This window comes from Neorhizobium sp. P1_A6 (assembly GCF_056406795.1).
The window spans coordinates 57,672-114,459 of record NZ_JBFTZM010000013.1; the positions used below are offsets into that span (position 1 = coordinate 57,672).

At 58.9% G+C, this 56,788-nt stretch carries 50 protein-coding genes, 3 tRNA genes and 2 pseudogenes (2 of these 55 only partly in view); 27 read left to right on the plus strand and 28 right to left on the minus strand.

The annotated features are described in order from the left end of the window. Together AC1D3C_RS23225 and AC1D3C_RS23230 are read left to right on the plus strand one after the other, a co-directional pair. Positions 1-490, plus strand: the 3' portion of a protein-coding gene (locus tag AC1D3C_RS23225) for an HpcH/HpaI aldolase/citrate lyase family protein (RefSeq protein ID WP_477484514.1). It extends 413 nt beyond the left edge of the window; only the last 490 of its 903 coding nucleotides appear in the window; its start codon lies beyond the left edge, outside the window; its stop codon occupies positions 488-490. Then, a complete protein-coding gene (locus AC1D3C_RS23230) occupies positions 487-693 on the plus strand; it encodes a DUF1737 domain-containing protein (protein ID WP_007764402.1) in 207 nt (68 codons plus the stop codon). The genes AC1D3C_RS23225 and AC1D3C_RS23230 overlap by 4 nt, the downstream gene beginning before the upstream one ends. 17 nt (positions 694-710) lie before the next feature. Here the strand turns inward: AC1D3C_RS23230 and AC1D3C_RS23235 are convergent, their stop codons facing one another. Then, entirely contained in the window at positions 711-1,148 is a 438-nt protein-coding gene (locus AC1D3C_RS23235; RefSeq protein WP_038547261.1) for a metallopeptidase family protein, read from the minus strand. Between the two features lie 172 nt (positions 1,149-1,320). Between AC1D3C_RS23235 and AC1D3C_RS23240 the strand changes: the two genes are divergently transcribed. The 5 genes and pseudogenes from AC1D3C_RS23240 to bfr all read left to right on the plus strand — a co-directional run bounded on the left by AC1D3C_RS23240 (position 1,321) and on the right by bfr (position 8,073). Continuing rightward, positions 1,321-2,259, plus strand: coding sequence for an ImuA family protein (locus tag AC1D3C_RS23240; protein WP_477484515.1), 939 nt, complete (start codon positions 1,321-1,323; stop codon positions 2,257-2,259). A gap of 43 nt (positions 2,260-2,302) precedes the next feature. Beyond that, positions 2,303-3,724, plus strand: coding sequence for a Y-family DNA polymerase (locus AC1D3C_RS23245; protein ID WP_477484585.1), 1,422 nt, complete (start codon positions 2,303-2,305; stop codon positions 3,722-3,724). Beyond that, positions 3,721-7,161, plus strand: a complete 3,441-nt coding sequence (locus tag AC1D3C_RS23250) for an error-prone DNA polymerase (RefSeq protein WP_477484516.1) — start codon at positions 3,721-3,723, stop codon at positions 7,159-7,161. The genes AC1D3C_RS23245 and AC1D3C_RS23250 overlap by 4 nt, the downstream gene beginning before the upstream one ends. Before the next feature lie 57 nt (positions 7,162-7,218). Beyond that, positions 7,219-7,622 (plus strand): annotated as a pseudogene (locus tag AC1D3C_RS23255) ((2Fe-2S)-binding protein). Beyond that, complete coding sequence (bfr, locus tag AC1D3C_RS23260; protein ID WP_038547247.1) at positions 7,588-8,073, plus strand: bacterioferritin; 486 nt, start codon at positions 7,588-7,590, stop codon at positions 8,071-8,073. The pseudogene AC1D3C_RS23255 and the gene bfr overlap by 35 nt, the downstream one beginning before the upstream one ends. 117 nt (positions 8,074-8,190) lie before the next feature. On the opposite strand, the gene AC1D3C_RS23265 is transcribed toward bfr, so the two are convergent. From AC1D3C_RS23265 to obgE, 10 genes are all read right to left on the minus strand, one after another. Continuing rightward, complete coding sequence (locus tag AC1D3C_RS23265) at positions 8,191-8,736, minus strand: RNA pyrophosphohydrolase (protein ID WP_477484517.1); 546 nt, start codon at positions 8,734-8,736, stop codon at positions 8,191-8,193. A gap of 16 nt (positions 8,737-8,752) precedes the next feature. Then, complete coding sequence (locus AC1D3C_RS23270) at positions 8,753-9,949, minus strand: divergent polysaccharide deacetylase family protein (RefSeq protein WP_477484518.1); 1,197 nt, start codon at positions 9,947-9,949, stop codon at positions 8,753-8,755. An 89-nt stretch (positions 9,950-10,038) separates the two neighbouring features. Next, complete coding sequence (locus tag AC1D3C_RS23275) at positions 10,039-11,373, minus strand: S41 family peptidase (RefSeq protein WP_038547237.1); 1,335 nt, start codon at positions 11,371-11,373, stop codon at positions 10,039-10,041. Next, positions 11,363-12,778, minus strand: coding sequence for a murein hydrolase activator EnvC family protein (locus AC1D3C_RS23280; RefSeq protein ID WP_477484519.1), 1,416 nt, complete (start codon positions 12,776-12,778; stop codon positions 11,363-11,365). Before AC1D3C_RS23280 ends, AC1D3C_RS23275 begins: the two co-directional genes overlap by 11 nt. A 91-nt stretch (positions 12,779-12,869) precedes the next feature. Beyond that, positions 12,870-13,352, minus strand: a complete 483-nt coding sequence (gene rlmH, locus AC1D3C_RS23285; RefSeq protein ID WP_038591469.1) for a 23S rRNA (pseudouridine(1915)-N(3))-methyltransferase RlmH — start codon at positions 13,350-13,352, stop codon at positions 12,870-12,872. Between the two features lie 108 nt (positions 13,353-13,460). Further along, positions 13,461-13,892, minus strand: a complete 432-nt coding sequence (gene rsfS / locus AC1D3C_RS23290) for a ribosome silencing factor (protein ID WP_037086221.1) — start codon at positions 13,890-13,892, stop codon at positions 13,461-13,463. Positions 13,893-14,042: 150 nt separating this feature from the next. After that, on the minus strand, positions 14,043-14,639 hold the full coding sequence (locus tag AC1D3C_RS23295; protein ID WP_247033273.1) for a nicotinate-nucleotide adenylyltransferase: 597 nt from the start codon (positions 14,637-14,639) through the stop codon (positions 14,043-14,045). Between the two features lie 42 nt (positions 14,640-14,681). Continuing rightward, the gene (locus AC1D3C_RS23300; protein ID WP_477484520.1) at positions 14,682-15,965 is read right to left on the minus strand and encodes a glutamate-5-semialdehyde dehydrogenase; all 1,284 of its coding nucleotides are present in this window, start codon (positions 15,963-15,965) and stop codon (positions 14,682-14,684) included. Continuing rightward, a complete protein-coding gene (proB, locus tag AC1D3C_RS23305) occupies positions 15,958-17,136 on the minus strand; it encodes a glutamate 5-kinase (protein ID WP_477484521.1) in 1,179 nt (392 codons plus the stop codon). Before proB ends, AC1D3C_RS23300 begins: the two co-directional genes overlap by 8 nt. Beyond that, positions 17,133-18,194 (minus strand): GTPase ObgE, encoded by a 1,062-nt coding sequence (obgE, locus tag AC1D3C_RS23310; protein ID WP_477484522.1) that lies wholly within the window; start codon positions 18,192-18,194, stop codon positions 17,133-17,135. Before obgE ends, proB begins: the two co-directional genes overlap by 4 nt. A 114-nt stretch (positions 18,195-18,308) precedes the next feature. On the opposite strand from obgE, the gene AC1D3C_RS23315 reads away from it, so the two are divergent. After that, positions 18,309-19,172 carry an endonuclease/exonuclease/phosphatase family protein gene (locus AC1D3C_RS23315; protein WP_477484523.1) on the plus strand — a complete coding sequence of 288 codons (864 nt, stop codon included), beginning with the start codon at positions 18,309-18,311 and terminating at the stop codon, positions 19,170-19,172. Between the two features lie 45 nt (positions 19,173-19,217). Here AC1D3C_RS23315 and AC1D3C_RS23320 read toward each other — a convergent pair whose 3' ends face one another. The 4 genes from AC1D3C_RS23320 to rplU form a co-directional block, all read right to left on the minus strand. Then, on the minus strand, positions 19,218-19,805 hold the full coding sequence (locus tag AC1D3C_RS23320; protein ID WP_477484524.1) for a GNAT family N-acetyltransferase: 588 nt from the start codon (positions 19,803-19,805) through the stop codon (positions 19,218-19,220). Then, positions 19,802-20,437 carry a GNAT family N-acetyltransferase gene (locus AC1D3C_RS23325; protein WP_038547209.1) on the minus strand — a complete coding sequence of 212 codons (636 nt, stop codon included), beginning with the start codon at positions 20,435-20,437 and terminating at the stop codon, positions 19,802-19,804. Before AC1D3C_RS23325 ends, AC1D3C_RS23320 begins: the two co-directional genes overlap by 4 nt. A gap of 128 nt (positions 20,438-20,565) precedes the next feature. Next, positions 20,566-20,835 carry a 50S ribosomal protein L27 gene (gene rpmA / locus AC1D3C_RS23330; protein ID WP_007757411.1) on the minus strand — a complete coding sequence of 90 codons (270 nt, stop codon included), beginning with the start codon at positions 20,833-20,835 and terminating at the stop codon, positions 20,566-20,568. A gap of 32 nt (positions 20,836-20,867) precedes the next feature. Continuing rightward, positions 20,868-21,179 (minus strand): 50S ribosomal protein L21, encoded by a 312-nt coding sequence (gene rplU / locus AC1D3C_RS23335; RefSeq protein WP_007757413.1) that lies wholly within the window; start codon positions 21,177-21,179, stop codon positions 20,868-20,870. A 320-nt stretch (positions 21,180-21,499) separates the two neighbouring features. Between rplU and AC1D3C_RS23340 the strand changes: the two genes are divergently transcribed. Then, positions 21,500-21,589: transfer RNA gene (locus AC1D3C_RS23340), tRNA-Ser, on the plus strand. A gap of 119 nt (positions 21,590-21,708) precedes the next feature. On the opposite strand, the gene rtcR is transcribed toward AC1D3C_RS23340, so the two are convergent. Continuing rightward, the gene (rtcR, locus tag AC1D3C_RS23345; protein WP_477484525.1) at positions 21,709-23,316 is read right to left on the minus strand and encodes an RNA repair transcriptional activator RtcR; all 1,608 of its coding nucleotides are present in this window, start codon (positions 23,314-23,316) and stop codon (positions 21,709-21,711) included. Positions 23,317-23,524: 208 nt separating this feature from the next. Between rtcR and AC1D3C_RS23350 the strand changes: the two genes are divergently transcribed. Then, positions 23,525-25,081 (plus strand): RNA-binding protein, encoded by a 1,557-nt coding sequence (locus AC1D3C_RS23350; protein WP_477484586.1) that lies wholly within the window; start codon positions 23,525-23,527, stop codon positions 25,079-25,081. Positions 25,082-25,878: 797 nt separating this feature from the next. Next, positions 25,879-27,297, plus strand: a complete 1,419-nt coding sequence (locus tag AC1D3C_RS23355; protein WP_477484526.1) for an RtcB family protein — start codon at positions 25,879-25,881, stop codon at positions 27,295-27,297. Between the two features lie 52 nt (positions 27,298-27,349). Here AC1D3C_RS23355 and AC1D3C_RS23360 read toward each other — a convergent pair whose 3' ends face one another. Beyond that, a complete protein-coding gene (locus AC1D3C_RS23360) occupies positions 27,350-28,273 on the minus strand; it encodes a cobaltochelatase CobT-related protein (RefSeq protein WP_477484527.1) in 924 nt (307 codons plus the stop codon). 100 nt (positions 28,274-28,373) lie between these two features. On the opposite strand from AC1D3C_RS23360, the gene AC1D3C_RS23365 reads away from it, so the two are divergent. The 3 genes and pseudogenes from AC1D3C_RS23365 to AC1D3C_RS23375 all read left to right on the plus strand — a co-directional run. Next, a tRNA-OTHER gene (locus AC1D3C_RS23365) sits at positions 28,374-28,490 on the plus strand. Between the two features lie 320 nt (positions 28,491-28,810). After that, positions 28,811-29,371, plus strand: coding sequence for a hypothetical protein (locus AC1D3C_RS23370; protein ID WP_477484528.1), 561 nt, complete (start codon positions 28,811-28,813; stop codon positions 29,369-29,371). A 61-nt stretch (positions 29,372-29,432) separates the two neighbouring features. Continuing rightward, positions 29,433-29,559, plus strand: a pseudogene (locus tag AC1D3C_RS23375) (site-specific integrase); the annotation flags it as partial. A 29-nt stretch (positions 29,560-29,588) separates the two neighbouring features. Here the strand turns inward: AC1D3C_RS23375 and AC1D3C_RS23380 are convergent. Next, positions 29,589-30,410, minus strand: a complete 822-nt coding sequence (locus AC1D3C_RS23380; protein WP_477484529.1) for an SHOCT domain-containing protein — start codon at positions 30,408-30,410, stop codon at positions 29,589-29,591. Between the two features lie 275 nt (positions 30,411-30,685). Here AC1D3C_RS23380 and AC1D3C_RS23385 point away from each other — a divergent pair, with 275 nt between their 5' ends. Both AC1D3C_RS23385 and AC1D3C_RS23390 read left to right on the plus strand, forming a co-directional pair. Further along, positions 30,686-31,540: an FRG domain-containing protein gene (locus tag AC1D3C_RS23385; RefSeq protein WP_477484530.1), complete on the plus strand. Its 855-nt coding sequence runs from the start codon at positions 30,686-30,688 to the stop codon at positions 31,538-31,540. A gap of 90 nt (positions 31,541-31,630) precedes the next feature. Beyond that, positions 31,631-32,425: a DUF3800 domain-containing protein gene (locus AC1D3C_RS23390; RefSeq protein ID WP_477484531.1), complete on the plus strand. Its 795-nt coding sequence runs from the start codon at positions 31,631-31,633 to the stop codon at positions 32,423-32,425. Positions 32,426-33,026: 601 nt separating this feature from the next. Here the strand turns inward: AC1D3C_RS23390 and AC1D3C_RS23395 are convergent. Continuing rightward, complete coding sequence (locus tag AC1D3C_RS23395; RefSeq protein WP_477484532.1) at positions 33,027-34,283, minus strand: PAN domain-containing protein; 1,257 nt, start codon at positions 34,281-34,283, stop codon at positions 33,027-33,029. A gap of 180 nt (positions 34,284-34,463) precedes the next feature. On the opposite strand from AC1D3C_RS23395, the gene AC1D3C_RS23400 reads away from it, so the two are divergent. From AC1D3C_RS23400 to AC1D3C_RS23410, 3 genes are all read left to right on the plus strand, one after another. Beyond that, positions 34,464-35,456, plus strand: a complete 993-nt coding sequence (locus AC1D3C_RS23400) for a tyrosine-type recombinase/integrase (RefSeq protein ID WP_477484533.1) — start codon at positions 34,464-34,466, stop codon at positions 35,454-35,456. A gap of 1,300 nt (positions 35,457-36,756) precedes the next feature. Next, positions 36,757-37,290 carry a hypothetical protein gene (locus AC1D3C_RS23405; RefSeq protein ID WP_477484534.1) on the plus strand — a complete coding sequence of 178 codons (534 nt, stop codon included), beginning with the start codon at positions 36,757-36,759 and terminating at the stop codon, positions 37,288-37,290. A gap of 75 nt (positions 37,291-37,365) precedes the next feature. After that, positions 37,366-37,770, plus strand: coding sequence for a hypothetical protein (locus AC1D3C_RS23410; protein ID WP_477484535.1), 405 nt, complete (start codon positions 37,366-37,368; stop codon positions 37,768-37,770). On the opposite strand, the gene AC1D3C_RS23415 is transcribed toward AC1D3C_RS23410, so the two are convergent. Continuing rightward, positions 37,756-38,361, minus strand: a complete 606-nt coding sequence (locus tag AC1D3C_RS23415; protein WP_477484536.1) for a recombinase family protein — start codon at positions 38,359-38,361, stop codon at positions 37,756-37,758. The two genes, AC1D3C_RS23410 and AC1D3C_RS23415, sit on opposite strands and share 15 nt — an antisense overlap. Before the next feature lie 205 nt (positions 38,362-38,566). Here AC1D3C_RS23415 and AC1D3C_RS23420 point away from each other — a divergent pair, with 205 nt between their 5' ends. Further along, entirely contained in the window at positions 38,567-38,941 is a 375-nt protein-coding gene (locus AC1D3C_RS23420) for a hypothetical protein (RefSeq protein ID WP_477484537.1), read from the plus strand. Between the two features lie 180 nt (positions 38,942-39,121). Continuing rightward, entirely contained in the window at positions 39,122-40,375 is a 1,254-nt protein-coding gene (locus AC1D3C_RS23425) for a DUF4268 domain-containing protein (RefSeq protein ID WP_477484538.1), read from the plus strand. Between the two features lie 113 nt (positions 40,376-40,488). Here the strand turns inward: AC1D3C_RS23425 and AC1D3C_RS23430 are convergent, their stop codons facing one another. Genes AC1D3C_RS23430 through AC1D3C_RS23445 form a run of 4 tightly spaced genes read right to left on the minus strand, consistent with a single transcriptional unit; the run spans position 40,489 to position 47,428 of the window. After that, entirely contained in the window at positions 40,489-41,268 is a 780-nt protein-coding gene (locus AC1D3C_RS23430; RefSeq protein WP_477484539.1) for a DUF429 domain-containing protein, read from the minus strand. After that, the gene (locus AC1D3C_RS23435) at positions 41,265-44,708 is read right to left on the minus strand and encodes a DEAD/DEAH box helicase family protein (RefSeq protein WP_477484540.1); all 3,444 of its coding nucleotides are present in this window, start codon (positions 44,706-44,708) and stop codon (positions 41,265-41,267) included. The genes AC1D3C_RS23430 and AC1D3C_RS23435 overlap by 4 nt, the downstream gene beginning before the upstream one ends. A gap of 6 nt (positions 44,709-44,714) precedes the next feature. Then, positions 44,715-45,896, minus strand: coding sequence for a restriction endonuclease subunit S (locus AC1D3C_RS23440; RefSeq protein ID WP_477484541.1), 1,182 nt, complete (start codon positions 45,894-45,896; stop codon positions 44,715-44,717). Continuing rightward, positions 45,893-47,428, minus strand: coding sequence for a type I restriction-modification system subunit M (locus tag AC1D3C_RS23445; protein ID WP_477484542.1), 1,536 nt, complete (start codon positions 47,426-47,428; stop codon positions 45,893-45,895). Before AC1D3C_RS23445 ends, AC1D3C_RS23440 begins: the two co-directional genes overlap by 4 nt. Before the next feature lie 344 nt (positions 47,429-47,772). Between AC1D3C_RS23445 and AC1D3C_RS23450 the strand changes: the two genes are divergently transcribed. The 4 genes from AC1D3C_RS23450 (at position 47,773) to AC1D3C_RS23465 (ending at position 52,562) form a co-directional block, all read left to right on the plus strand. Further along, the gene (locus AC1D3C_RS23450) at positions 47,773-48,909 is read left to right on the plus strand and encodes a Fic family protein (protein WP_477484543.1); all 1,137 of its coding nucleotides are present in this window, start codon (positions 47,773-47,775) and stop codon (positions 48,907-48,909) included. Between the two features lie 123 nt (positions 48,910-49,032). After that, positions 49,033-49,122 (plus strand) — tRNA-Ser (locus tag AC1D3C_RS23455). Positions 49,123-49,507: 385 nt separating this feature from the next. Then, positions 49,508-51,361: a methyl-accepting chemotaxis protein gene (locus AC1D3C_RS23460; protein ID WP_477484544.1), complete on the plus strand. Its 1,854-nt coding sequence runs from the start codon at positions 49,508-49,510 to the stop codon at positions 51,359-51,361. A 373-nt stretch (positions 51,362-51,734) separates the two neighbouring features. Continuing rightward, the gene (locus AC1D3C_RS23465) at positions 51,735-52,562 is read left to right on the plus strand and encodes a RibD family protein (protein WP_477484545.1); all 828 of its coding nucleotides are present in this window, start codon (positions 51,735-51,737) and stop codon (positions 52,560-52,562) included. Here the strand turns inward: AC1D3C_RS23465 and AC1D3C_RS23470 are convergent. From AC1D3C_RS23470 to AC1D3C_RS23485, 4 genes are read right to left on the minus strand one after another with little or no spacing between them, the layout of a single operon-like run. Further along, on the minus strand, positions 52,521-53,306 hold the full coding sequence (locus tag AC1D3C_RS23470) for a class I SAM-dependent methyltransferase (RefSeq protein WP_477484546.1): 786 nt from the start codon (positions 53,304-53,306) through the stop codon (positions 52,521-52,523). The two genes, AC1D3C_RS23465 and AC1D3C_RS23470, sit on opposite strands and share 42 nt — an antisense overlap. Continuing rightward, entirely contained in the window at positions 53,303-54,346 is a 1,044-nt protein-coding gene (locus AC1D3C_RS23475) for a glycosyltransferase family 4 protein (RefSeq protein WP_477484547.1), read from the minus strand. The genes AC1D3C_RS23470 and AC1D3C_RS23475 overlap by 4 nt, the downstream gene beginning before the upstream one ends. After that, a complete protein-coding gene (locus AC1D3C_RS23480; RefSeq protein ID WP_038547193.1) occupies positions 54,343-54,741 on the minus strand; it encodes a 6-pyruvoyl trahydropterin synthase family protein in 399 nt (132 codons plus the stop codon). The genes AC1D3C_RS23475 and AC1D3C_RS23480 overlap by 4 nt, the downstream gene beginning before the upstream one ends. A 12-nt stretch (positions 54,742-54,753) precedes the next feature. Then, a complete protein-coding gene (locus AC1D3C_RS23485) occupies positions 54,754-55,755 on the minus strand; it encodes a zinc-dependent alcohol dehydrogenase (protein WP_477484548.1) in 1,002 nt (333 codons plus the stop codon). Between the two features lie 219 nt (positions 55,756-55,974). On the opposite strand from AC1D3C_RS23485, the gene AC1D3C_RS23490 reads away from it, so the two are divergent. Further along, the gene (locus AC1D3C_RS23490; RefSeq protein WP_477484549.1) at positions 55,975-56,769 is read left to right on the plus strand and encodes a CDP-alcohol phosphatidyltransferase family protein; all 795 of its coding nucleotides are present in this window, start codon (positions 55,975-55,977) and stop codon (positions 56,767-56,769) included. Beyond that, positions 56,756-56,788, plus strand: partial view of an FkbM family methyltransferase gene (locus AC1D3C_RS23495; protein WP_477484550.1) — the start only. It continues 717 nt past the right edge of the window; 33 of the gene's 750 nt are visible here — the first part of the coding sequence; the start codon lies at positions 56,756-56,758; the stop codon falls past the right edge of the window. Before AC1D3C_RS23490 ends, AC1D3C_RS23495 begins: the two co-directional genes overlap by 14 nt.

Sequence of the window (56,788 nt, forward strand, 5' to 3'; positions counted from 1 at the left end):
GGGCGTCCTGAATGCGCCGGCAATTGCCCCTGTCGACGAGCGGCTCCAGTGTTTCGTGGTCGGCCTCAACGACCTGCGCAAGGAGACGGGCGTGCTGCCGCAGCCCGGTCGGGCCTATCTGGTGCCCTGGCTGATGCAGATCGTGCTTGCCGGCCGCGCCCATGGGATCGATGTGATCGACAGCGTCTTCAACGAGTTCAAGGATGCAGAAGCCTTTGAGGCGGAATGCGCCCAGGGACGCGCCATGGGCTTTTCCGGCAAGATGCTGATCCATCCGGCCCAGATCGAACCTGCCAACCGGCATTTCGGGCCGGATCTTCAGGCCGTGAAAGAGGCGGAAGCGGTGATTGCCGCCTTTGCGGAACCGGACGCGCAACATCTCAACGTCATCAACCTCAACGGCAAGATGGTCGAGCGGCTGCACCTGGTGGAGGCTGAAAAGCTTGCCGCCAAGGCACGCATCATCGCCGAACGAAAGAAAACGCCATGAAACTTTATCGCTTCCTCAGTGGTCCCGACGATTCTTCCTTCTGCCACAAGGTGACGGCGGCGCTGAACAAGGGCTGGGAACTTTCCGGTTCGCCGACCTATGCCTTCAACGCCACGACCGGCGAGATGCAGTGCGGCCAGGCGGTGACCAAAACCGTTCATGGCAAGGAATACGATCCCGAGATGAAGCTCGGAGAGCAATAAGCTCCAGTCAGAGGGGATCAGCGCTGAGCAGCTTCGTCGGCGCTGGCCTCGATACGCTCCATGTCGTCGTCGCTGAGGCCGAAATGGTGGCCGATCTCGTGGATCAGCACATGGGTGATGATATCGCCCAGGGTTTCCTCGTTTTCCGCCCAGTAATCCAGGATCGGCCGGCGATAAAGCCGGATGCGGTTCGGCAATTCACCGGTTTCCATGTTGAACCGCTCGGAAATGCCGCGGCCTTCGAAAAGGCCGAGCAGGTCGAAAGGCGTCTCGAGTGCCATATCCTCGAAAACGTCGTCGTCCGGAAAATCCTCGATCTCGATCGTCAGGTTGACGGTGAGAGCCCGGAATTCCTCCGGTAAATGACCATAGGCCTCGATTGCCAGCGACTCGAACGTGCTGATCGTCGGTGCGTGGCGATCCTGCCAATCGTCGGTCTGGTCGATGCGGGCCATAGGCTCTCCTTCTGATCAGGCCCATATAGTACCTCCCGCGATATTTTTCGAGTGAAGAATCATTGGCCTAGGATCCGAGGAAAAGATTCCCAGGATTTGGCTGTTGACTCTTTCGGCCAGCTCTGGAATCCATAAGAACATAAAGAGAACATGTACAGATGGAGCTGACGCCATGGCCGAGCACGCCACGGCGCAGGAGACGCTTTTTGCCCTGCGCGAACAGATCGCCAGATTGGAAGGGAAATCTCTCCCGGCACTTGCCGCGGCGGAACAGGCGGACTCGGCCGCCGATCCGGAAGGCCGGAAAGCCAAGGATAATCAACCGCGTCTGCCATTCGGCATCCCGCCGATGGATACGGCGTTGGAAGGTGGCCTGCCGCTCGACGGCATCACGGAAATCCGCTCGCTGCTGATGGGAGATGCCGGAGCAGCAAGCGGCTTTGCTCTCTCGCTGGCCTCTCACCTGAAAGCGAGACAACCAGGCGACGCGCCGGTTCTGTGGATCGGCGATGTCGTGTCCACGCAGGAGGCCGGAATTCCCTATTCCGTCGGCCTCAAACAGTTCGGATTGAGCCTGCGGGATGTTCTTTACGCCTCGCCGCGCAAGCTGGACGATGCCCTGTGGCTTGCGGAGACTGCGGTGGCCAGCGGGGCTGTTGTCGCCATCATTCTCGAAATCCGGGGCAACCCCAGGCATTTCGGTCTCACCGAAAGCCGCAGATTGGGTCTGAGGGCAAAGGCGGCGGGACGGCCGCTCTTTCTGTTGCGGCATGCGGGAGAGGAGGAGGCAAGCAGCGCCTCGTTCCGCTTCCTTGTCGAACCGGCGCCGGCGGCTCGCCGGCATCTTCCGGAGGGATCCGAGCTTGGCGGCAGCATCGGTCATCCCGTTTTCAGGCTGACCCTGGAGAAGAGCCGTATCCCGGCTCCGCTATCCCTACTTCTGGAGTGGAATCCCCATGACCGTCAATTTTCCCTCGGCCGAGAGGCAGGAGAGGCTTTCTCTTTCCGCAACCCGCCAGCGCATCCTGGCGCTCGTCTTCCCGCATCTGCCGACCGACAGGATCGCGCGCCGGCTCTGGGGGCTGTCGTGGCGTTCGAAAGGGCGTCCTGAACATCATCCGCCGATTCTCTGTGCCGGCCGGCGCGAAAACGCCATGCGGCTCACAGCGCTCGACGAGGTTTCCGAACGTCTCGGGCTGAAGCGTGGGCAGGGGTTGGCGGAAGCGCGCGCCATGTTCCCGAAGATCGACGTGGTGGACGAGGATGGCGCGGCGGACCAGGGCCTTCTTGAGGCGATCGCCGATTGGTGCGATCGTTACACCCCGCTGGTGGCGCTGGACGGCCGCGAAGGTCTGTTTCTCGACATAACCGGCTGCACCCACCTCTTCGGTGGCGAGGAGGCTCTGCTCAAGGACATCCTTGGCCGACTTTTGCAGATGGGATTCGATGTCAAAGGGGCGATCTCCTCGTCGCCAGGCCTGTCCTGGGCCGCCTGTCGCTTCGGCCGCGGCGGCGTGATTGCCGACCAGGTGACGGAGGCGGTACTGGCGCCGCTGCCGGTCAACGCTTTGCGTATCGATGAGGCCACCATCGCAGCGCTCTACAAGCTCGGACTGAAAAGGATCGGCGACCTTCTGCCGATGCCGCGTGCGCCGTTGGCTCGCCGTTTTGGCATTCATCTATTGCTTCGGCTGGATCAGGCGCTCGGGCACAATGAGGAAGCCATCTCGCCTCGCCGTCCCGTGGCTGCCCTTTCCGCCGAGCGACGGCTCGCCGAACCGATCCAGGCGGAAGAACATATTCTGCAGCTGGCCGGCCAGATTGCCATTTCGTTGAAATCGGAACTGGAAGCCCGTGGTGTCGGGGGGCGTGTTTTCGAACTGGTGCTTTTCCGGGTCGATGGCCGGGTGTTTCGCATCGCCGCCGGTGCCTCGCAGCCGTTGCAGGATCCGAAACGGATCTCTTCGCTGTTTTCCGAGCGCCTGAACGCCGTGCACGATGACCTCGATGCAGGCTTCGGTTTCGAGCTCCTGCGCCTCAACGTGTTGCAATACGATGTCTTCAGGATTTCCCAGGGTGATTTCACCGGCAATGGCGATAGCGAAATCTCGCTTGCCGATTTTGTCGATCGGGTTTCGGCCCGGCTCGGGGCCGACTGTCTGCAGATCGCCGAACCGAAGCAGAGCCACGTGCCGGAGCGCGCGGAAGTGTTCGTGYCGGCGATTGCCTCGCGGATCGTCCGGGAAAAGACCGAGGAGATTTTTACCTTCGCGCCGAAAAGCGACCGCCCCTTGCGGCTCTTCCGTCATCCGGAACTGATGGAGGCTTTTGCGGCAACGGTGCCGGATGGCCCTCCGCAGCGTTTCCGCTGGCGCCGCATCGTCCATGAAGTCATCCGTGCGGAGGGGCCGGAGCGGATTTCGCCCGAATGGTGGAATGACGAGGAGGATGTCGAGGAGCGCGACTATTTCAGGCTTGAAAGTGAAGCTGGCCGCCGCTTATGGATTTTCCGCGCCGGTCATTACGTTGCCGGCAAAACTGCGCCGACCTGGCGCGTGCATGGGATTTTCGCATGACGGACGCTCCCGTTTTTTTCGAGATCGGTGCAAAGACCAATTTCTCTTTCCTGGAAGGGGCTGCCAAACCGGAGGAGATGATCTTGGCGGCAAGCGTGCTCGGCCTATCCGGCCTTGGTATAGCCGACAGGAATTCCGTTGCCGGCGTGGTGAGAGCGCATAGCCAAGTCAGAAACATGAAGGAAACCTACGAGCTTCAGCAGAAGCAGGGCAGAAAGAAAGACGAGGAAGCAGCCATCCTCCCTTGTGCGTTTTATCCGGGAGCGAGGCTCGTCTTTTCCGACAACACGCCGGATATTCTCGCCTATCCACAGAACCGGAAGGGCTGGGCCAATCTCTGCCGTCTGCTGAGCCGTGGAAATCTCAGGACCAACAAAGGGTCCTGCATTCTGGAAGAATGGGATCTTCTGGAATGGTGCGACGAGATGATGCTGGCGGTCGTGCCGGATTTTTCCCGCGTGGAAGAGATGGCCTATCAATATCACCTGGGAGCCTGTCTCGGTAAATACAGAGAGCGGTTCAAAAAGAACATCTATCTGGTTCTGTCGCCGACCTATGATGGACGAGATGTCTTTGTTTTCAACTTGCTTGCCCGGATTGCCGCGCGCAACCGGGTGCCCTTGGTCGCGACCAACCTGCCTCTTTTCCATCTCCCTTATCGGCGATCCCTGTCGGATGTGGTCACGGCAATCCGCGAACATGTGACGATCCAGGAAGCCGGATTCCGGCTCGCGCCGAATGGAGAAAGGCATATCAAGCAACCTGCCGAAATGGCGCGGCTCTTCCGCGCCTATCCCGACGCGATCAACAATACGGGAAAGTTCTTCAGCCGGCTGAAGTTTTCGCTCGATGAACTTAGCCATAATTATCCGGATGAGAGCGTTCCGGGTGAAACCGTATCGGAAACCTTGGAGCGTCTTACCTGGGAGGGCGCCAGGTGGCGTTATCCGGATAAGATCCCTGAGAAGGTTTCCAAGCAGATCAGGTATGAGCTCAATCTCATCAAGGAGATGCAATACGAGCCTTATTTCCTGACGGTTCGCCACATCGTCTGGCATGCCCGCTATGAGTTGAAGATCCTCTGCCAGGGGCGTGGCTCAGCGGCCAATTCCAGCGTCTGTTATTGTCTCGGTATTACCGAAGTCGATCCGACATCCACGACACTGCTCTTTGAACGCTTCATTTCGACCGAACGAAACGAACCGCCGGATATCGATGTCGATTTTGAACATGCGCGGCGCGAGGAGGTGATCCAGTACATTTATCAGCATTATGGCTTTCGCCATGCCGGCCTGACGGCGGCGGTTACGAGTTATCGGACCCGAATGGCCGGCCGTGAGGTTGCCAAGGCTTTTGGGCTCTCCGAGGATGTACAGGCGGCACTTTCGAGCACGGTGTGGGGTTGGTCGGATGAAGGCACGTCGGAAAGAGACGCAAAAGCCGCGGGTCTCGACACTGCCGACTTTGTGACAAAACAGGTTCTTTCGCATGCGCAGGAACTTATGGGTTTCCCGCGCCATCTCACCCAGCATGTTGGCGGTTTCCTGATCACGCGCGACCGGCTTGACGAAATCGTGCCGATCATGAAAACGGCCATGCCGGGCCGTTACATGATCGAATGGGACAAGGATGATCTCGACACCCTGAAGCTCCTGAAGATAGACGTGCTGGCGCTCGGCATGCTGACCTGCCTCAAAAAAGCGTTCGATCTGATGCAGCAGCATTATCAGGTCAATGAGACATTGGCCGGATTGCAGCAGCGGCCCGAGAAGGCTGTTTACGACATGATCTGCCGTGCGGACACGATCGGGGTTTTCCAGATCGAGAGCCGGGCGCAGATGAGCATGTTGCCGAGGCTGAGACCCGAAAAGTTTTATGACCTTGTTGTCGAAGTGGCGATTGTCAGACCCGGTCCCATCCAAGGAAACATGGTCCATCCGTATCTAAAACGGCGCGAAGCCCAACGGAACAAACAGCCGATCGAATATCCCAGTCCTGAATTGGAAAAGGTTCTTGAACGCACGCTAGGCGTACCTCTCTTTCAAGAGCAGGCAATGCAGATTGCAATAACTGCAGCCGGTTTTTCTCCTGAAAAAGCGGACAAGCTACGTCGATCGATGGCAACGTTCAAGCGATCGGGAAGAGTGGAGGAATTTAAGAACGATTTTGTTGCAGGTATGCTAAAAAACGAGCGTTATTCCAAGGAGTTTGCAGAAAGCTGCTTCAGCCAGATACAGGGCTTTGCCGAATACGGCTTTCCAGAAAGTCATGCGGCGTCATTCGCTTTGCTTGTCTACGTATCCTCCTGGATCAAGGCCTATTATCCGGATGTCTTCTGCACGGCGATGCTGAATTCGCAGCCGATGGGGTTTTATGCGCCGGCGCAGCTCATTCGCGATGTGCGGGAGCATGGCGTTAAGATCCTTCCGGTCGATATCAACAAATCGGAATGGGACTGTACCTTGGAAAAAACCGCCTTCGACAAAACCGCGATCGATAAGCGTCACGAATCCATGCGGGATGTCATCAGGACGAGATATGCTGTGCGACTGGGTTTCCGCCAGGTCAAAGGTTTGGCAGAAGAGGACATGATCAAGAAATTGATCGCCAATCGCGGGCAGGGATATGAGTCCGTCCACGATCTAAGGATCCGGTCTGGTCTCGACAAATCGGCTATCGAGCGGCTGGCTGATGCTGATGCCTTTGGAGATATTGCGTTATCGCGCCGACAAGCACTTTGGGCAGTTCGTGGTCTCGATGCAAAAAAGACGACCGAGAGCCGATCTCTATTTGACGTTGGGGACAATGCGGATCTTCGGCCCGAGGCGAAAGCGACGCTGCCGGAAATGCTGCCCGGCGAACAGGTGATCGAGGATTACCGCTATCTCTCGCTTTCGCTGAAGGCGCATCCGGTCTCGTTTCTGCGCGAGGAATTCAAGGCGATGGGGATTACCTGCAGCGTCGATCTTTTGACGGTGCCGAACGGGCAGAGGGTGACGATCGGCGGGATCGTTCTCGTCCGGCAGCGGCCGGGCTCGGCCAAGGGCGTTATCTTCATGACGCTGGAAGACGAGACCGGTGTTGCCAATGCGATTGTCTGGTCGAAGATTTTCGAACGTTATCGGCCGGTCGTGATGGGCGCGCGGCTGGTCAAGATCCGGGGGAGACTGCAAAGCCAGAGCGGCGTCATCCATACCGTGGTCGAACATATCGAGGACATTACCCCGATGCTGGGTCTGCTGCAGAAAGAGGCGAGGCGGTTCGGCGTGTCGGCCCGCTCGGACGAGGCGCTGCAATCGAGCGGAGACCACCGGCAGAAGAGGCGTTCGAATGGTATGGAGGAGGCACACAGGGGAAGTGCAAAAGAGGCGGTGCCTGGCGGTTCCTACGAAGCCGGACCAGGGAGCGTCATGCCGAAGGGCCGCAATTTCCACTAATTACCGATGCCATGATACAAAGGAAGAAGTCGTGGGTATGGCAGCCTCCCTTAAGAAGTGACTCATATATGTCGATTCTTTCTTGACATCGCCTGTCCGCTTTCGCAAAAAGAAGATGTTACAGGTCATGTTTGGCAGGTCGACCGAGAATGCTGGTTTGCAGTTGCAATTACATCACCGACAGGGAAATCAAGGACGTCATCACGCAACTCCTTGATGAGGACTGTTGGCAGCTCATCGTACCGTCAAAGGTCTATCATGCCATGGCGAAACGCGGCCGCTGCTGCGGCTGCTTCCCAAGCGTTGTCGACCTGATCATCCGCACGACCGAAGAATATCACGCCCACCACCACTCGACGGAAGACGAAGTGGTCGTATATATGTCCCGCCTGAGACAGTTCCATGAAGAAAACAGGAGAGCGGACATTGAAAGGCGACTCAAAGGTCATCGAGCGGCTTAACGAGGCATTGTTTCTCGAGCTAGGCGCCGTCAACCAGTACTGGCTGCATTATCGCCTGCTGGAGGATTGGGGATTCAAGAAGCTCGCGAAAAAAGAGCGAGCGGAATCGATCGAGGAAATGCACCATGCCGATCGTCTCATCGATCGCATCATCTTTCTCGAAGGCCACCCCAACCTTCAGACGCTTGCCCCGCTGCGCATCGGCCAGAACGTCAAGGAAGTCCTTGAGGCCGATCTTGCCGGTGAATATGATGCCCGCACAGCCTACAAAGCCTCTCGCGATATCTGTCACGCGGCCGGCGATTACGTGTCGATGAAGCTCTTCGAGGAGCTTCTGATGGATGAGGAGGGCCATATCGACTTCCTCGAAACCCAACTCGACCTGCTGGCGAAGATCGGCGAGGAACGCTACGGCCTCCTTAATGCTGAATCCGCCGATTCAGCCGAATAATTGCCAGTATCCGAACGCAGAAGACCCGGCGAAGCATCCGCTTCGCCGGGTCTTTTCATTTCGGTCGATGGGAACGTTGGCTATGGCAGCCATGAAAGGAGCGCCGGCCCTGGCCGGTCAGAGCCGTTCGGCTGCCGCTTCGGCCAGATGGGTAAACTCCGCGACGACCTGGTCGTAGACCGCGCGCTTGAAGGGCACGATCAGGCTGGGCAGGTCCGCCATCGGCTTCCATTCCCAGGCATCGAATTCCGGCGCGTGTCCGCCCGGCGGCGGGTTGATGGCGATCTCGCTCTCGTCGCCATCGAAGCGGAAGGCAAACCAGCGCTGGGTCTGGCCGCGGTATTTTCCCTTCAGCCCGATGCCGATCAGATGCGCAGGCAGATCGTAATTGATCCAATCCTGCGCCTCGGCAAGCAAGGTGACGGAGCGCATCCCCGTTTCTTCGTAAAGCTCGCGATAGGCGGCGGGAAGCGGGTCCTCGCCCTTGTCTATGCCGCCCTGCGGCATCTGCCAGAGCTGCGGGGAGCCATCATACTCGCTATTGCCTTCGCTGATGCGCCGGCCGGCCCAGACAAGGCCGGCGCGGTTCAGAACCATGATGCCGACGCAGGGGCGATAGGGAAGTTCCTCGGCGACGACCGAGCGTTTGTCTTTCTTGCTCATGGATAACTCCGATCGATCACGGTTCGACGCTTTCGCTTGCAAGTGACGAGACGCCGACAATCTCGATCCCACGCTGCGAGACTTCCTCGCTCCATTGCCTTATCGCATCGATGCTTTCGTCGAAAGCCGAGGCGATGCCGATTGCCGTTCCCTTGCGGCCGGCTATGCGCTCCAGTTCATCGAGTTTCTTGAGGATCGCATCCTTCTGCAATTGTCCATCAAGGGTCAGATCGCCGAAGGCATGGGGCAGTTCGATCGCCTTGGCAACGACCGCAGTCTTCGACTGCGCCGATGTCCCGTCGTCGAGGAAAAGCAGCCCGCGTTTTGAAATATCGCGCAGCACCGGTTCCAGCGCGCCGGCATCCGAGAGATAGCGGCCGCCGAGATAGTTCATGACGCCGGTATAGTTGGTGATCTCACCCATGGCCTGATGGAGGCGGCCGAGATTATCCTTGGGGGACATCTTGGTCAGCAAAGTGCCGGGGCCTGGATCGTTTGTCGGATAATCGAACGGTTCAAACGGCACCTGGATCAGGATTTCGTGACCGGCACGGCGGGCATCCTGCATCCAGCGCTGCAGGCTGTTGCCGCTGACGGCAAAGGCGAGCGTCACCGTGGGCGGCAGGTCGCGGATCGCCCGCTGGGTGCCTGTCTGGCTAAGGCCAAGACCGCCGACGACGATTGCGATGCGGGTGCCGCGCGCGCCGGACCAGGGGCGCGCGTACTGGTCCATCGGACGCTGCCCGCCGGGACCGACAATCGGCAGCCGGCCATGGGGAGAATTCTCCAGAAGCGCATCATTGGGTTGGGCAGCCATGCGGGGATCCTGGCCGATCCGCTGGGTGCCGATCATCACCGGCCCGCTGCCATCGCGTGAGCGGGGCGTATATTTGGTCACGACCGACCCATCATCGGTGAGCGTCCGCTCGATATTAGCGCCGGAATTGGGATCCGATCGAGGCATGCCGGCAGATTGCTGCGCCGCGTTCTGGTCGGGTTTCGAAGGAGGCTGGGTCTGTTCGGGCTTGGAGGCGGGTGGAACGTTGGAAGCAACCTGCTTCAGGGCATCATCGCCGCGCATGGCGTAGAGCGAAAGTCCCAGGATGCCGGCAACCGCGAAAGCGGCAAAAACGATTGCGAAGGAAAACTTTCGGCTCCGTCGTCGAGCGGCCGGCCGGTTCTGTCCGAGCGGTGCATGGAGATCGGTGCCCAAGGTCTAGTCCGCGCTTTTCCTGCAGATACGAAGAACCGGCCAGCGCGGCGTCTTTTCGACGCGTCACGCTGGCCGGCCCGATGATGTCTTTACTTCTTGATCGTGGCGGCGGCGGCCTTATCCGGGCTCGGCGGGAAGGACGGATCCTTCTTCACGCCGCGGAAGAGGTCGAGCGCATAGTTGAGCTGGATATCGTCCTTGGCTTCCGGCGGCACATAGGCTGCGGAACCGGAACCTTCGTCGGTCTCGGCAGAACCCTGGATGTGGCCGCGTAGGCTGGATTCGCCTTCAGCCCTGATTTTACCCTGCAGTTCCGGTGGCAGCGGCTGATCGACCTTGATATCCGGCTGGATGCCGGTGCCCTGGATCGACTTGCCCGACGGCGTGTAATAGAGCGCGGTCGTCAGACGCAGCGCGCCGGCATCGCCGAGCGGGATGATTGTCTGAACCGAACCCTTGCCGAAGGATCGCGTGCCGAGAACCGTCGCACGACGCAGATCCTGGAGCGCGCCGGCGACGATCTCCGAAGCGGAAGCCGAACCGCCGTTGACGAGCACGATGACCGGCTTGCCATCGGTCAGGTCGCCCGGGCCGGCATTGAAGCGGCGGGTTTCTTCGGCATTGCGGCCGCGGGTGGAAACCACTTCGCCCCGTTCCAGGAAGGCGTCCGAAACATTGATCGCCTGATCGAGCAGACCGCCCGGGTTGAGGCGCAGGTCGAGCACGTAACCCTTCAGCTTGTCGGCCGGGACATCCGCCTTGATCTTCTTGATCGCCTTTTCGAGGTCGTCATAGGTCTTCTCGGTGAAGGAGATGACGCGGACATAACCGACATCGCCGCCTTCGACACGGGACTTCACGGCGCGGACCGCGATGATGTCGCGTACCACGGTGATGTCGAGCGGCTTATCGGCGCCTTGGCGGATGATCGTCAGCTTGATGGGGGTGTTGATGCCGCCGCGCATCTTTTCGACGGCGTCTTCGAGCTTCAGACCGCGCACCGGTGCGCCGTCGATCTCGGAGATGAGGTCGCCTGCCAGAATGCCGGCCTTGGAGGCGGGCGTGTCGTCGATCGGCGCGATGACCTTGACGAGCTCGTTTTCCATCGTGACTTCGATGCCGAGGCCGCCGAACTCGCCACGCGTCTGCGTGCGCATGTCTTCGGCATCCTTGGCATTCATGAAGCTTGAATGGGGATCGAGCGAGGTCAGCATGCCGTTGATGGCGTTCTCGACCAGCTTTTCTTCATCCGGYGGCGTCACGTACTGGGCGCGGACCCGCTCGAAGACGTCGCCGAAGATCGACAATTCCCTGTAGGTCGAAGGGCCGGCGGCCTGCGCCGGCACACCGGCCGAATAAATCACGCTCATCGCGGTCGCACCCAAGAGTGCACCGACGATGACAAGAGAAGCCCTACGAATCATTTCGTGCCCTTCCAGTTTCTTTCGAGGTCCACCACGGTTTGGAATCGACCGGTGTGCCATCTTTTCGGAATTCAATGTAAAGCGTTGGACGATCTGTTTCCAGCGCCAATGCAGTTGCGCTTGCCACTCTTTTCTCACCCATCACGGCGATGGGTTCGCCTGCGAAAACGAACTTGCCCTGCCGCGCATTCACTACATCCATGCCGGTCAGAACCAGATGGTATCCGTCTCCGGCATTGAGGATGATCATTTGGCCGTAACTCCGGAAGGCTCCGGCGAAGACCACCAGGCCGTCAGCCGGCGCCGTCACCACTGCCCCCGCATTCGAAGCGACAGTTATGCCTCTTGCCGTGTGCCCCGTCCCATCGGCGTCGCCGAACCACCGCAATACATCTCCGGCAACCGGAAGCTCCAGCTTCTGCTTGAGGCTTGAAAACGCGTATGCGGGCGCAATGCGGTTTTTGTCGGGCACGCCGCTTTGGGCCAGCTGCTTTGCCTTTTCGCGCTCGGCGTCAGACATCATGCGCTGGCGCTCTTCCTCGGCGCGCGTCCGGTCGATTGCCTCGCGCACCGAGGCGATGTCGCCTTCGAACGTCTGAATGAGGTTTTCAAGCGTGGTAGCGCGGCCGGCAAGCTCCTCGGAGCGGCGGCGCTCGGCGTCGAGATCGGCCGCGTTGCGCTTGTTCAACTTTTCGTTTTCGGCAAGCAGAAGATCCATGCGCCGGTCCTCTTCGAGGCTCGCGGCGATGGTGCTGGAAACGGTCGTCTTCTCGGTCATAGCCGAAGCCTGTAGGGAGGCCAGCGACTGAAGGTCGGCAACGAGCTTGTCCGCCTCGTGGCGCATGCCGGGAACGACGGCGCCGAGCAGGATCGCGCTTCGAACCGAGGCGAGTGCATCGTCGGGCGTCACCAGAAGTGCCGGAGGAGGGTTGCGGCCCATGCGTTGCAGGGCTGCGAGCACCTCGGCCAGCACCGCGCGGCGACCACGCAGGGAGGTGCGGATACCGTCCTCCTTGAGCTTCAGTTCGGTGATCTTCTTTTCGCTGCCGAGGATCTTGGTTTCCAGACCTCTGCGGCGTGCCGCCGAATCGATCAGCGCCTGGCGGACATCGGCGGTGTTCTTCCTGATATCGGCGATGTTTTTTTCAATGGCGGCAGCCCGGTCGCCCGAAATCTTCATGCTCTTGGTCAGAACTTCAAGCTCGCCGCGGGTTTCGTTGCGTCGGCGCTGCAAATCGGCCGTCGGATCGACTGCTGCCGGAGGGCCGCCCTGGGGCGCCATTGGCGATGTTGCGCTCTGGGCGCGAGCGGTATTGGAGATCTGGAAGGGCGGGACCGGCGCGAAACCGAGGGCCGCCGCCAGAAGCAGCGCGCGCCGGTACGATGTGATCCTGATTGTCCGCATTCCCGCTCCGCTCATCGTCGGATCGAGAAAGCCTAAGCTGATTTGCCCGACGAGGCCACAAACAACATCGTGTTTGAAGGTAAACGATCGCTTAAGCTCTGTGATAGGGATGGCCCGAAAGAATAGTGACCGCGCGGTAAAGCTGTTCGGCAATCAGAATGCGCACCAGCTGATGCGGCCAAGTCATCGAGCCGAGGTTGAGCACCATGTCGGCCCGGTCGCGGAGTTGCGGATCCAGCCCGTCGGCCCCGCCGATCGCCAGCATCAGGTCGCGTTTGCCGCCGTCGCGATATCGGCCGATCACACCGGCGAAAGCCTCACTGTCGAGCGCCTTGCCTCGTTCATCGAGAAGAATGAGAACCGCGCCTTCGGGAAGCGCCTTTTCGAGCGCACCGGCTTCCTCGCGCTTGCGGGTATCGGCATTCGCCGCCCGGCTTTCCTGGATCTCGATCAGTTTCGACAATTCAAGACCCACCGCCGGGCCAGTCTTGGCGAAGCGGTCGAGATATCGGGACGCAAGCTCCTTCTCCGGTCCGGTCTTCAGCCGTCCCACGGCGAAAAGGCTTATTCGCATGTCCTGATCCGTTGATTTTGCGACCGAAAATTTCACCCTGCGGCGAGTTGGCACCCAGCCGCGTGATTTCGACCTCAGTCCGACCGGTTCAGAACATGCCCGAACCCGTCAGTGCAGCAGCGTGCCTTCCTCGATATCCGGCGTCGCCCACATCTTTTCGATGTTGTAGAACGCGCGGATTTCAGGCCGGAACACGTGGACGATGATGTCACCGGTGTCAATGAGCACCCAGTCGCCGGTCTCCTGCCCTTCGACGCGGGCGTTGCCAAGCCCCTCGTCCTTCAGGTCGGAAATCAGGTGATCGCTGATGGCCATGACATGCCGGTTCGATCGTCCGGAGACAACGACCATGTAGTCCCCGAGCGCTGATTTTCCAGCAATGTTGATGGTGACGATGTCTTCAGCTTTGGAGTCCTCGAGACTTGCGAGGACCAGTTCGAGAGCACGGGCGGCGGCATCGGCGCCACGTTCCAGGCTCTGCGGGAGAACGGAGGCCGTTCTGCCCTTGGCGTGTACTGTTGTCAGGGTTTGTCCTTTCATCCGGGTAACAGCAACAGGCACTTGAAGCGAATCCGATTCACGCTCGGCCGCTGTGTTTAAGGTGGCATCGAATTCTTAATCTTTCAAGAGAGCGCCCGAAAAGGTGATAGAAAGATATAGACCCCTTTGGTCGCAACGGCTTGGCCGATGTCAGTCCGATTTCCGATCGTTTGCGGCGCGGATCGCCGTGGAGCTCAGTGCCGAACGCGGGCCGTGGATGAAGGTCCAGGCCGGTGCGCGCCTCTTCCAGAGCGTACCCGCGTCATCCTCGTCCACCCGGGCATAATCGAAGGTGCGGGCCATTTTCGATGACAGGAACGACAATGTCGCCCCGGGACGGTCGATGACGGCAATCGGGAAGGTCGAGGCGATCGACTGCCACTTCTGCCACAAGTGAAAGGTCTTCAGGCTGTCGGCGCCCATCACCCAGACGAAGTGCACGAGCGGGTTCTTGGCCTTCACGAAGGAAAGCGTATCGGCGGTATAGGAGCCGCCGAGCGTCTTTTCGAAGGCTGTGATCTTGATGCGGGGGTCGTCGATCAGCTTTTCGCTCATCGCCAGCCGGTCGTCGAGCGAAGCAAGTTCGGAGCGGCTTTTCAGCGGGTTGCCGGGGGTCACCATCCACCAGAGCTGGTCGAGGCCGAGCCGGCGAAGCGCGATCTCGGCGACCAGGAGGTGGCCCTCATGCGGCGGATTGAACGAACCGCCGAACAGGCCGACGGCCATGCCCCGTTCGGCATGCGGCATGACCAGATATCGGCGATCGATCGTCTCTTCCGTCACGCGCGGTCAGGGCCGGATCTGGCCGGTGCCGTGCACCCGGTATTTGAACGAGGTCAGCTGCTCGACGCCGACGGGGCCGCGCGCATGCATCTTGCCGGTCGAAATACCGATCTCGCCGCCCATGCCGAATTCTCCGCCATCGGCGAACTGGGTGGAGGCATTGTGCAGCAGGATCGCTGAGTCGAGTTCGTTGAAGAAACGGGAGACGACCCCAGGATCCTCGGCGATCACCGCCTCCGTATGGTTCGAGGAATAAGTGTTGATGTGGCGGATGGCGCCGGAAATGCCGTCGACGATCGCAACCGAGATGACCGCGTCGAGATATTCGGTGCGCCAGTCCTTTTCCGTCGCAGGCTTGAAGCCCGGAAAGACCTTGAGAACGGTGGCCGAGCCGCGGATTTCGCAGCCGGCTTCCGTCAGCGCTTCGAGGATCGGCATCAGATGCGTGCCGATCCCGGCACTGTCGATCAGCAGCGTCTCGGCCGCGCCGCAGACGCCGGTGCGTCGCATCTTGGCGTTGACGACGATCTTTTTCGCCATCTCCAAGTCCGCGGAGGCATCCACATAGATATGGCAGAGGCCTTCGAGATGGGCGAAGACCGGCACACGCGCCTCGTTCTGCACACGTGCGACAAGGCTCTTGCCGCCGCGCGGCACGATCACGTCGATCGCGCCGTTCAGCCCCGACAGCATGGCGCCGACGGCGGCTCGGTCGGTAGTCGGCACGATCTGGATCGCGTGTTCCGGAAGGCCGGCTGCCTCCAACCCGGCGACGAGACAATCGTGGATCGCCTCCGACGACTGGGCCGAATCGGATCCGCCCCGCAGGATCACGGCATTGCCGGCCTTGAGGCAGAGCGCGCCGGCATCGGCGGTGACGTTCGGGCGGCTTTCATAGATCACGCCGATGACGCCGAGCGGCGTGCGGACACGCTCGATATGGAGGCCGTTCGGGCGGTCCCAGGCAGCGATGACTTCGCCAACCGGATCTTTGAACTCGGCGATCTCGCGCAGCGCCTGCGCCATGCCGGCAATCGATTTTTCGGTGAGCGTCAGCCGGTCGATGAAGGACGGCAGCAGGTCTTTGCCCTCGACGCCTTTCAGGTCGGCGGCATTGGCGGCAAGGATCCTGTCCTTGGCGGCAAGGATCGCGTCCGCCATGGCGTGGAGCGCCTTGTTCTTCGCGTCGGTCGAAGCCGTTGCAAGCTGGCGTGCCGCAGCCCTTGCATTGCGACCGATCTGGTCCATCACAACGGCGATGTCGCCGGTCTTCGCAACCATATCAAGCATGGGCGGCATCCTCCTTGCGATCTTCTTTTTTGTCTTTACGTTTCGCCGGCCCGGTCATCACCAGGTCGTCGCGATGGACCATGGCGGCGCGGCCGGCATAACCGAGGATCGCCTCGATCTCGCCGGACTTGCGGCCGGTGATCTGGCGGGCCTCTTCTGCGTCATAGCTCACAAGGCCTCGGGCGATCTCCCGACCGTCGACGCCAATGATCGCGACTGTATCGCCGCGATGGAACTGGCCGTCGATGCGGCGCACGCCGGCCGGCAGAAGGCTCTTGCCGGTGCCGAGCGCGGTTTCGGCGCCCTCGTCGACGAAGAGTTCGCCGGCCGGCTGAAGCTGGCCCGCGATCCAGGTTTTTCGCGCCGTGACCGGCGTGCCGGAGGGCGCGAACCAGGAGGAGCGGGCACCCTGTTCAATGGCGCGCAGCGGATGCTCCGTCTTGCCGGATGCGATGATCATGGCGCAGCCGGCGCCGGTGGCGATCTTGCCGGCGTCGATCTTGGTGCGCATGCCGCCGCGCGACAGTTCGGACGCAGCGCCGCCGGCCATGGCTTCGATCTCCGGCGTGATTGCGGGCACGAATTCCAGGAATTTCGCGTCGGGATCGAGATGCGGCGGAGCAGTGTAAAGGCCGTCGATATCGGACAGCAGCACCAGTAGGTCGGCGCTGGTCATGGTAGCGACGCGGGCGGCGAGGCGATCGTTGTCGCCATAGCGGATTTCGGTCGTGGCGACCGTATCATTCTCATTGATGATCGGCACGGCGCCGATCTTCAGAAGCTGATTGATTGTGGCACGGGCGTTGAGGTAACGGCGGCGCTCTTCCGTGTCACCCAACGTCAGCAGGATCTGGCCTGCCACGATGCCATCGCGCGACAGGCTTTCCGACCAGGCGCGGGCAAGCGCGATCTGACCGACCGCTGCCGCCGCCTGGCTCTCTTCGAGCTTCAGCGCGCCCGAGGGCAGGTCGAGTACGGTGCGGCCCATGGCGATGGCGCCCGAAGAGACGACCAGAACGTCGATACCCTTCGCCTTCAATGCGGCGATATCGGCGCAGATGGCGTCGAGCCATTGCGATTTCAGGCCCGTCTTGCGGTCGACGAGCAGCGCCGAGCCGATCTTGATGACGATGCGGCGATGACTGGCGAGCGGTTTACGGGTAGCCGTCATGCATCCTCATCCTCATCGAAATCCTGGATGGGGGTCGAGCGATCGGGCAGTGCGGTGTCGTTGACGCCGCTCGCCTCGACGATGACGTCGCGCAGCGCGCGCAGCACCTCGGTCATGCCCTTGCCGGTGACGGCGGAGATCAGGAACGGTGTCTGGCCGCAGGCCTTTTCCAGCTCCTTCGCCTTCTTCTTCAGTTCCTTGTCGTCGAGCACGTCGATCTGCGACAGCGCCACGATGACCGGCTTGTCGATCAGGTCACCGCCATACGCCTCGAGTTCGTGTTTGACGGTCTTGTAGGCCTTGCCGACCTTTTCCTCGACGGAGGAGACCAGATGCAGGAGCACGCGGGTGCGTTCGACATGGCCGAGGAACCGGTCGCCGATGCCGACACCCTCATGGGCGCCTTCGATCAGGCCCGGGATATCGGCCAGAATGAATTCCCGGGCGTCGATGGTGGCAACACCAAGATTGGGATGCAGCGTCGTGAACGGGTAGTTGGCGATCTTGGGACGGGCGCGGGTGACGCTGGCAAGGAAGGTCGACTTGCCGGCATTCGGCATTCCGACGAGGCCGGCATCGGCGATCAGCTTCAGCCGCAGCCAGATGGTTTTTTCCTCGCCCTCGAGACCGGGATTGGCCCAGTTCGGCGCCTGGTTGGTCGCGCTCTTGAAATGGGTGTTGCCGAAGCCGCCATTGCCGCCTTTGGCGAGCCGGAACCTCTGGCCTTCGCGGGTCAGGTCGATAATCAGCGTCTCGTTGTCTTCCTCGAAGATCTGGGTGCCGACCGGCACTTTCAACGTCACCTCGCCGCCATTGGCGCCGGTGCGGTTGCGGCCCATGCCGTGGGTGCCGGTCTGGCCCTTGAAATGCTGCTGGAAGCGGAAATCGATCAGGGTGTTGAGGCCGTTGACGGCCTCCACCCAGACATCGCCGCCGCGCCCGCCATCACCGCCATCAGGTCCGCCGAACTCGACGAACTTTTCCCGCCGGAACGAGACCGCGCCCGCGCCGCCGTCGCCGGAGCGGATATAGACTTTTGCCTCGTCGAGAAATTTCATCTTGTCGCCGTCAGTCTTGTGTTAGTCGGGATGCCTGTCGCTTCAGGTCGGGCGCTCAGTGCATGTCGATAGGGGTTTCGATATCGTCGGTTGGGGCGGAGGTCAAAGAATATCATGAAGTTCGTCAGCTATAACATTCAATACGGGATCGGCATGGATGGCGTGTTCGATCCCGAACGCATCGCCGCGAGTATCGAGGGAGCGGATGTCATCGCGCTTCAGGAAGTGACCCGCGGTTTCCCCAGGAATGGCCATGTCGATCTCGTCGCCCGTTTCTCGGATCTGTTTCCGGACCATTTCCATGTCTATGGCGCACCTTGCGACCTGCTGCTCGACGTCTCGGTCGAGAACGGCCGCCGCATCGAGCGCCGTTTTCAGTTCGGCAACATGATCCTGTCGCGCTGGCCGATCCTTTCCACCCGTCATCTCCTGCTGCCCCGCAGCCGCACCGTGGAGATGCTCAACCTGCAGCGCGGAGCGCTGGAAGCGGTGATCGTCGCACCCAGCGGACCGCTCCGGGTTTATTCCGTCCACCTCGATCATGTCTCTCCCGATGAACGGCTCGGCCAGATCCGTTATCTCAAGGAGCGGGTGCTGAACTTCGTCTCCGAGGGCGGTTCGCTCACCGGCGCCGCCGAAGAAGGTTTCCCCGATCTGCCGCTGCCGGAGGATTTCCTGCTGATGGGGGATTTCAACATGGAGCCGGAATCGACCGAATATATCGCCATGGCCGGTCAGCGGGACCGTTATTACGGCCGCATCCTGCGCGTCAACGAACCCGTCGACGTGCTGGACCGCTCCGGATCGTTGACGCCGGAGAGCTATACCTGGGCGAAGCCACCGGGCGACGGGCCGATGAAGATGCATCTCGATCATTGTTTCGTGAATGCCGGGCTGGCGCCGCGGCTGAAAAACGCCTGGGTCGATAACGAGGCGCCTGGTTCAGACCACTTTCCGCTCTGGGTCGAGGTCGAGTGAATGATCCGGCGGAGTTTCCTCCGCCGGGCCTTTGTTATGGGAGCGTCACGGTCGGGCCGGCCGCCGGAAATCCTCAGGCAGCAGCATGGTCTCGATATGCGGCGCCATCCTGTTGCGGGACAGACTGAAGAGCTGGCTCGCATCGACGATGGTGAAACCGAGCTTCTTCTGGACGTTCAGCGAAGCAAGGTTGTCCGCAAAGGCGCCGGAAAACACCTGCGCCTCCGGCATACGCCGAAAGAAACGCTCCAGCGTCCCGGCCGCCGCTTCCGTCATGTAACCCCGGTCCCAGTAAAGCCGGTTCAGCCAGTAGCCGAGATGCCACCGGCCCCGCCTCAATTCCAGGCTGACGACGCCGATATGGGCGTCGTCGCCGGTGGTGATCGCCAGCGTCCAGTCCGGCAGGATCCCGGATGCATTCGGAACGAGCCAATCCAGCGCGTCCTGACGGTCATAGGGCTGCGGCACCCGCGCCAGCATGCGGGCCACCTTGAAATCGCCGAGCGATTCGGCAATCGCCGTCGCATCGGTGATCTTGTGCGGGCGAAGAACCAGCCTTTCGGTGGTGATGACCGGGCAGGGACCGGGCATCGTGACAGTCGAACTCGTCTTCTGGAGGACGGCGGCGTTCATCGCAGTTCTCCCCAGCTTCTCAAGGACATCCAGGTCTTGCGGTCGAGCCGGAACCACTCGACAGCGACCATGCCGCCGAGCGCCAGGCAATCGATCATGCCGGTGCCCTGGAACTGGAAACCGCATTTCTGGATCACCCGCCGGGAGGCGATGTTGGTCACCCGGCAGCGGGCATCGATATGGTCGATGTTGTTGCGGGTGCGGAAGGCCATGTCGATCAGGGCATGGGCGGCTTCCGTGGCATAACCCCTGTTCCAATAGGGTTCTCCCAGCCAATAGCCGAGTTCGAGCGTTCTCTCGTCCTGTTGCGGTTCGAGCGCGCAGCAACCGAGAAAGGCGCCGTTGTCTCCTCGCGTGATGGCGTAGACGCATTTGCCAATCTCGCCGGCCTTCGTGCGTCGCACGAAATCGGCTGCGTCTTTAGCCGTATAGGGATGCGGCATACGCGACACCATGGTCGCGATATTCGCATTGTTGGCGAGATGGGCAAGTGCGTCGATGTCTTCTTCGTGGGGCGTGCGCAGAACTAACCTCTGCGACAGTAAGACGGGGCAATCGCTTCTCGGCCGGTCGGGTCTTAACCGTTCCTCTGGCGGCCGGGATTGGCTCGCCCTCAGTAGTTCGCCTTGCATGTTCAGTCCTCCTGTTGGGGAAAAGAAAAAGGGAAGATGGTGGTGTCCCATCTTCCCTTTTTCTGACTGAACCTTTGGGCGTTCAGCCGGGTCGATGTGACACCGGCTGCTTAAAACGCTTACCGGCTTTATTCTGCTGCTTCGGCTTTCGGCATTACGGACACGAACACGCGACCATTGGCCTTGGTTCGGTAATTCACGTTGCCGGCGGTAAGCGCAAAAATGGTGTGGTCCTTACCGAGGCCGACGTTCTGGCCCGGATGCCACTGCGTACCGCGCTGGCGCACGATAATGTTGCCCGGAATGACGGCTTCGCCGCCGAACTTCTTCACGCCAAGGCGCTTGGAATTCGAATCGCGACCGTTGCGCGACGAACCGCCAGCTTTTTTATGTGCCATTGGAGTTCTCCTTTACCCTTCGAAACCCGTTGTTAAGCCAAGATGTCCGTGATGCGGACGACCGTGTGATGCTGGCGATGGCCGCGAATCCGCTTGGAATTCTGACGGCGACGCTTCTTGAAGGAAAGAACCTTCTTGCCGCGATTATGCTCGACCACTTCGGCCTTGACCGTCGCACCCGCAACAAAGGGAGCGCCGAACTTGGCATCGGCGCCAACGCCGACAACCAGGATTTCGTTGAATTCTACGACAGAACCAGCTTCGGCTTCCAGCTTTTCGATGGTGAGCACGTCGTTGGCTGCCACGCGGTACTGTTTACCGCCGGTCTTGATGACTGCGAACATTGTTTATCCTTTCATGTTCGTTCCGGCTCTGCCTTCATAAAAGGCGGCCGTCTTTTTATCAGTCGGGCTCTAGCGGGTTTCGAAAGAGACGATCTTTTGAACTTGCCCGCCGGTGGAATTCGTGTGGCTGTTCCAACAACCGCCACACAAACAAAGAGGCATGGATACTTTTCCACGCCTGATCGCGAGCGGACATACGCGAGCGACAAAAAACTGTCAAGACGAAAGGATATAAAGACTTGATATTCGCCCCTTGCCAGCCCCATGTTTGCCCGCTATGAGAACGCCCGCGCTGACCAACGCGTCATCACGTCTTAAGCGGAGAGGTGGCTGAGTGGTCGAAAGCACCGCACTCGAAATGCGGCGTGCCTGCAAGGGCACCGTGGGTTCGAATCCCACCCTCTCCGCCACTATGAACCTTCGGCCCTAAGGCTTTCCCACGTATTTTACGAAATCAAGGCTAGCTTACATGGCAAATGGGCCGGCTATTTTTCGCCTGGGCCACAGCCAAGGCACAGCGGACGTAGGTTTAGCGTGTCGCCCTTACGTCTTCAAATTTAAGATCGAATCGAGCCAGATATTTGATTAGACGGTCGGCATCGTTGCTGCTCTTCTTTTCAAGTCGCGATTGTGCGAACAGCGCGCGGCCGGCAGAACTTGAGGTCGCATGTTCCTTGCAGGTGCGGATGACGGCGGAGAGCTGGGCGGCGTCGAAACGGTCCAGGCGCGCGGCCACTTCGACGCCCAACAGTTCTTCGAGTAGTTTATCGGCTGCGTGGTTGTCAGATGATGAGCGCCAAAAGTTGTTCAATCTTCGGACTTCATCGTCGACAACGTCTGTTGTAATGCGTCCATGGGGAGCCAACGTCGCCATGCGAGTGATAGAGGCCGACAGGTCGCGGAAATTTGCACTCCATATGCCTTGCGGGCCGGTTGCAAAGGCAAGGTAGCGGTCGCGAGCTTCCTTGTTGAACGTGATGTTTTCGCCCTCGCGTTCCAGAAAGCGCCTGAGCTCGAAGTCGAGATTGGGTTCTATGTCCTCCTTGCGTTCCCGCAGGGCCGGAAGCTGGAAAGTCCAGAGATTGAGCCGGGCATAGAGATCTTCGCGGAACCTGCCTTTGCGGACATCTTCGCCAAGGTCACGATTGGTCCCGGCAAGCAGCTGAAAGTCCGCCGATGTCTCCCGGTCGGCGCCCACGGGCAGAAATCTCTTTTCCTCGATCGCGCGCAAGCACATGGCCTGTTCGTCAGGGCCGAGTTCGCCAATCTCGTCGAGGAACAGCACGCCCTTGTCGGCGGATTTGAGCAAGCCGGCACGCTCGCCTGCAGCGCCGGTGAACGCGCCCTTCACATGGCCGAACAGTGTGGACATGGCCTGGTCGCCGCGCAAGGTCGCGCAATTGACTTCGATGAAAGGGCCGCTGAGCTTGCGTTGGCTCTTCTTGAGTTCGTAGATCCTGCGGGCGAGCTGGGACTTGCCGGCCCCGGTCGGGCCGGTCAGGAGAACGGGAGCCGTTGAGCGGATCACCACTCTCTCGATCTCGCCGATCATCCGGTTGAACGCTGCATTGCGGGTCGAAATGCCTGATTTCAAAAAGGATGCCGCATCTTCACGCTCCGAGGCGAAACGCCTAGCGATTTCGTCGTAGCGGGAGAGGTCAAGGTCGATAATCCTGTGCGTGCCGGCAAAGTCCTGGTCCGGCTCGCGGTCACGCGGCGGCGAAAGCTGCAGCAATTGGCCCGGAATGATGCGGGCCTCGGTCAGCAGGAACCAGCAGATCTGCGCGACGTGCGTGCCGGTAGTGATGTTAACGAGATAATCCTCGGTATCGGGATCGAACGAATAATTGCGGGCGAAGTCGCGCAGATGCGTATAGACCTCGGAAAAATCCCACGGATCCCGGAAATTGATCACATTGCTGCGCACCTCCGTCGCGGGTGACACGGTTGCGATATCGACGGTGATTCGGCTGGCCAGTGCGCTCGCGTGATTATCGTGGATGAGTTCCAGGCGGTCGATGAACAGCCCGGTTTGCTGGCACAGTCCGACATTGGGCCGCCAGCGGCTCCATCGATTTTCCCATTTCCCCGCATCGAGGGTGGTTCCCAAGATGCTGATGGCAACGCGCCGCTTCATGGATTATCCAATTTTATAAGTTCCGATATTTTTAGATACGATATTGGAGGAGATGAAGTTTGGCAAATTACGGATGTCTTTTGATGAGAAGAAATTTTCGGCTTGATAACAGATAGATAGACGATTTTTCGCTCACATCGGGCCGATTTCCTCAAACTGGCACGCGTCTTGATTAGTATTTGGCATGAACCAACCAAGAGGTGCCGTCATGGTCAACAAGGCGATCTTCAAAACCTACCTCGGAAAATTGCTTCCGGGCGCGGACACAAAAAACCACGAAGCTACGCCGGCCTATCAGCTGACGCCGCGCGAGGCGCTGGCGCAGTATGCCGTGACCGGCACGTTCAACGGGACCTTCTATGCGGATGGTGCCGATCAGCTGGAGGCGGTTAAGGCGCTGGCACTTCAGGTCGAGCCGGAGTTTCTGGCCAAGGTGGCGGTCCATGCCGCCGAGAAGGCTCACATGAAGGACACGCCGGTGATGTTGCTGGCCATGCTTTCCGGCCTTCAGAGCGACGCCTTTGCCCGTGCGTTTCCGCGCGTGATCAAGAGTGGCAAGATGCTGCGCGGCTTCGTCCAGGTGATACGTTCGGGTGCAACAGGACGCAAGTCGCTGGGCACGCGGCCGAAGAAGCTGGTGCAGGCATGGCTGGAACGGGCAAGCACGGAGCAGATCCTGCGCGCGATGGTCGGCAACGATCCTTCGCTCGCCGACGTGATCCGCATGGTGCACCCGAAGCCGACCTCGGAAGAACGAAAGGCGCTGTATGCATGGGCGATCGGCAAGCCGCACGACTATGCGGCACTGCCGGAACTCGTCAAGGCGCTGGAGGCCTTCCGGCGTGACCAGACGAGTCTGGTGCCGACGGTGCCATTCCAGATGCTGACCTCGCTGCCGCTGACGCGGGAGCATTGGGTCGAGATCGCCCAAAAGGGCGGTTGGCAGATGGTGCGGCAGAACCTCAACACCTTCGCACGCAATGGCGTATTCGAGGTCGAGGGGTTTGCCGAGGCGCTAGCGGCGCGGCTGGCAGATCCGGACGAGGTCCGCAAGGCCAGGGTCTTCCCCTATCAGCTGATGATGGCGTGGAAGATGGTCGATGGCCAGGTTCCCGATGTGGTGCGCGATGCGCTGCAGGACGCGATGGATGTTGCGATTGCTAATGTGCCTTCGCTGGATGGCAATGTGGTGCTCTGCCCCGACGTTTCCGGCTCCATGGGGTCGTCCGTGACCGGTAACCGCAGGGGCGCGACATCAGCGGTCCGTTGCATCGATGTTGCCGGTCTGATGACCGCGGCGTTCCTGCAGCGCAACCCGAGGGCGCGGGTGCTGCCGTTCGAGAATGACGTGGTGAACGTCAAGCTCAACCGGCGGGATTCGGTAATGACCAATGCCGCCACGCTGGCGGCAGTGGGTGGCGGTGGAACAAACTGCTCAGCGCCGCTGCGGAAGCTCGCAAACGAGAAGGCCAAGATTGATCTCGTCGTGTTCATCTCGGACAACCAGTCCTGGGTGGATGCGGGCAAAAGTGGTCAGCCGACGGCTGTGATGACGGAATGGGCACGAATCAAGCAGATCAATCCGGCTGCAAAGCTGGTCTGCCTCGATATCCAGCCCTACGCCACCACGCAGGCGCCGACACGGGACGAAGTGCTCAACATCGGCGGCTTCTCGGACGCCGTCTATGAGGTGATCACAGCGTTTGCCGCCAACACCAATGGAGCGGACGGCTGGGTAAAAACCATCGAGGCGGTCGAGTTCTGACGCCAGAAGCAATACCCCGCGCTGCCATAAACGGCGCGGGGCCGTGACGAATGCCGGATGAAACTACAGGCTGTTAACCTCCAGGTCGCGGGTTCAAATCCCGTCGGGTTCTCCATTTTGTGGACCCGTAGCTCAGTGGATAGAGCAGGGCGTTTCTCCAAACCTCGTCGTCACGGCGAATGGAATGACATGGCGAATGCAAAGGAAACTACATAGCCGCGGCGGGTTCAAATCCCGCAAGGCAATTGCCTCCACGTAGCGGGTTTCCTTCGGAAACGGATGTTTCTTTGATCTCTCGTCGCCATGGCTTGAGTTGCAGCGGCGAATGCCGGGCGGAACTACAGCCTCCACACCTGGATGGTCTGGCAAGGTTCGACTCCTTCCCTTGGCGGCGCTCTCTGGCACGAGCGGGACCATCCGGTTTCGTCCACCCTCGTCGCCGCTGCAGATGAATACCCGGTGAATGCCGGCAGGACTACAGGTAGAGCGCCCCGTCATATCAAGTGGGGAGGTCGGATGTTCAAATCGTCCCGGGTTCAACTCTGAATCCGTAGCTCAGGCAATACTGTCTTGCCACCTTCGTCATCGGGACTGGAATAATGGAATACCTCGGCGAATGCCGGTGGGACTACAGGAAAGAGCACCCCGACGGATTCCGGCGGGGAGGTCGGATGTTCAAGCCATCCCATATTTCAAGTGGAATGTGTAGCTCAGTTAACTGTCTCGCCTTACCTCGTCGCCGGGGACTGATGAAATACCTGACGAAACAAAGAAGGACTGCAATCGCAGAAAAGAAGATGATCGAGATATTGAGCGGACAGGATTTGATCGATGCTGGGATGAGCCAGGGCAAGTGGTTTCGCCCGGCACTCGACGCGGCCAACAAGAGATTGAGCGAGGGCAGTTGCGTTGCCGAAGCGCTGGAAGCGGCAAGAGCGTTCCAGCCGGGGCCGACGCTTCCCTTGCGCGTGGACAACGATATCGAGATCTATTCCAACATCCGCGCCGAAAACGCTTTCGAGCAAGACAATATCGAGAAGGTCAATGCGACCATGCGGGCTTTGGTGCGCACGCCGGTGGTTCGTTCCGCCGCGATCATGCCAGATGCCTGCCCCGCGGGTCCGATCGGGACGATCCCGGTCGGCGGGGTGGTGGCGTCCGAAGCGATCCATCCCGGCATGCATTCGGCCGATATCTGCTGCTCGATGGCGATCTCGATCTTTCCGGGTGTCGATCCGAAATCGCTTCTCGATGCGGTGCATTCGGTAACGTATTTCGGTCCCGGCGGGCGTCCCCGCGGCGCTCAGATCAAGCCTTCGGAGGAGACGCTTTTGGCGTTTCACCAGAATCCTTACCTTCGGGAAGGTCCGCTGAATGTAGCAGTCGACCATTTTGCAACGCAAGGCGATGGTAATCATTTCGCTTATGTAGGCACGATGAAATCATCCGGCGAGACGGCGCTTGTTACCCATCACGGATCGCGGGGACCAGGCGCGCGGCTCTATGAGCGGGGTATGAAAGTCGCCAACAAGTTCCGAGAGCTCCTCTCACCGGAAACGCACCGCGAGAATGCCTGGATTCCGGCGGAGACCGAGGAGGGCGAGTCCTACTGGTCTGCGCTTCAAACGATCCGCCAGTGGACAAAGGAGAACCATTATGTCCTGCACGACATGACTGCTGAAAAGCTATCCGCCAAGGTAGCCGATCGCTTCTGGAACGAGCACAACTTCGTCTTCCGGAAGTCGGACGGGCTGTTCTACCACGGCAAGGGCGCGACACCCGCCTTCGACAACTGGGCGCCGGATGCGACCGATCTTACCATTATTCCGCTCAACATGGCGGAACCGGTGTTGATCGTTCGTGGCTCGAACGCCGCGCATGGCCTCGGCTTTTCGCCGCATGGAGCCGGCCGTAATTTTTCGCGTAGCGCGCATATGAGGCAGCTAGCAGCGGAATACGGAGCGGATTCGCGTGGCCTTAGCCCGAACAACATCGCTGAGGTCCTCGCAAAGGAAACAAGCGGTCTCGATGCGCGCTTTTTCTCAGGGTTTGCCGACGTGTCGGAATTACCGAGCGCCTATAAGAGCGCTGCAAACGTGCGAGACCAGATCGAGCATTACGGTCTTGCCGAAGTTGTCGACGAAGTAATCCCGTTCGGCAGCATCATGGCTGGCGATTGGCAAAGAGACGCGCCCTGGCGCAAAAAGCGTCGCTGATCAAAAGGAGAGGGCGGTATTTGCCGCCCTCTCGCGCTTTGTCTATTTGACGTCAATTCAGCGCGAGCTTTTTCCCAATTGCTTCTGCCAGCATGTCGATCATTTCGGGACCAAGGTCTGCAGGCATGTCTAGGCGCCGGCTCGTCTTATAAAAATCCGCCGCCTGATGACCGAGGTTGATGGCCATAACCGAAAGGCGTTCATCCGATTCAAGGCCTGATATTACCTGTTGGAGATGTCGGGTCAGAAAGTCGGCGCCGTTTGCTGCGAACGTCGAGTCATCCATGGGAACCCCGTCGGTCAAGACAAGCAGGAACTTATGGCGCTCCGGTGCGTGAAGCAGGCGGTCGCTTGCCCATTGAAGAGCTTCACCATCGATGTTCTCCTTGAGTAGATCCGGGCGAAGCATGTTCTTCAAACGATTTCCGAGGGAGGAAACGCGCATATCATCGGCCGGGCGATAAATGATATGCAGCAGATCACAGAGACGACCGGGGCGCCGTGGCGATCCGAAGGCCTGCCAGCGCTTGCGGGAATTTCCGCCTTTCCAGCTGGCGGTCGTATACCCGAGAACCTCTACCTTGCATCCGAGATTTCGAAGAAAATCCTGAGCAGTGTCTACTGCGGCGGCGGCCATCAGAATCGACTGTCCTCGCATCGATCCGGAGTGATCGACAAGAAGCGAGACAATGATGTCTTCTCGTTCCCACCTTGGGATTTGCGTCGCTAGGTGTGACCCCATACGTATCCCGGCCAGTGTCCATTCGGTCCGCAGCGATGTCAAAGAGAGCTCGTAGGTCTGCCAGGCGTGGTCGAGAATTGCGGCATCTTCCCGTGCAAGGGGGCCAAGCACGCGATCAAGGTCTTCGCTCCTTACTATCTGATCGAAATCGACTGTGAATGCATGATAGTCGTTCTTGTTGATCAATACCGGATCGGTCGCTCGGCGAGTAAAGATCTTCTTGAAAAAACTCATTTTCAGATCCGATGTATCGGCAAACACTACCAAGCCAGTCTGGCAATCCCGGATGACCGACATAAAACAAAGATTTATAGCTTTAGCACCAATCGCTCAAGGAGGGTGTGAAGTCGTCAAGACAGTGGGCAGGTCGCGCTTTGCACAGCCGTCGGCCGGTGTGTAATGCGGCATACGGGCAACCGTATCGTGGGTTCGAATCCCACCCTCTCCGCCAGTTTGGACCTTGAGGTGCAAGGGTTTTCAGATATCCGCTGATATTTTCCCCATGTTTGAATGCGTCCAGGGCGCGTCCAGAGCCACACCTTAGGCACTGCTGAGCAGTTCAGTCTGCTCCGTCAACCTTCCAACATCGACATCATCGATGAGTGAACGTCCGTTCAGACCCGGTGATGGGTAAGGCTGCGGATTGTCGAATGGTCGCCAATTTTTAACGAATTGCAATTAATGCGCGTATTTTGCGATAAGGCGCACCAATGTCGGCGGTCCTGCTAGCTATCTCATACGTCGTCAATATCTAAATGAGAGATTTCACAAATGCCTGGCACGAATGAATTTCCGTCGCAACAAGCGACATCTATTCCTACATTGACGCTTTATCACTGCGGGGTAAACACGACCCCGCCTTTCTGGCCGTTAACCCATTTTGGAACCCTAGCGGCTGCAAAAGATATTCTGATTCGTCGAATTAAGAAGCATCCGTTGGAAGTAGTGACCATCTTCGAAGTTTGCGTGAGAGAGCCATCGAGTCCCTTTAGGCTGCCCGACTTCGGCTCACCGAATATGTTGATGCTTCTTCTGAAGCTGACAGCGAACCAAAACGACGAGAGCCGAGAGTTCAACGCTTTGAAGCCTGTGCTGCTGTCATTCTATGAGGATGGCAATGGCCGAACCGAGCAGGGAAAATCCACAAAGGAAATTCTGGCTGCGAGGGGCTTCATTCGAGATCTTATGCTGCGCAAGGGTTATGGTGCTATCGTTTATGAGAACGATCAGGAGGACCCCGGCAGCCTTTCCTATGTCATCGCCTCAAACGAAGAGATACTTGCCTGCAGAGAATTTAGTCGGTCAGAAATTGAGAGGCTGCTCCTCGAATGAGCGCCTTTGCACCCCTCCCGGGGCATCCTACGCATGATCTTCAATAACTATTGGAGATCACATGGCGACCATCCGGAAACTCAGAGGACGCTGGCAGGCTCAGGTGCGCCGGCGTGGAATGAAGCACCGGGCGAAGAGCTTTGCCATTAAGGTGTGCAGAGATGCGGGCACGCCACCTCGATGCTCAGGCGATGCAAATTGCACCTGAAGATTGATTCTATAGCCGTGGGAGTAGCTCCGTCTTCTTTGCTACAAATTCGTCGTCGGATAGGATACCCTTTGAGTGCAAGCCAGCCAGTCGCTCAATCTTGCTAATGATATCGTCATGATCCGCGCTCGCCGAAGCAACAACGATATCGTTCGGCGTTGGCATAAGCTCCGAATCGAGAAACTCATCCCGGCGTGAGGACGCTCCCTGCCCTTTTGGACGAGGAGCCTCGTTTCCATCACCTGACACGATCTCCAAGTCCGACAAGCGGACCAGACCGTGTTGAGAAGTGAACGCCTGCGATTGGTTGCTGCTCTGCTGCTGAGAGAACCCTCCAGTGTTATGATTTTTTGTATCGTAGACGGTAATCTGTCCGTTCACATCAATAGCTAGGCGCCGGGTGGTCGGAAAAAATGCATAGCGAAGATTGTTCTGAGAGCCTGTAGATGAAGGCTGGCCCAGATGTTGTGGCCACGAGCTGCTGTAAGTGCTCGACTGTAAAGAAAGGCTAGATCCGTCGCTCTGGCTCTGAGATTGAAACGGTTGATCCGTTCGCGGCGCCGAGAGCTGGCCGGACCTTATGTAGCCAGCAATATCTGAGCAGAGGGCATCAATGCGCTGCTTCAGTCCATTGTTGAACATGTCACCGATCATGATCATGCCACCACTTGACCATTGCCCCATGCCGCCAAGCTCGACATGGTTGAACTGAGCTTGGTTGGTGCCTCCAGCAAGCAAGGCCATAGCAAGGTGCTCAACGGCGCTAGTGCTGAACCCATGTCGCTGTGCCAGGTTTTCGATGGTCTCCCGTTGTAGGGAATCTGTGATCACAGTCTGCTCTCCATTCAGCGATCTCCATCTATCGCAATACCCTTGCTGCGAAGCCAGGATCTTGACTGGCTTAAAGCTCATCGTTGCAATTTAGGCTTATGATCTTCGCCGGAGAGAACGTCTGTAGCTTCTTCAGACCGGACACCATGCCCTTGCCAAGCATCGGCGTGCCGATAGCGCCCCTCAGCCAGCACTCCTTCTTGGCTTGATGTAGGTGAGGCAATCTTAATCAAGTTGCGCTACCCCGTTCGTCACATCGGGGGATTGTGTTGCAAATGGTTGACTTCGGGAAACTCTTCATCCGTGACGCGTTTTTCACTCCAGCAGCAGGTGAGCCGGGCATACTAAGGGTCTGCGATCCACATGCTCTCATTCAAGCTGCGGGCTATCTGAAGTATGGGTGCGCCAAAGAAGGCGAATTTGTTTTCTTTCGAGGACAGTCTAAGCACTACAAAACGATGCCTCCGTCCATCATGCGTCAGGGAAAGACGGCAGCATCGCAGAATAAGCGGCTCAGGAGTTTGAACAAAGCAATAGACGATGTGATTGCTGGGAATAATCTATTGCAGAGCTTGCCAAAACAGGTAGTTGAACCGCTTCTTCAGCATTACGGGTTTAAAACTACATGGATTGATCTCGTTGACAACATCTGGGTAGCGTTGTGGTTCGCCTGTCATCACGCACGATCTGTCGGTAAATTCGGGCAATATATGCATTTCGAAAGAAGGCAGGTCCCGCGAGAAGACAATTCGGAATTCGCATACGTTTACATGGTCGCTGCGGATTCTAGACCGGGATCACTGGCCGGAACGTGGACTGGGCCGAAAACGGAACTGGTTGATTTACGAGTTTGTTGCCCATCCTTATATGTGAGGCCCCATGCTCAACACGGAGTTCTTTTCAGAGCTAGGGGGGAAGTTGGCGGTCGGCCATCGGAATATAGTTCACAAGTCCGGGGTATAATCGAAATTGAGCTGGGCCAGGCCTTGCGATGGCTAGGCGAAGGAGAGATGCTGGGGGTCCGTTCGCTTTTTCCCCCTCCATACTACGATCAGGGTTATCAATGGCTGTTAGAGTCGGGATATCCGGGGCACGAAGTAATTGGTTCCATCGCGCATGTCGGCTCCTAAATCCAAGCGGGCGTCGGTCGCCAGCCGTTTGTGATCCCACTGAAAAGCGAGCGAGCTATGACGCGTCCGTTTCTACAAAGTAAAATTTGAATGCCCAGCCTTACCCTCTATCTTGACGAATCTGGCGCCAGGCATCCCGATCGTGCCTCTGGTCTACCGGCCCGAAGTGACTGGTTTGCGATGGGCGGAGTCCTGATAAGGCAGGAAGATAAAGCGCAAGCCAAAGACCGAAGGGATGCGCTAGCGGAAAAGTGGGCTATAACTTCCCCGTTCCATATTACCGATATGATTAATGAACGGGGTAAATTCTGCTGGCTCGGACGCCGCACCCAATTGGAACGAGATGCTTTCTGGTCCGAATATCGCGAGTTCTTAGCAAGCGTGCCCGTAGTCGGGATTGGTTGCGTCATTGATCGCGCAGGTTATGCCGCGCGCGGATACGCCAAGAAACATGAAGACAGATGGCTGCTTTGCCGCAGTGCATTTGACATCGTAGTCGAGCGAGCTGCGAAGTATGCAGTTTCGCAAGGACGAAAATTGAATGTTGTTTTCGAAGCTGATGCGGCTATGAATTCTATCGTGGAGGGCTACTTTAGAAATCTACGCGAGAACGGTCTAGAATTCGACAAAGGTAACTCCGGAAAGTATCAGCCCTTTTCCCAAGCTGATTTTTACGCAACACTTACAAGTATAGAAAATAGGCCGAAGGAAAACAAAATCCTGCAAATCGCGGATAGCTATATATATGCAATAGCGAGGCGGGCTTACGATAAGAAGTTTGACGTATATAGAAGGCTGCTCGATGCCAACCGTATTATCGATTGCTTACTTGAAAAAGTAGATATCCCTGCTTTGGGCGTTAAATACTATTGCTTTGATAAATGACACAAAAAAACCGAGGTAAACCTCGGTTCTTGCGGCCCCCATACGGTGAACCTAACAGGCTATGCCTGGATCGAGATATATAATGGCGCATATTAAAGGCAAGTGAATTTTGCGACTCGCAAAGCTGAAAAATTAGGATTCAAAACTGATATGAGAAAATCCTTGACGCAAGGATTCGTTTGAATCATGCTGTCCTTGGTGACGCCCGTCGTCTCGTCATCGCCTTCTCTGGGTCGCCACAACCGTTAGTGAGAAGGATAGGACCGGCAGTGTTCGCAAACGAACTCTACACGGCCAAAGCGGACACGAACGTAAGAACGAACGTGCACACCCTTAGGCAACATACAAACTACCATTGTTTTACCTCTGGAGTTAGCTCGGTGAAAGCCGAGCGCTCTGGAGTGCCCTATGCGCTCCGTTTCGCTAGGCGACTCGGGCGGGCGGCAATGGTGCGACGACGGGCGTCGACGGAAATATCACTAGATTCTAGAGTCGTGTCAATGGCTTGCGGTCTGTCGCCCTGAGTTACGCTACCAGTTGTTAATAACACTGGTCGCATCAGGATAAGGATCTAGCAAGATGAGGGGGCTTCTTCTGATCTTCATTGGTTTAAACTGATAATCTTCGCAGGAGAAAACGTCTCCAGCTTCTTTAGCCCCGATACCATGCCCTTGCCCACCAATGGCGTGCCGATCGCACCCTTCAGCCAGCATTCCTTTTTAGGCTTTATATAGGTGAACGCGACGCATCGCTTGTCGTCGATACAAGCCAGGCGGCAGTCGAGAGGTGTTTTCGCCTGGTCGGGTCGACGTGAAAGATCGCCGCCGGGTAGGTCAATGTCCTCGTAGAGAGCGGTCGTCGGATCGATCGTCCCGAGCGTTACGGCAGACGGGTCAGCCTCCGCGCCGCTTAGGAAGCGGCCGGAAAATGCAACGCTATTTCCGTCCGCTCTACCAGCGCTCGACTTCAAGAAGCAGTTCGGCCCACGCTTGATCTTCGGGTTCGAGTTAAATGTGAAGGCCTTGCATTGGCCGTTCATCGCCAGGCAGCTTTTTGCGCATTCACTTGCCTCCTCTACTCTGATTGACGAAATGTCGGCGCCGAATAGATCCAAGCCGGCGTAGATCGCGATCCGGTTCGGCCTGCGGGTGAACTCCTCGAGGGGAGTTAACTTGGCCTGCGGTGCCGCCGAGGCAATCTCAGTTCCGGTGGGCGCCGCGCGTGCTGGCGACTTGGGATCGACACCAGACACGGTTACCGGCACATCAATGACAGTTGGCGACGGCGATAGCCCTCCGCCAGCACGGTTGAGTTTATATCGTTCAACCTCGTCCTGGCTGAAGACGTGCATGTCGTTCGGAGGCGTCTTGAACATGATCTGCATCACGTCCATCGGTGTCCCGAAGCGATTCAGGACTTCGATGATGTCGGAGATTGCGAGCTGCGCGCCTACCAGATCCGGCGAATCTGAAGAGAACTGGTGAACGCCGAGGGCTCCATCGACTTTCCGTTCATCACCGGCAAGGAAGACGAAGGAACACGCTGAGAAGCATTTGCTGCCGTTGGGGATGTAGGTAGCCAGCTTTCGCTGGTGGATGTCGTCGGCGATAAGCAAGCCCATTTGCACATTGCCGCCTGGGCTGTTGAGCGTGACGAGCTTGGCATTCGGTGCTGCTTGAAGCGATCGGCGGAAGGCAAGGCCAGAGTTAACGTCGATCTCGCCATTGAGTGTGATGACATCCGGCTTGGTGTCGTCGATCGTAAAGGGCCCAAACGTCTTAGTTCCGGCTGCCGCGCCGGTGGACGATAAAAGCGATAGCACAATGCCAGCGCATGCAGCTTGAAGTGGAAGACGCATAAAACAAACCCTTACCCGAAGCCATCAAACTACATCGGCATTTCGGGTGCAAGGGCTCCCGGCGGCCCATTTATGCTGATCTTGGTTGGAGTTAATCTTTGTCGCCAAGGTGCCGGAATTACCCTTGGCGCCCTCAACGGGGCATCCTACGCATCATCTCGATCACAAACGGAGATTGAGATGGCAACGATCAGAAAACTCAGAGGACGCTGGCAAGCACAGGTTCGTCGTCGTGGTATGAAACCTCGCGCGAAAAGCTTCGATAGCAAGGCTGAGGCGGAAAAATGGGCGCGAGACCTGGAAACGCAGGTGGACCGCTTCGGCGCTGCACCTGATACGAAGATCCTTGAGACCACGACGCTAGGTGCTCTTCTTGAGCGCTACCAGCGCGAGATCACACCAACAAAGCGTGGAGCAGTTCAGGAGGATCAGCGGATCGACGTTCTTCGTCGCCATGATCTCTCGCATCGGACGTTGATAGGTCTCAGCCAGCAAGACGTTGCAACGTTCCGGGACGAGCGTCTTCAGCGCGTAGCTCCATCTACTGCGGTGCGAGAAATGGCGATTTTGAGCCACGTTCTTGAAGTGGCGATCCGCGATTGGGGAATGCCGCTCGCGAAGAACGTCGTGAAACTGGTGCGCCGTCCGGTGATACGGAACGAGCGCAGCCGTCGGCTTACCGGTGATGAGGAACAGCGCCTGCTCGATGGCTGTGATGCTGGTAAGATCCCTTTCCTTCGAACACTGGTGATCGTCGCGATCGAGACCGGGATGCGCCGTGGGGAGATCCTCGGATTGGACTGGACAGATGTCTCGCACAATCGCCGGGTGGTCACTCTGACGATGACCAAGAACGGATCGGGTCGAGAGGTGCCGCTTTCTCAACGAGCATTCGACGCGTTGATGTCCTGGAAGGACCAAGCTGACGTAGATGCATCTACCGTTTTCCCGATGAGCCCTGGAGCTTTGGAGCAGACCTGGCGTCGCCTTCTGGTTCGCGCTGGCATCAAGAACCTCCGCTTTCATGACCTTCGCCACGAGGGCGTCAGCCGCTTGTTCGAGCGTGGCCTTAACATGATCGAGGTTAGCAGCATCTCCGGACACAAGGAGCTACGGATGCTGAAGCGATACACGCACCTATCCGCCGAGGACCTCGTAACTCGCCTCGCCTGATATCCTGATTTGCATTGCCCGACCTTTACATTCGTCACCTGGAGAGGACGACAATGTAAAGGTCGAAGCACTAGAACCTTGAAAAACGCATATCTATAGTTGTGTGTCGAGGTTGACGTGCAAGCCGAAAATACGTCAAAAGCACACCTGACCTTGACGCTATGTTTACATTATCTTGACGGATGAGGTGGTTTTTGGCGATTTAGCTGCCATGTAAAGGTGCGGAAGCTCTCCTGGGTTGCAATCGACAGTTTGCCTACGTGCCTGAGAACCGCCTTAGCGAATATCAAGATTGAATGACCGACAATGCGATTGAGCATCCGCCTCGCTTGCTCGGAACGCCTTGGTTCCCAGCGCTGAAAAATATATCCGCGCCAATCCGCAAATCACACCGGTAGACTGATCTACCAATCATAGCCTAGTGCGCGAGCATGAGGATATCAGACCTCATATCAAGCTCGCGGTTCAATATTTCCATAGAGTCCCCTATCGCTGGACGTCAAAAGAAAGCGCGCCTTCTTTCTGTTCGTATCGATTTGGTGCCGGATATCCTCCTCTGCCTCGGTTCCCATTAGCCGTCGCCCTGTCCGACCGATACGACCCCAGGTCGAAGTCCTAGAAAAAATCAATCGTCTTGATGGGGATGCTCTCCGTGCTGGCGATGATCCGGTCGCTCTAACCTCCTCAGCCAAGATCGACACAGGAGCTCACTGGCACGCGCCAAAGGTAATCGCGCTAATCCCAGTCATTCCAAGCAACGGATCGTGCCACGGCGAATCCTCGAGTCAATGAAGCGCTGCCGCACTGAAGGTCGAGAATGTTGATCGCGAGTCTGACACACTCTCGCGAGCCGGACCACTTACCGTTGCTGGGAGCCGTAGGCGACCAGCCGGAGCGTTTTATTATCTTGGCTGATGTCTTCCATACCAGTTCGTATCTAATTCTCGAAAAATCTTGAACTACCGGGCGTTCGTTCACCGGTCCGCGCCAACGGCGCGGGCAAGGCCGAAGGCCGCGCAGGGAGGGAGCCGCAGGCGCCCGAGTGTCTGAGTTGGAAAGAGCGTGAACTTTCGTCCGGTCTATTCTTCTTTATTAAGAGTATAATTAATTACGTATTGTTAAATATAATAACGGCCAAAAGTTCACGCCCTTTGGAGGGTGCTTCCGAGCTTCGGGATGGTCCGAAACGGGCCGCTGATCCGGCCTTAAGTCTAGCCCGATTACCCTCGCTCACGACCTGCCGCGGTTCCACCGCCTCGCCGCTATAAGTCCCCGCGTAAACAACAGATGAGGCAAACCAATGGCAGACGTGAGCGATGACGACACCTTCACCTTCATTCCTCCACAGATCAGGCTGACGCCCTTTGACCGTCGGCGGCAGGAACTTCGGGCATTGCAGGAAAAGTATGAGGAACTGTCCGAGCAGCCGAACAGGGAGCGCCAGCTCGCAGCGCTGGATTATTTGGTCCGGAGGGCAAAAGAACGGTTCGAGGAGGAAAATAAGCGCGGGCTGGACGACGGTTGGCGTCGGCGCCGGGAAGTCGATAGCTGGCGTTCAGGCGAAGGCAGGGAGTTGCGCAATTCAAGTCGCCGGAAGGTTCGCGATAAGCCGAACGAAGATCTGTCACACATGACGGATGAGCAGAAGGAAGAGCGCAAGCGTGATCAGCGCGCGGATGGCAATTTCGTCAAGCGCCGTGAAGCTAAGGGAGCCGCAGCTGCGGACATCCAGGCAGAACTCATCGTTCGTCAGCAGCAGCGGAACAGCATGCGCCGGGCAGCAGCAGAAGCAGGGAACCCGATGACGAGTGATCCGACCTTCGGAATGTTTTGACCATTTGAACAGATCCCACCCAATTTCTCGGGAACGGCGTCCCCTAGCGCGTCCCATTCTTGAAAAGAGCCTCAAATGACTGACAATATCGACGACATCCGTCGTTTCTTCCGCAACCGGTTCGAATATTTCATTGACGAGAAGGACAGTGCGGACCTGCGGGATGGGTCATCGCTTACGCTCCGGGATCTATGCCGGACCTTAGCGTTCGATACTGAGCCGTTCTCTCCCCGTTACGACGTTGACCTCCGGAAGCTCTGCGGCCCTGAATACCTCGTTTGGTTCCGGCACGAGAGGACCTACGGCGACGTGACGCGCCTTCTCGCCCGGCTGTTTGCTGCTGAAGATGGCCTTCGTCCCCCTGTCGGCGGTCGCTGGGTGCAAGAGGTGCTGAACACTGCCCGCGCGGCAGACTACTGGCTCCGGTCAGAGGAAGAAACGACGGCAATCCTCGCTGAATTCGATTTAGCGGCTAATTAAGAGCGACACGCAACCGGGCTGGCACCTGACTGGGGCTTGCTGTCTCAGGAGGCGCGATAGCGTCCGTGGGTGCACCTGAAAACTGCCGGCCACCTCGCCGACAGTTTTTCCAGCATGCTCGATCGACATCCGCGCGTCTTCGAGCTGCTCTGATGTCATAGCCGGTCGTCTGCCGATCCGGCTTCCGCGAGCACGAGCTGCAGCCATTCCCGCGCGGGTCCGCTCGCTGATGAGAGACCGCTCGAATTCCGCCATACTCGCTAGAACATGCAGCAGCAGCCTTCCAGCTGGGGTGCTTGTATCTAGGCTTTCGCTAATGGAACGAAACTGGATGCCCCGCTCGTTTAGGTCGCGGACGAGCGCCAGAAGCTCGAAAAGTGATCGACCCAGGCGATCCAGGCGCCAGACGGTTAGTGTGTCGCCGTGACGAAGAGTGCTGAGCAGCTTGCTCAGTCCGGGCCGCGAGAAATCGGCGCCGGAGAAACCTTCGTCCGTAAGGATCGCCGAGCATCCTGCTGCTTTCAGGGCAGCAACCTGCAAATCCAAGCTCTGTTCGGTCGTGCTAATGCGACCGTATCCGATGTTGCTCATGCTACTTCCACGTTTTCCTCACCCTGAGATTACACGCCAAGGCCTTGATTAAAAGGAACCTTTTCGTGCGGAAGGGGATTTCTCTTGGCCACGGCTAGCGCACCCAATGGTTCCAACAGCTTGACCTCCCGGGTCGAGAGCCGAAACCATCATGACGAAAACCTTCCCTTTTGTGCGGAGCAAACATCAGAAGTGACACCTGCACATGAGTAAGACTTCGACCGTCCTCGCTACCGCGATTAGCTTGCTGATTTGTGGCCCAGCGGTCACGGCCGATGAGCTCAGCTCCCTCGTCGGTGTTTTGGCAACAACAGCCGCGCGCATTCGATCGATATCGGACAGCTGTAAGATCGCGGTCGATCCGATGTTGGAAGTTCAGGTTTTTGAGACGTTGATGTCCGTGCCCGGAATTAAAATGAGTGGCGTGATATCTCATTTCGCTCAACGCCGGCAAACTGAAGCTGCCCTCAGAGGCTCCAAGTGCTATTCCGAGGATGCTGATTCCCTTAGGACCCTAACCAGCATCTACAAGAGCGAAGCCGCCAACCTCGAGAAGCTCGTCGCTGAGAAATTCGATTAGTATCACCCCTGCCCGAGGCATCCTCTGCCTCTGAGAGGGGAAGCGCCAGTCAGAGAGCGGGACATTTCGCATCCGCCCCAGAGGCTCGATGGCTTCTGCACACCTACTCTCGCCCGGTATGTTAGCGGGCATTACCTCACCAGCGTGGATGCTGATTGCCTCATCGATAGTGTGTATCTGATGCTATTCTGGTCGTTGCTGCGTCGCGGCATGATGGGCCTAGAGAAGAAATGTTTACTTCCCCATAAGATGTTCGGTGACCATTATGCATCCACCTTCGAAAACGTAAGCCTGATGTTTCGTGTCGATCGCACGCAAAACCGCATCTTCCGTCTGGCCCAGAAGCGCTTCGGCGATCTGGCGCTCCGGGAACGTGACCACCTGCAGGAGTGGTTGGTCCATCAGCCCGACGCCTTGGGCGAGGATCTGCTGATCTTGCAGAAGGAATTCGACGGCTTCGACGAGACGCGCGAACGGCTTGATTTGTTGGCACTCGACAAAGCTGGCAACCTAGTGGTGATCGAGAACAAGCTGGACGATTCAGGCCGCGACGTAACCTGGCAGGCGCTGAAATATGCCGCCTATACGTCCGGCCTCAAGAAGACCCAGATCGTCGACATTCACCAACAATACCTCGACCGCTATTGCGGCGGCGGGAATGCCCTGCAGGCAATTTGCGACTTCATGGAGGTCGAGGATCTGGATGAAGCCGTGCTGAATCCCGGCAACGGCCAGCGGATTATGTTTGTAGCCGCAAACTTCCGACGTGAGGTGACGGCGACGGCGCTATGGCTAATAGGCCGGGGAATTGCGGTGCAATGCTTCCGCGTGACACCGTTCGGTTTCGGCGACGAGCTTTTCCTCGACCTGCAGCAGATTATCCCGCCCCCGGAGGCCCAGGACTATATGATCGGTATCGCTTCGAAAGAAGTAGAAGAGACGACATCGATAGCGGGGCAACAACGGCGCCATATCCTGCGCCGCGATTTCTGGGATCTGGCTCTGGACCAGATGCGCACGGACGGAGTGTCGATGTTCGCCAACGTCAGTCCTGGCAACGACAACTGGCTTAGCGGAGGGTCTGGGGTCGGAGGCTGCCCGTTTCAGATCCTCTACTTGCAGGATGGTGTGAGGGTTCAGCTGGCGATGGGTAAGAGCAGCGGAGAGGTAAACAAGCGGATGTTCGATCGGCTCTATGCGCAAAAAGAAAAAATCGAAAACGACTTTGGGGCTGCGCTGGACTGGCGTCGCTCGGATCACCTCAAGAGCAGCCTCATCGCCTACGACCAAACGTTCGATGGACTTGATCGCGAAATGTGGCCCCAGATGGCGATGTGGTTGTCCGTGCATGTCCAGAAGCTAGAGGCGGCACTGCGCGCGCCTTTGGCTGAGATTTCCCGCAACCTGAAGGTTCTGGAAAGCCAAGCGGGATGACAGGAGCTGCAAATCGACCAGGAGCCTCGCTGGGGCGTTTGGCACGGCGAGAGCTGCGAAGCGACGTTCAGTATCGCCGAACCAGCCAGTGAGCTTCCTTGAGTCAAAGGGAGCTAAGCCAGGGCAAGACGATTCTTCTCAAGCGCGTCTTGAGCCCATGGTGCCCACAGGTCCGAGGGGGGCAGCCAGAACCACCCGCCAATATCATCACCAACTACCTCGGACGTGCCGGTCGCTGCGCATGCTGCCGTAAGTAAGCAAATCCATGCTGCGCGCTTCTCGTGATCTTTCTCAGCCAGGACAATGTCGATCAGGATCCGATTATGCCAACCGAGTGCTTGGAAAAGGGCGGCAAGGACACCGCTGTCGACAGCATTTTCGTATAGCCAATCGAACTTCTTGCGCTTGCCAGCCGCCGACATCGCGAAGCGCGCCTCGTGGAGCAGAACTCCAAGAAACGCGTTCGGGAATGCTTCGATGATAGAGGTGCCGGGCCGGATCGCCTTTTCGATTGCTTCACTTGGCATCGCGAGATGTAGAACCTGCTCGGCAGTTTGAGACGCGGCTCGGCTCAGATCCTTTCCGTATCCGCGATTGCTCAGGCCCGGCTTGCACCGCGTCTGGAAGGTCCCGCGAATGAACAGGCGTTCGCACAGCCGGCCCAAGCTGTCATCTGCACCGACAGGGACGAGCGGTCCGTCAATCGCTATCACGGAAAAGACCGTCGATGCTGGTATGTGGCGGCTGCGACGTTCCCAGTCAGAATGCGTCCTGGCGGCTCCAAACTCGCTGTTTTTGCTCCAGGCGATGCCGGTCGTCGGTCTGGATTTCGAGAAACCCACGTCGATGCCAAGCAACGCCACCTCATCCAGATTGATCGTCGAGCCGCTCACCCCGCCGCGCTCTCGTTCAATCCCCGGATCACTTCGACCAGCTTTTTTGTCGTGTCGAAGTCGAAGACCTGCTGCGGGCCTTCGGGTGCGACGTCTATGAACGGGCTTTCATAGAGCAGGCCGGGATCCATCACGCCCTTCTCGGTCAGGTGCTCGATCACCATGTCGAGGAATTCGATCTGGTCGGCGGTCACGCTGGCATCCGAGAGAAAGCTGCTGAAGGCCTCAGCGACGGCGGCGCGGTCCAGCCCGATCAGAGAGCGGATGAAAGGGCCGAAGCCGTGGGCGAGTTCGGTGGCCTTTTCGAGATGGGCCGGCTCGCCGATACCGGCAGCCAGCAGCATCTGCCGGAGTTCCTCGATGTCGGTTGCCGTCAGCGGCTTGCCGTGGCGCAGCTTGGCGATGGCGATGTGGTCCTCGTGCTCGCGCAGGAAATGCCGGGCCTTCTTCTTGAAGCGGGCAAAGTCCACGGCGCCGATTTCCGGCAGGTCATGCTCGGTGCCTTGACCCAGTTCGTCCACGAAATTGGTGTAGACGATTGCTTTCCGGCCCTTCTCGATATGATGCACCAGGCCGCGCAGCCTTAAGCGCACCAGCTCCATCAGCGGCACGGTGATGCCCTCCCACCAGGGGTCGGAGAGAATGTCGAGGATCAGCGCATGTTGGGCGGCGATCGGCGGGATGGCGGTCTGCTCGTCCAGCACTGAAGCGATCTCGATCAGCTGCTTCTTCAGCCGGTCGAAACTTTTCGAGCCCTTGAGCAGCGCCAGTTCCAGATTGAACATCAGCAGGTCGAAACGCTTGGCTTCTTCCGGCTCGCTCTTCATTTCGTTCGGCAGCGGCGCCACCTCTTCCAGCAGTTCGTCGCGCATCGCGTCGGAGAGACTGCTCCAGGCTTCCGGTGCCTGATATTTTTCCACCAGCTTGCGCCTGGCCCGCACGATAAAATTGTCGAGGTTCATGGTGCCGACATAGGTTTTCAGGAAATCGAGCGCGCCGGCCCGGATTTCTGGCTCGCTCGGTGCCGCGTCCGGCCCGGCATCGTAGGCCTCGCCTTCCTCGGCGACACCCGGCGGTCGCTCCAGCGCATGTTTTTCGTCCAGCCCCCGCACCAGATCGAAGCGGGCGGCAAACAGCCGTTCGCTCAGCGATTTGGCATTGCGGCCCTCGTCGGGCTTGGGGTTCTGTTGGAAGAATTCGAGGTTCTGGCAATAGTCGAAGACGCGGAAAAACTCCTTGTCCTCGCCGGGTCCGAACAGATCCGGGCAGAGCCGCGTGCCGCGGCCGATGATCTGCCAAAATTTGGTCTTCGAGCGAATCAGCTTGAACAGCACCAGGTTGACCACTTCCGGCACGTCGATGCCGGTGTCGAGCATGTCGACGGAGATGGCGATATGGGGGCTTGCGTCCTTCTTGGAAAAATCGTCGATCAGGCTCTGGGCATATTCCGTCTTGAAGGTGATGACGCGGGCGAAATGGCCGGCCAGATGCGGATAGGCCTTGTTGAACCGCTGCTCGATGAATTCCGCATGGGCCTGGTTCTTGGCGAAGATGATGGTCTTGCCGAGCCGGTCGCCGCCGGCCACCTTCAGGCCCTCGGTCATCACATGGGCCAGCACCTTGTCGACGGTGTCGGCATTAAACAGCCATTTGTTGACCGCCTCTGCATTGACGCTATCGGGCGGGTCGCCATCCTCCTCGTCCCATTCCAGCATATCCCACTGCTCTTTCTCCGTCTCGGAGAGGTCGTCGTAGCGGATGCCCTCGCGGACGAATTTGAGCGGCACGGAGACCGAAACCGGCGGCACGAGCCAGCCATCTGCTATCGCCTGATCCAGCGCATAGGCGTCAGTAGGCACACCGTCTTCCAGGTCGAACAGGCCATAGGTGTTGTGATCGATCTCGTCCTTCGGCGTCGCGGTCAGTCCCACCAGCAGGCTGTCGAAATAGTCGAAGATCGCGCCGTAGCGCTGATAGACCGAGCGATGCGCCTCGTCGATGATGACCAGGTCGAAATGGCCGGGGCCGAAGCGGGCGGTGCCGGCTAGCTTGCTGCCCGCCTGGCCAGTTTGCCGTTCGTCGATCAGGTTCATCATGGTTGGATAGGTGGAGAGGAAGACGCGACCCTCGGCCGTCTTCTCCGTCACCAGGTTGACTGGCGAGGAATCCGGCAAATGCGCCTTGAAGGCGCGCACCGCCTGGTTCACCAGCGCCACGCGGTCTGCCAGGAACAACACGCGCTTGACCCAGCCGGCCCGCATCAGCTGGTCGACCAGCGCAATCACCGTGCGCGTCTTGCCGGAGCCGGTTGCCATTACAAGTAATGCCTTGCGACCTCGATCCTTCTCGAAGGCTTCTGCGACCCTCCGGATCGCTCTGAATTGGTATGACCGCTCGACAATTTTTTTGTCGATCGGAGATCCACTGACCGACCGCCGGCTCTGCCGCCGCTGGATCAGCAGCTGCAGCTCGTCCTTCTTGTAGAAGCCGGACACGTTTCGCGGCGGATAGGCCAGATCGTCCCACAGCCAGTGGTCATAACCATTGGTGTAAAAGATCACCGGGCGCTGGCCGAATTGCCGCTCCAGGCCGTCGGCATAGAGCTTGGCCTGCTGCTGGCCGGCGGTGGCATCGCGCTTGGTGCGCTTGGCCTCGATCACCGCGAGCGGCTTGCCGTCATCGCCCCAGAGCACGTAATCGGCAAAACCCTCGCCCTTCTGGTTGGGCATGCCGACAATGGGAAATTCCCGGTCCCGTGCCTGATCCAGCGGCCAACCGGCTTCCCGCAGCAGCAGATCGATATAGAGGTCGCGGGTTTCCGCTTCTGAATAGTCATGATGGTCCGGCCGCGCCTCGTTTTCGCGCCTGATGCGGGCGATCTCGTCGCGCAGGGCTTGAAGTTCGGCGTCGCGCTCGGCCTTGTCGCGCAACAGGTTGGCAAAGGCCTTGTCGCGCGCCTCGGTCTCGGCCTTCATCCGGGTCAGCTCGACAAAGGCCTTCTTTACCAGATCGGTCTTGCGGGTGAGAAAGGCGGGGTCGAAGCTCAAGGTGTCTGCAGGCGGGTTCCGACCATAGGTGCGCGCCAGCCAGAAACACAGGTGGAACAGCTCGCGCACGGCATCGCCGGCATCCTTCGCTTGCGTCTGCCGGCTTTCATGCACTGCCTGGTTGCCGATACGGATGATCAGCTTGGCCTTGGTGAAGACAGCCTGCCCGGCGCGCGCGACAAAACTCGGCTCGTGGATCAGCGCGGAAATCTTGTCGTCATAGGGAAAATGCAGGCTGGCATCGTGCTTATAGGCCCATTGCACCGCCAGCTCCACCGTGCGCCTTGCATAGAAGGCCGAGGCCCGCGGATCGCCCGCCGCATAGCTCTCCGCCTGCTTCGCGCTGTCGAAGATCTCGGGAAATTCGGCGGCGAGGAAGGCGAAGTTGGACATGAAGCCTCAGAGCTGACCGGAGAAGGCGCGGTGTTGGAGGGAGGCGAAGAGGGAGTCGGTGTCTGTCGATTGTAGTTCGGCTTGTTGTATTACGTGCGCCAAAGCATTTGTCCGCTCTATGAACTCAACCTGCCTTTCCAAAGGTGGCACGAAGATCTTGATCTTCACCATCCGCTTGAGCCCGAGGTCGCGATTCGCAATTCCATGCGTGTAAGTTTGCGATTGCTGGTAGCAATAGTTGCCATTTAGCATGCATTCAAGCCACTTTGGGCTAACTACATCGTGCTTTGTCTTGAGCAGAGCTACGTGAACCCAAACCGCAAAAGGTTCATCGAAATCAACGTGAGCTGCTATTCCAGTGGTTCCGCCCTTTGTATAAAGGACATCACCTCGCTCGGGCTTACATTTGCGCCAGTGTATTTTCGCGTCCTCTTCGCTGATGTGTTTTAGATCCTGCCAGATTATCCGACCTCGCGCCACGTGCCGTGTCGAGAGAAAAGGAACCCCCTCATCACTGTATTGCGGACTTACGTGTGGTCCATCCGAAGCTTGGTGAATTACGTCTCCTAGCGTCGCCAACGCCCACCCCTTCGGATTGCTAACCGGATCCCCGAACATCTCCAGAAAGATCGACTGTGTGAGGGTGTCGAGCAGCGCGATGGCCTGGCGGCGCTTCTGCCGGAGCTGATCGGCCTTATCCAGGATCACCGCAATCCGCTTCTGCTCGTCGAGTGACGGGAGGGGGATTTTGAACTGCTTTAGAGAGCTGGCCGCCAGATTCGGTTGCGCAGCACCGTTAGCATGCAGCGCTATCTCTTTCTCGCAGAGGCCGCTTCCTAGATAGTGCTTCAGATAGTCTGGATGCAGGCCATCCTGGGGCCTGATTATGATAAGCGATGAGGCGATCGCCCCTTTGATTGCTCGATTCACATACGCAAATTTCCCCAAGCTCCCGCGAAGGCAAAACAAGAAATCCCCTTGGGAGAACTTTCCGTTGCTTAGTTTTTCATAGTGAGAAGGTGCGATGAAGCTCAGTCCGTCTAGACGCACTACCCCTTCTTGGAGGTCGCCAGCGTTTACAAACGGTATTCCGTCATCAAGCAGAGCGGATTTTCCGGGATAGTTCTTCCCTCGATCTCCATTTTCGAAATGGCAGACGTCAGAAAGGCGTGCGGTATGCCAACTCACAGCATCCCCTCCAACTCCCTCAACCCCGTCGCGATCTCCTCCTCCAGCTTGAGCAGCGTGGCAATGATCTCCTTCGGCGGGCAGTGGATGGCGGCTTGGTGGGTCACCTCGCGAAAACGGTTGAGCGACAGGTCGTAGTCGGCAGCCGCGATATCCTCGCGCGACACGCAAAAGCTCTGGCCGGTGCGCGGGTTTTCACGCTCCGTGCCGGTGCGGTTCTTCCAGCGCGCCAACACGTCGGGCAGGTTGTTCTTCGCATGGTCCTCGGCGCTCAAGGACACCTCAGGCACCGGGCCGAATTTCTCTTCCGGCAGCAGCATCTGCCGCTTGTCGTCCAGACTCATACCGTCGGCCTGCACATCGTAGAACCATACCTGGTCCGTGCCGCCGGAATTGGTCTTTGTGAAGAAGACGATCGCGGTCGAGACGCCGGCATACGGCCGGAACACGCCGGACGGTAGCTTGACGATCGCATCGAGCCGGTGATCCTCCACCAGCATCCTGCGGATCGCCTTGTGCGCCGTAGACGAGCCGAACAGCACTCCATCCGGCACGATCACCGCCGCCCGTCCGCCGGGCTTCAGCAGCTTGATGAACAGCGCCATGAACAGCAGCTCGGTCTTCTTGGTCTTAACGATCGAAAGCAGGTCTGCGGCCGTCGTCTCGTAGTCCAGCGAGCCGGCAAAGGGCGGGTTGGCGAGAACGAGCGAATATTTGTCGGCGTCGTCGGCATGGCCGGTGCTGAGCGAGTCGCGGTAGCGGATATCGGCGCCCTCGACGCCATGCAGCTGCATGTTCATCGAGCCGATGCGCAGCATGGTGTTGTCGAAATCGTAGCCGTGGAACATGGACTGGTGGAAATGCCGGTTCAGCTCGGCATCGCGGAACAGGCCCTTATGGTGCTCGCGCAAATATTCGCCCGATGCGACCAGGAAGCCGCAGGTGCCGCTGGCCGGATCGCAGATCACGTCCTTCGGGCTCGGGGCCATCAGCTCGACCATCAGCTTGATGATGTGGCGCGGCGTGCGGAACTGACCGTTCTGGCCGGCCGACGCGATCTTGCCCAGCATGTATTCGTAGAGATCGCCCTTTGTGTCGCGATCATCGAGCGGGATTTCCGCCAGCATGTCGACCACCTTGGCGAGCAGCCCCGGCGTCGGGATGGTGAAACGCGCACCCTTCATATGCTCGGCATGCGACGAGCCGGCCTCGCCCATCTCGCGCAGGAAGGGAAAGACGTGCTGGTCAAGGATGGAATACATCGTCGCCGGATCTTCATGGCGAAAGCGCGACCAGCGCAGCCGATCGTAGGCCATGCCCCTGGCGTCAGCGCCCTCCGGAAACACCCGCCGCTCGACCGGCCGGCCGAGCACGGTCGCCTTGCTCTCCTCGCGCGTCTGGATGTCGTCGAGCCCTCGGATGAACAGCAGGTAGGTGATCTGCTCGATCACTTCCAGCGGATTGGCAATCCCGCCCGCCCAGAAGGCATTCCAGACCTGATCGACCTTTGAGCGAATTTCACCGTTCAGCATGCGTGGTCCCTTATCAAATGCGAATCGGACCCGCACCTTAGTGGCTTCACCCTTCCGGTTGAAACCTACTTTGCTGCCTTTACTGCCGTGTTTCGCTGTTTGAGTCCCAGATCGCTCCCATGTTGGAAGAGAAACCTGTTTGTATTGCGTGGATGGAAGGCAAAATGCATTGACTTTCAATAATCGTCGTTTTTGGAAGGCAAGCCTGCTTGACCTCCGTCCATGCAAGCCAAAAGGCTTTGAATTCCAAAAATAAGGTTTTCCGGTAGACAAGCCGGCTTGTCTCCTTCATGACGAAGACAACATATCTTGAATGTCAGAAACAGCAATAATTGGAAATCAACATGGCTTTGCACCCCGGTTTGGATCTGTCCGAAGCAGTTGAATATCATTACGATCAATTTCCGCCGCAGCGGATCGATGCCGGTCGTCTGATCATGCCGATAGCATCAGCATCAGCGGCCCTGGCTCGTTACGATCAGATGTTGAAGGGAATGCACAACAGCGAGATTCTGCTGGCACCTCTGAGAAACCAGGAAGCCGTCGTGTCGTCCCGTATGGAAGGCACCGTGAGCACGCTGGACGAAGTGCTGAGATATGAAGCTGATCAAGAAGAGAGTGGTGAGGATGTTGGCGGCCACTATCGTAACGAAGCGATCGAGGTATTTCTATATAGCCGCGCTCTGACAGCCGCACAGCGCAGCATTGAACAGGGAGCTCCCTTGTCGAGTTTCCTTATCAAGAGCGCGCATCGGGTTCTGCTCGGCTTCGGCCGGGGCGCGCACCTCTCTCCAGGCGAATTCAAGACAGAGCAGAACTATCTGGCAGATCGCATGCGCCGCAAAGTCCACTTCGTTCCTATGCGGCCGGAGCAACTCCAGGATGGGATGGACCGTCTCTTTGCCTTCATTGAGTCTGAAGACTGGCAGATCCTGATCAAGACGGCGGTTGCTCACCTTGAATTTGAGGCACTGCATCCTTTCAAGGATGGCAATGGTCGGATCGGCCGGATGCTCATCACTCTCATGCTGTGGAAATACGGCGCGATCGCCGCCCCTCATTTCTATATCAGTAGCTACTTTGAAGACCGTCGCGACGAATATATCGACCGGATGCGCGAGGTGTCCAAATCGGGTGCCTGGACAGATTGGATCATCTTCTTCCTCGAGGCGCTGGAGGCGCAAGCTCAGAAGAACCTCGCGACGGCTGAGCGTATCCGCGATCTCTATGAAGAGCTGAAACGAGAATTTCCACAGATCCTGACGTCGCAGTGGAGCACGGCAGCGTTGGATTTCCTCTTCTCGCGCCCTGTGTTCAGGAACAACGTCTTCACCAAGAAGTCCGGCATCCCAGAAACCTCGGCGCATCGATTTACGCGTATCCTGGCTGAGCGTGGTCTCATTCGCACCTTAGAAGCTGCTGCCGGAAGACGACCGGCGCTATACAGCTTCGAACCGCTTTTGCAGATCGTCCGCGACTAGCCACAATACCGGCACATGCGGCTCAGAAATTCGGCTGAATTCCGATAATGCGGAGTTCCCCAGCCCCATGTTTGCCCGCTATGAGAACGCCCGCGCTGACCAACGCGTCATCACGTCTTAAGCGGAGAGGTGGCTGAGTGGTCGAAAGCACCGCACTCGAAATGCGGCATACGGGCAACCGTATCGTGGGTTCGAATCCCACCCTCTCCGCCATACTTACTTAGGTCCGTTCTGTAATAATCCGCGGTTTACCTCAACGGCCTGACCATCGTCATTTCCTGAGTATGTGCTGCGTTGGGCTGATCGACCATTAGCATTTGGGATCGGACAGGCTGCAGGACCATCGCGTCGATGGTGTATTTTCATAAAGTTATCTTGCGGCGCCGGAATTAATATTGGGATCAGGCGCAGTATTCGCAACTGCGAATTGTTATTAAATTTTAGATTCGCGTGATCATTTATTAAATTTTTATTCAAATATTGTCCCGCATTCTAGCAAGTGTGCAGTGCCGCACATTTCCACGCGCAGGACGCGCTTTTTCATTCAGAATCATTTCTCCCGGTCGCTTGATGCGTCTCACTCACCCCTGGAACGAACATGAAAAATCTGAGGATTTCAAACCAGCTCGTGCTGCTGGTTCTGGCTCTGATCGCCGGCTTCGCTGTCGTGACCTATTTCGAACTCCAGGCCTCGACGCGGGCTATCTATGCCGAACGGTATGGAATGCTGCGGACCCAGGTGGAGTCGGGTATCGGCATCCTCAAGAAGTTCCAGCAGCGTGAGGCGGCCGGTGAGCTGACGCGCGCAGAAGCCCAGAAACAGGCCTTCGTCGCAGTCTCCGCCATGAGCTTCCAGCCCGACGGCTATCTCTTTGCCTATGACTACGACGTGAAGATGCTGATGCATCCCGATCCGAAGAAGGTCGGCGAGAGCGGCAAGGGCAAACCTGATTCCGCCGGAAAACTGTTCCGCGACGAAATGGTCTCCGTTGGCAAATCCGGCGGCGGAATTGTCGACTATATGAGCACGACCAAGCCCGGCCTGCCTGATGGCAATTTTTCGAAGAGCTCCTATGCGAAGGCATTCGAACCCTGGCAGATGGTCCTTGCGACAGGCGTCTACACCGACGACCTGCAGGCGCAGATCCGCGGAATGGTGCTGGACGCGCTCGCTATCGGCGCACTCGCGTTGATCATCGCCCTTGCCGGTGCCTATGTGGTGATCCGCGGGATTACCAAACCGCTTGCCGCCGTGCATGGCGCATTGCAGGCCGTCGCCGACGAAAATGTCACCGCGACGATCCCGCATACGGACATGTCGAACGAAGTGGGGATGATGGCGAAGGCCACCCAGGCGCTGCAGGAAAAGATCCGCGAACGGCATGCGATGGCCGCCCGCGAGGAAAAGCAGAAGACCGAGCTCGACCGCGAGCGCCAGCAGAACCTCGACATGCAGCAGCAGGAAGCAGYGCTGCAGACCCGCGTCGTCTCCACCATCGGCGAAGCGCTCGAAKCRYTGGCCCATGGCGACCTCACGGTTCGCTGCGCCGATCTCGGSGCGCGYTACGAAACGCTGCGCCACAACTTCAACGAGGCGCTCGTYCAYCTCGAGGCCGCGATGAGCAAGGTCAATGCCAAGGGCATCGATATCGGCGGTTCCAAGGAGGAAATCCGCCGCGCCTCGAACGARYTGTCGCAGCGCACCGAACGCCAGGCCGCCAATCTCGAAGAGACGTCGGCCGCCCTCGACGAACTCGCCGTCGCCGTCCGCCAGACGGCAGAAGGTGCGCATGARGCCGCCCAGCGGGTCACCTCGGTCAGCGCCGAGGCCAACCGCTCCGACCAGATCGTCGCCCAGGCGATCGACGCGATGGGCGGTATCGAACATTCGTCGGAAGAGATCTCCAAGATYATCGGSGTGATCGACGACATCGCCTTCCAGACCAACCTGCTGGCCTTGAAYGCCGGCGTGGAAGCGGCCCGCGCCGGGGAATCCGGCAAGGGYTTTGCGGTCGTCGCCCAGGAAGTGCGCGAACTCGCGCAGCGCTCCGCCGCWGCGGCAAAAGAGATCAAGGACCAGATCTCGCGCTCTTCCGGCCAGGTGCAGAACGGCGTGCGCCTCGTCGGCGAGGCCGGCGAAGCGCTGAAGCGGATCTCCAACCAGGTGAAGGCGGCGAGCGACATCGTCGGCAAGATCGCCCATTCGGCCTCCGAACAGGACACCACGCTGCGCTCGATCTCGTCGTCGCTGAACCAGCTCGACGCGGCCACCCAGCACAATGCGGCGATGGCGGAAGARACSACCGCCTCGGCCGAGGCGCTTGCCGCCGATACCGACGAACTCTTGAACCTGATCAGCAGCTTCCGCATCAACGCCMACCAGGACACCGGCTACAATGCCGGCGCCGGCAGCCTCAACCGCGTCGCCCAGAAGATGCGCCGCGCCAGCTGACGCCAATCCCACAGATGGGCCCATACAGGGGACGGAGGAACCGCCGGGTCGAAGGATCCGGCGGTTTTTTGTTTGGGGGGTTAAGGTCAGGCGGCTGCAATCCAGGAATAACGGAAGCCCTGGGAAGCGCTCGGTCACTTTCGTCCCGGCGCCTTGAAATCGTGAGGAGCGGCGCACTCCCACGATAGTGGAAGCCCCCAAAAGCTCTCTCGAGAGGCTATCGATCATGGTGGCAGCAATTTTCAGTGGAGCATTGACGGAATGTTGATCCGGTGAAATTTTTCGCCGTATTACAGTTACGGGAGAATGGACGGGCGGGGAACCTTTTGAAGGTGCCGGCATTCTTCATTTTCGGCCGGAAGACGAGGCGGACATGCGATCAGTGAGGATGACCGAGGAACTGTGGCAGCATCTGCTTTCGCTTCGCGAAGGATCCCTGCGCCCGGTGGCGCTCTCCGCCGATGTCGATGGTTCCAGCCTCTCGCTCTACAGGCCGATCGCGGTCCGTGGCGGGCCGCTGGTTCTGGCCCAGGTCGGCCAGTCTCTGGACGGCCGCGTCGCAACGCCGACCGGCGACGCCCAGGATGTGTCCGGCTGTGATGGGATTGCCCATCTGCACCGGTGCCGGGCGCTGGTGGATGCGGTGATCATCGGGGTCGGGACGGTCGTTGCCGACAATCCCAGCCTTTCGGTTCGTGCCGTCAGCGGCAGGAACCCGGTGCGCGTCGTGGTGGATTGCAATGGCCGCATGCCCGAGCGGGCCAAGATGCTGCATGACGGCGGCGCGCCCGTGCACGTCATGCAGGCCGACGACGTTCCTCTCCGCAACGTCCGGTATCGGACCATCCGGCTGCCGCGCCAGCCGGATGGAGGACTTGCTCCGCGGGATATTCTTGCCGCGCTCGCCGAACGCGGCCTGACGACCGTTTTGGTCGAAGGCGGCGCAACTACGATTTCCCGCTTCGTCGATGCACACCTGATCGACCGGCTGCATGTCTCGGTCGCGCCGATCATCATCGGCTCGGGCCCCGCGGGTATCCGGCTTTCGCCGATCGACCGGTTGTCGGAGGCCCGCCGGCCGGAGGTTCAGGTCTACAATATCGGCACGGATATCGTATTCGACTGCAATTTCCGCATTGAAGCGCAGCAGGTGGCCGCCTCAGCGGATCGCGAGGATGTCCTGATGGCCGACCTGGCATAGGCTGCCTTCGCGATCGACCATTTTCCGCCGGAAATCGGCCCAGTCGCGGATTTCGCTCTCGTCGAGCTGGCCATATTCATAGACCGCGCGCACCACTCCGTCGAGGAACAGACGCTGCAGGTCGCGGTCGCCTGCGGTCATTGCCCATGGGCTTTCAGCCGTCGTCACGATGTAGCCGCTCTCCCCGAGACAATCGGCCAGCGTCGCCCACGCCCGGGGCCCAAGCGAAAGTCCAAAACCCTTGTCGCTCAACTGGTGTGCGTTGAAGTTCGCAACCACGGTCTCGTCAAGCGGGTGTGGTTTCGACCAGCGCATCCGGCCGTCATAGTTGAGCGCGGCATAGAGGCTGGCGCCTCTCTGCGAAATGTGGCCGACGAAACGGCGAATGAACTGCTCGGAACAGAGATCGAAGAGAGCGGAGGCGGTCACGAGGCCGACATCGGCGAGCGGCAGAGCTTCGATCTCGTTGAGGTCGCCCCGAACAATCTCGATGGCCTCGCCATGCAGGCGATTTGCTTCGTCCAGAAGCCGCTGATCGTCGTCGAAAAGCCGAAACCGCGCCGGGTTTTGAAGTTTTGGCGAAAGCGCGCGAAAGGTCGAACCGGTGCCGCAGCCGATATCGAGGATCGTCGGGGCAGAGACGCTTTGGAGGGATTGGATCGCCGCTGCCAGCAAATCCGCGTCCCGTGCGCGACCATCCACGGGTTCGCGCAGCGCCAGCCAATCCCTGTCGAAGCCGCTCATGACGCTCGTTCCAGAAAATCGGAGATGATGACGGCGGTGTCCCGCCAGGAGGGAAGCCTGGCACCGGCGATTACGGCGGCATCGGCCATCGAAATGCGGGTTTCGGGCTCCTCCAGCAGCCGTCGCAGAGCGGCGGCAAAAGCGTCCGGATCGTCCGGCGGCACGAGAAAGCCAGCGCCTTCCGGCACGACGTCCGGCACGGCCCCCGTCGCGCAGCCGACGATCGGCAGGCCTTGGGCGAGCGCCTCGGCAAACACCATTCCATAACCTTCATAACGGCTTGCGAGCGCAAAGATGTCGGCCTTGGCGAATTCGGAGCGTGTGTCGTCGATCTGGCCGGCGAGCTCGATGCGACCCCCGAGCCCGGATTGAGCGACCTGGCGTTCGAGTTCTGCTGCGACGCCGGGAACGAGCAGCTTGCTGCCGACGATGCGGCAGGTCCAGGGCAGATCGCGCAGCTTTTCGAGCGCAGAAATCAGCACGTCATGTCCCTTGCGGTGGGTCAACGTGCCGATGCTGAGGATCAGAGGCGGATTGCCGCCACCAGCGGCCAACGGCGCCGGGTCCATGCCAGGAATGGCGACCAAGATCCTTTCCGCGGGGACGGCGTAATTGGCGGCAAGTTCGGTGGCCGTCATATGTGATGTGACGATAACGCCGCGGGTCTGCGCCAGAGCCGCCTTCTCCCGGGAGGCTGCGGCTTCTTGCTGCTTGTCGTCGAGCCCCGTCTCGAGGGCCAGCGGGTGGTGCACGAGCGCCACGATATTCAGGCGTTTCGCTTCGCGGCCCGCCCATTCGTCCATCGCACCGAAGGCAAGCCCGTCGATCAGCACGAGACTGTCATCGGTGAGGCCGGAGAGCCTCTCTTCGGCTTCGTCGAGCTGTTTCGCGTTCGGATTCGGAAAGCCGTCGCCGAGGGAGATCAGTTCGACATTCCAGCCGAGATCGGTAAGGGCCGCGACGACACGCCGATCATAGCCATAACCACCGGTGCGGGTTTCGAGGTCGCCGGGATAGGCAAGGACAAGATCGCGGCTCACAACTCGGCCTCGAACCAGCCGCGGGCGGTGTGTGATTCGTGCAGCATGACCCGCAGTTTGCGGATGCGCGCACCGCCCTCACCGAGCCGGCCGTTCCGGATGGCATCGGCGATGCGGTCGAATATGTATTTGGCGAGGAATTCTGTCGTCGTCACCTTGCCGGCGAAAATCTCCAGCGTGTCGAGGTTCTGATAGTTGAGCGGCGCCAGCACGTCCTTCAGCACCTCGGACGCCAGCCCGATATCCACCGCAAGCCCGTTCTCGTCCAGATCGCTGGTGAAGAAGGCGGCGTCGACCACGAAGGTTGCCCCATGCATGCCTTGGGCGGGGCCGAAAACCGGGCGGGGAAGACTATGCGCGATCATGATGTGATCACGGACTTCAACGGCGAACATGCGGGATTTCCTTCAGTATTTGATGCGATGGCAGAGCGTGGTGGCCGAGCCGATAATGTCGGCATAATCGGCGGCGATGGTTTCGAACGGTGTTTCGCCCGAAATCAGATGGTCGAGCCGGTCGTCGCCGAGAAGCTGGAGTGCCTTGCTCATGCGGCGCCTCGTGTCCCAGCGGGCGCGCCGCCCGGGCGGCAGCGAGGCGACCTGCGAGCTGACGATGGACAGGCGCTTGGCATGAAAAGCATGCCCAAGCGGGATCTCCACGTGCTTTTCTCCATACCAACTCGCTTCGATAACCCGGGCTTCGAAACCGGCATGATCGAGCGCCGTTGCCAGAGCGTCGGCCGAAGCGGAAGCATTGACCAGCACGTCGCAATCATGGGGCACATCATCGGCAGACGAAAATCGAAGACCGAGAGCCTTAGCGGTTTCGGCACGCTCCGGTTCGATATCGGAGATCACCACTTCAGTGCCGATGATCCGCGACGCAAGGTAGGCGACCAGAAGCCCCACGACGCCGGCGCCGAAAATGACCACGCGGTCACCCGGCTGGATGCCCGCGTCCCAGGTGATATTGAGCGCGGTTTCCATATTGGCAGCCAGCACGGCACGGTGCGGGGGTAAATCGTCGGCAAGCGGGTGAATAGCCGAAACGGGCACCCGAAAACGATCCTGATGGGGATGCAGGCAGAAGACAGTTCTGCCGACGAGGCGTTCCGGCCCTTCTTCGACAACGCCGACGGCGGCATAGCCGTATTTCACCGGGAAGGGAAACCGGCCTGCCTGATGCGGTGCGCGCATGCGCTCGTATTCGCTTTCCGGCACCTGTCCGGCGAAGACCAGCGATTCGGTGCCGCGGCTGATGCCGCTATAAAGCGTGCGGACGACAACCTCGCCTTCGCACTCCGCCGGCAATTTCTCCTGCCGAAGCGCGCAACGGCCTGTCTCCTCGATCCAGAGGGCTCTTCCGTCCTTTTGCGTTGCCGCATTGGGGGCTGTCTCACGCCTTGTCACGCATCACACCTTTCACGCCACAACAATCCAGACCTAGAGGCTTCAACGATGACGGCAAGGGAGTCGTTGTGCGAGAGGTCGACATCGCTATCACGTTTATTTGACACTGGTTTTGCGGATCCGGCCTTTGCTGCGCTCCGTATTCTTCTCCATGTAGTGCCTGTGAGGAGAGCGTCATGAGTGTTTCATATCATCCCTGGGACGAGGAAGGCATGTCCGATGGCTGACTGGATGAATGCCGGGCCGCTGGATCGCCAGGCGGCGCGCAGGGCTTATCGCTTGCTCTCCCTGGATGCCTATGCGGTGACCATGACCGTCGCTGCCGCGCTCGTTGCGGCGATGCATTTCCTCGGCGACTGGCTCGGCATCGACACGGCCGCTGCCGGCTGCGCCTTCATCGTCTATGCAGTGATTTCCGCCATCGCTCTCGGCAATCTCCACGCCCACAGCCATGGCCGTTTTGGCGTTGCCAATATCGTGACGACCATCCGTGCCGCGCTCACGGCAGTATTGGGCGGGATGGTGCTGGCGTCTCCACAATTCGGCGTGGATCTCGACCAGAGCGCACTGTGGCTGCTCGGCTTCGTGGTTGCCTTCGCGTTGGCGCTGGATGGCGTCGACGGTTTTCTCGCCCGCCAGACCGGCACGGCCTCGCACTTCGGTGCCCGTTTCGACATGGAAGTGGATGCGCTGCTGATCTTTTTTCTCTCGCTCGCGGCCGTGCTGCTCGGCAAGGCGGGACTTTGGGTTCTGCTGATCGGATTGATGCGTTATGCCTATGTCGGGGCGCAGGCGGTGTTTCCGGCGCTCAAGGGCGAACTGCCTCATTCGATGCGCCGCAAGACGATCTGCGTCGTGCAGGGCGTGGCGCTCTGTCTGATGTTGTTTCCGGTCGTTACGATGCCGGTCTCCACCCTGCTTGCGGCCGGGGCTCTTGCCTCGCTCACCTATTCCTTCGCCGTCGACGTGATCTTCCTGGTGAGTGCAAGCAAGAACCACCATGCCGCGACCTGATTTTTCCGCTTTCCTTGGC

Excerpts from the sequence above, each read along its gene's own strand:
- AC1D3C_RS23395 (WP_477484532.1), bottom strand. The coding sequence starts at position 34,283 with ATGCGTCTTCCACTTCAAGCTGCATGCGCTGGCATTGTGCTATCGCTT.
- rpmA (WP_007757411.1), bottom strand. The coding sequence starts at position 20,835 with ATGGCACATAAAAAAGCTGGCGGTTCGTCGCGCAACGGTCGCGATTCG.
- AC1D3C_RS23370 (WP_477484528.1), top strand. The coding sequence starts at position 28,811 with ATGCCTGGCACGAATGAATTTCCGTCGCAACAAGCGACATCTATTCCT.
- rplU (WP_007757413.1), bottom strand. The coding sequence starts at position 21,179 with ATGTTCGCAGTCATCAAGACCGGCGGTAAACAGTACCGCGTGGCAGCC.
- AC1D3C_RS23360 (WP_477484527.1), bottom strand. The coding sequence starts at position 28,273 with ATGAGTTTTTTCAAGAAGATCTTTACTCGCCGAGCGACCGATCCGGTA.
- AC1D3C_RS23355 (WP_477484526.1), top strand. The coding sequence starts at position 25,879 with ATGATCGAGATATTGAGCGGACAGGATTTGATCGATGCTGGGATGAGC.
- AC1D3C_RS23390 (WP_477484531.1), top strand. The coding sequence starts at position 31,631 with ATGCCCAGCCTTACCCTCTATCTTGACGAATCTGGCGCCAGGCATCCC.
- AC1D3C_RS23300 (WP_477484520.1), bottom strand. The coding sequence starts at position 15,965 with ATGCTTGATATGGTTGCGAAGACCGGCGACATCGCCGTTGTGATGGAC.
- AC1D3C_RS23320 (WP_477484524.1), bottom strand. The coding sequence starts at position 19,805 with ATGAACGCCGCCGTCCTCCAGAAGACGAGTTCGACTGTCACGATGCCC.
- AC1D3C_RS23250 (WP_477484516.1), top strand. The coding sequence starts at position 3,721 with ATGACGGACGCTCCCGTTTTTTTCGAGATCGGTGCAAAGACCAATTTC.
- AC1D3C_RS23235 (WP_038547261.1), bottom strand. The coding sequence starts at position 1,148 with ATGGCCCGCATCGACCAGACCGACGATTGGCAGGATCGCCACGCACCG.
- rlmH (WP_038591469.1), bottom strand. The coding sequence starts at position 13,352 with ATGCGAATAAGCCTTTTCGCCGTGGGACGGCTGAAGACCGGACCGGAG.
- AC1D3C_RS23425 (WP_477484538.1), top strand. The coding sequence starts at position 39,122 with ATGCTATTCTGGTCGTTGCTGCGTCGCGGCATGATGGGCCTAGAGAAG.
- AC1D3C_RS23480 (WP_038547193.1), bottom strand. The coding sequence starts at position 54,741 with ATGTTCGCCGTTGAAGTCCGTGATCACATCATGATCGCGCATAGTCTT.
- rtcR (WP_477484525.1), bottom strand. The coding sequence starts at position 23,316 with ATGAAGCGGCGCGTTGCCATCAGCATCTTGGGAACCACCCTCGATGCG.
- AC1D3C_RS23325 (WP_038547209.1), bottom strand. The coding sequence starts at position 20,437 with ATGCAAGGCGAACTACTGAGGGCGAGCCAATCCCGGCCGCCAGAGGAA.
- AC1D3C_RS23350 (WP_477484586.1), top strand. The coding sequence starts at position 23,525 with ATGGTCAACAAGGCGATCTTCAAAACCTACCTCGGAAAATTGCTTCCG.
- AC1D3C_RS23465 (WP_477484545.1), top strand. The coding sequence starts at position 51,735 with ATGCGATCAGTGAGGATGACCGAGGAACTGTGGCAGCATCTGCTTTCG.
- AC1D3C_RS23420 (WP_477484537.1), top strand. The coding sequence starts at position 38,567 with ATGAGTAAGACTTCGACCGTCCTCGCTACCGCGATTAGCTTGCTGATT.
- AC1D3C_RS23280 (WP_477484519.1), bottom strand. The coding sequence starts at position 12,778 with ATGCGGACAATCAGGATCACATCGTACCGGCGCGCGCTGCTTCTGGCG.
- AC1D3C_RS23315 (WP_477484523.1), top strand. The coding sequence starts at position 18,309 with ATGAAGTTCGTCAGCTATAACATTCAATACGGGATCGGCATGGATGGC.
- AC1D3C_RS23490 (WP_477484549.1), top strand. The coding sequence starts at position 55,975 with ATGGCTGACTGGATGAATGCCGGGCCGCTGGATCGCCAGGCGGCGCGC.
- AC1D3C_RS23230 (WP_007764402.1), top strand. The coding sequence starts at position 487 with ATGAAACTTTATCGCTTCCTCAGTGGTCCCGACGATTCTTCCTTCTGC.
- rsfS (WP_037086221.1), bottom strand. The coding sequence starts at position 13,892 with ATGAAAGGACAAACCCTGACAACAGTACACGCCAAGGGCAGAACGGCC.
- obgE (WP_477484522.1), bottom strand. The coding sequence starts at position 18,194 with ATGAAATTTCTCGACGAGGCAAAAGTCTATATCCGCTCCGGCGACGGC.
- AC1D3C_RS23410 (WP_477484535.1), top strand. The coding sequence starts at position 37,366 with ATGACTGACAATATCGACGACATCCGTCGTTTCTTCCGCAACCGGTTC.
- AC1D3C_RS23470 (WP_477484546.1), bottom strand. The coding sequence starts at position 53,306 with ATGAGCGGCTTCGACAGGGATTGGCTGGCGCTGCGCGAACCCGTGGAT.
- AC1D3C_RS23240 (WP_477484515.1), top strand. The coding sequence starts at position 1,321 with ATGGCCGAGCACGCCACGGCGCAGGAGACGCTTTTTGCCCTGCGCGAA.
- AC1D3C_RS23400 (WP_477484533.1), top strand. The coding sequence starts at position 34,464 with ATGGCAACGATCAGAAAACTCAGAGGACGCTGGCAAGCACAGGTTCGT.
- AC1D3C_RS23385 (WP_477484530.1), top strand. The coding sequence starts at position 30,686 with ATGGTTGACTTCGGGAAACTCTTCATCCGTGACGCGTTTTTCACTCCA.
- AC1D3C_RS23415 (WP_477484536.1), bottom strand. The coding sequence starts at position 38,361 with ATGAGCAACATCGGATACGGTCGCATTAGCACGACCGAACAGAGCTTG.
- AC1D3C_RS23405 (WP_477484534.1), top strand. The coding sequence starts at position 36,757 with ATGGCAGACGTGAGCGATGACGACACCTTCACCTTCATTCCTCCACAG.
- AC1D3C_RS23450 (WP_477484543.1), top strand. The coding sequence starts at position 47,773 with ATGGCTTTGCACCCCGGTTTGGATCTGTCCGAAGCAGTTGAATATCAT.
- AC1D3C_RS23295 (WP_247033273.1), bottom strand. The coding sequence starts at position 14,639 with ATGCCGCATGCCGAACGGGGCATGGCCGTCGGCCTGTTCGGCGGTTCG.
- proB (WP_477484521.1), bottom strand. The coding sequence starts at position 17,136 with ATGACGGCTACCCGTAAACCGCTCGCCAGTCATCGCCGCATCGTCATC.
- AC1D3C_RS23445 (WP_477484542.1), bottom strand. The coding sequence starts at position 47,428 with ATGCTGAACGGTGAAATTCGCTCAAAGGTCGATCAGGTCTGGAATGCC.
- AC1D3C_RS23435 (WP_477484540.1), bottom strand. The coding sequence starts at position 44,708 with ATGTCCAACTTCGCCTTCCTCGCCGCCGAATTTCCCGAGATCTTCGAC.
- AC1D3C_RS23265 (WP_477484517.1), bottom strand. The coding sequence starts at position 8,736 with ATGAGCAAGAAAGACAAACGCTCGGTCGTCGCCGAGGAACTTCCCTAT.